This window comes from Bacillus sp. F9_6S_D1_P_5 (assembly GCF_054823925.1).
Window position 1 is genome coordinate 115,343 of the sequence record NZ_JBTREW010000010.1, and the last position, 57,671, is coordinate 173,013.

Below are 57,671 nucleotides of genomic sequence, written 5' to 3' on the forward strand. Positions count from 1 at the left end.
CTTTATTCTGCACCGTTTCGTATTCGCGGAAGGCAAGACCGATCATGCTTGCAAATACAGGATAAATGGCAGCGTATCCAACTGCGACAGGTATCGCCGCAAAGAATGAAGTAATCTTTGGGAATATACTAACGAGAATAATAAAGCTTGATCCTAACATAAATGGGAGTCGTTTATAAATGTTAGTCGTTGCAATAAAGCCTGCTGATCCAGAAATAGCGACAGGTCCAATCGCTGAAAAAAGACCTCCTAGTAATTGATTTATTCCTGTTATAATGCCGGCTTGTTTGAAACGATCTGGTGCAGTATTCTCTTCATATTTAGAAACAACCTTTTGCACAACACGAATGCTTGCTAACATATTTGTTAGAAGTAGTAGTGTAACGAAAACAACCGTAATGGCCATGTTCCATTCAATACGAGGCATTCCGAAAACAAATAGAGACGGAAAACGGATTATATCTGTCACAGGTGTTACTGGATTAGATAATCCGAAGCATGCGAATAATATCCAGCCGCAGACGATACTGAAAAGAACTGAATATTGTCCAATAATAGGTAGCTTCATGATGAAAAAGGATAGTAAAATAACAATCAGTGATAGAATAAATACGTCAGCTTGTACTTCTGTATGTTGTCCGTCAAGACCGAACATTCCTTTTAAGAAGGACCCACTAAGTTGCGCGACAAGAAGAAATAAATACGTTCCAATGACTGTCGGTGTAAAATAGCGAACTAGTTTATCGATAAGTCCAAAAACACTAAGAATAATACAAATGATTCCGCTTAATAGGAAGGCATATTGAAGGACTTTAAGCGTTTCATTGCTTGATCCAAATAATACGACGCCTAAACTTGCATAAAGGGAGAAAATCCCCCACCAAAGTCCTGCAGGACCTTCTTGAATAGGAAGTTTATGCCCAAATATAGCTTGCAGTAGGCCAGCAAACCCAAGAACAAATAATGTTCTTTGTACGAATGCAATAGCTTCAGCACCATCGAGGCCGTAACTAGTTGCGACGCTAATTGGTACGATAAGGCTCCCAGCTAAAATAAATAGTGCCCATTGTAAGGCGGAAAGAAATGTTTTCATTATATCAACCTCTTTCATAGATTCCGTATCTAGTATATATGTATTTCATTTCCGCTGGCAAAGATTGTAGAGAAAGAAAAGAGTTGAAACACGATATGAATGCACGTAAGCAATTATGGATAGCAGTTATATGTATGACCTTTGTTGTAATTCTAGGAACGTTAGGATTTATGACGATTGAAGAGATTAGTTTATTTCAAGCATTTTGGATGACGATGATTACTGTATTAACTGTTGGATACGGAGATGCTGTTCCTGTAACGCAAGCAGGGAAAGTATTTGCACTCCTTATTATACCTGTTGGTGTCGGTATCGTTACGTATGCAATTGGTGTAGTGGCAGCTATGATTATTGAAGGAAATTTATTTCACGCAGTGCGGAGGAAGAAGATGGATAAACAAATAGCGCAGTTACAAAATCATATTATCGTATGTGGTTGTGGTAGAGTCGGGCTTCAAGTTGTACATGAATTGCAAGAAAAGAAAATTCCATTTGTTGTCGTGGATAAAGATGAAAGTATATTAGAGAAGGAAAAACTTTTGTATGTACACGGAGATGCAACGGAAGACCGAGTGTTACATCATGCTGGAATCTCAAGGGCAGCTGGTTTAGTTGCTATCGTAGCAAATGATGCTGAAAATGTATTTATTACATTAACAGCAAGGGGATTAAACGATGCAATTAAAATTGTGGCAAGAGCAGAAAAACCAGAAACCGAAGACAAATTAAAGAGGGCTGGCGCAAATAAGGTGATTAATCCATCTAGCATGGCAGGAGTTCATATTGCAAAAGGTATTGCGAATCCGCTAACAGTTCATTATATTGATACAGTACTGTATGGGATGGAGCAGTCATTTGTAATTGAAGAGATTGCAGTCGGCGAGGGCTCTGTTTTAGCTAGTAAATCGTTACTCGAGAGTGATGTGAGAAATCAATTTGATGTAACAATTTTAGCGATTTTGAGAAATGGGAATGTTATACATAATCCAACGGGGCAGGAAAAACTACAAGAACATGATATGATAATAGTATTTGGTTCAGTAGAGAAGCTGGGACAATTTGAGAAAGAACTACAAAGTAAGAGGTGACAAGGAATGCAAATATCAAGTGATAAAGTTTTAAATAAAATGGCGAATGAAATTGCAAAGGCAAAAAGCAGTGAAGGGCAAAAATCAAAAGAGCATTTATTAGTTGTGCGTGCTTTATGCGATTTACTATTAGATGAACAGGTTGAATCTTCTACGTATAGAGAGCCACAAATTCAATCACAAATCATCGGATCGCAACCAATAACGATGCAACCAATCACATCGGTTTCTGATGAGCCTGTATATATAAAAGAAAGTGATGCAAACGGTAATTCTTTATTTGATTTTTAGAAGATAAATCGTTTGGCTTATATGAAAAAATTGCTTATGATAAAGGTAAAAAAGGGGAATTAAGATGAAAATTTTCTTTTTACTAGGTTGTATTGCGGCAGGACTAGCTGTTGCTTTAGGAGCTTTTGGAGCACACGGTTTAGAAAATAAAGTTTCTGCAAAAATGTTAGAAGTTTGGAAAACAGGCGTTACATATCAAATGTTTCATGCAGGTGGACTATTCGTAGTTGCTTTATTGATGGATAAAATTCAATCATCACTTTTAACTACTGCTGGCTGGCTTATGGTAGCTGGAATTATTATGTTTTCAGGCAGTTTGTATGCATTAAGTACGACAGGTATTAAATTCTTTGGCCCAATTACACCTCTTGGTGGCGTAGCGTTTATTGTGGCATGGATCTTAGTCGGAACTGCAGTTGTAAAAGGATTATAAAAAACAAAAGCTGGCATATGCCAGCTTTTGTTATGGTCTTGGAGCATAAGTTGCTTGTTGACTAGGTAAATACGTAATTTCTTCTGGGAATTCCACATAATCTAAGTAAATCATTAATAGTAAATAACGTTTCCCTGATTGCGGCTCACTAATTACGATATGGTCACGGCCAGCTGCTTCGATAATCCCTGTATAAGATTGTGTACCGAGCGAACTGCCACGCTCATAAGTCATTACAACCGTAGCTTGCTTGCCCTTGTTCAAGCGAAGGATATTTTCAATATAGGATTGTTCTAGAGGCAACATGCCTTGAGAAATTGCATATTGAGCTTGCGCAGCTTGAGCTGCTTGTTGTTGCATCGCTTGCTGTTGTTGCTGTTGCTGTTGGGTCATTTGTTGCGGCTGTACGTAAGTTCCAGATGGTTGATAAAATCCAGTTCCGTAATACGGGTTTTGTTGCTGTGCCATTCAAAAATCCCTCCTCATTATCAATCCTTAAAATACGCTAGGACAATCCGCGCCAGATGGCTGAAAGAAGCAGTGCTTTTTAAAGCGACCAGAGTTTTGTTGATTATACCAAGTTGGAGGACAAGGGCCTTCCGGTCTAAAAAACCATAAGGAAAAGTTGGCTGGCCAAAAACGTTGTCCTTGAATTGTTCGCCTTGCTAATGCGATATCTTGCTCCCTTGCTCGTTGATAAAAATATCCTTTTTGCGTTGCCTCAAAACCACCAGGGTTTTGATACACCATTTGACGTAAATTACGTATTTTTTTAAAATCTAAACAATTTCCGCGGACACGATTTACCCCAACATTTCCGACCATTAACATCCCCTGTTGTCCTTCTCCTTCAGCTTCAGCACGCATCAATCTAGCTAATAACTTAACATCTTCTTCGTTATAAGCAATAACACCCATTATGTGTCACCTCTCTTTTTGGAATACCTTGTGGAAAGAGGTTTATCTCTAGATGAAGTGTGTAACAATTACTAGTTCATACGTATGAGGAAAAGGACTCAGATATGACAACCAAACGAAGTTTTACATGGAGAGAGGAAAATAAAAAAGCTGGCGTGAGCCAGCTTTTTTATTAAAATACTTTAGACCATAAGTTTGAGAAGAAATCTCCAATAGAGCGCATTGATAATACAAACCAATTTGCTTTTTCAACTTCTTCTGTCGTTTTTGCAGTAACTTTCATACTTTTACTACCGTCTAAGAAACCATATTTATCAGTTGATTTTAAAGTAATTGAGCCTACTTTGGCATCTTTCTTAATAGGAGCAACTAAATGTCCATCTTCAACGAGGGATTTATCTACTTCAGTCCCGATTTTATAAGGATCTTTACTACCTTTTTTCGCAATTACTGTTATTTCTTTTTCCGGTGTAACAGTGACTTGATCTTCTTTCCCTTTTACTACAGAGATTGTATTGTTTTTATCCACTTTTAGTTTTTGTTTCTCGAAATTATTAAATCCGTATTCAATTAATTCACGAGATTCAGTGAAACGCTCGTCCATTGATTTTGTTTTTATAATTACTGAAATAAGGCGCAAGTCACCACGTTTTGCTGTAATAGTGAATCCGTATCCAGCAGTATCAGAACTACCAGTTTTTAAGCCATCTGTTCCTTCATAAGAGAAAGCCGCACCTGGCAACATCCAGTTCCAGTTTTCCATACGAATTGGTTTCGGATGATTATCTGGGAAGTTTCTAAATCTTTGTTTTGTATCCTCTAGCATTTCTGGATACTTTGTAATCATTGCTTTTGAAAGCATACCCATATCGCGAGCCGACATGGAATTTTCTCCATTCGGATCAGTTCCTTCAGGATGTTTTCCTTTTAAGTCAGCGTTATTTAACCCAGTAGCATTTACAAATTTATATTTCTTTAACCCTAGTTTTTTTGCATGTTCATTTGCAAGATTTAAGAAGTTTTTCTCACTTCCTGCAAGAAGTTCTGCTAAGGCAATACTAGATCCGTTTGCAGAGAAGATAACGATAGAATGATATAGTTCTCTTACAGTATATTGACGTCCCTTTTCAAATGGCACGTTAGAGAATTCATTATTACGTGAAACTTCATAAGCGTAATCGGAAATGTTTACCTTTGTATCCCAAGTGATTTTTCCTTCTTTAATTGCTTCTAATACGGCATAAACAACAATTAATTTTGACATACTAGCGATAGCTAGTAATTCATCTGGATTTTGTTCATGCAGTATTTTTCCTGTATCTGCATCAAATAGAAGTGCAGCAGCTGCCTCAATGTTTATTTTTTCTTCCGCATGGGATGTTGTTACTCCTAAGGAAGAAATTGACAATAGAAGCAATAGTAAAATAGACAAGATTTTCTTCATATACATTATCACCTTCGCATCGTTATTAGCATGTAGCTCGTACCATTTTAGCATAAATTTGGATATAGAAAGGTTACAATTTTGTAAGGTATTTGAAAGGGATTTGTCGATTTTTGTTCGAATTTGCGGAGAAAAGAAGTTTTTTGAGGAGAAATATAGAGGGTAATAAAAAAAGGAACGAATTTCGTTCCTTTTTATGATCTATATGTGTAAAAATTTCTCTACCTTTTCGTCTGGTAAAATGTTTCCAACGAAAAATGTTCCGAATTCACCATAACGAGCACTTACTTCATCGAAGCGCATTTCATATATAAGTTTTTTAAATTGAAGAACATCGTCAGCGAATAATGTTACGCCCCACTCAAAATCGTCGAATCCAACAGACCCTGAAATAACTTGGCGTACTTTACCTGCATACTGGCGACCAATTTTACTATGACTGTACATCATTTTTTTACGCTCTTCCATAGGAAGCATGTACCAGTTGTCATCACCTTGGCGACGCTTGTCCATTGGATAGAAGCAAATGTGATTTGCTTTTGGTAGTTCTGGATATAAGCGAGCTAAGATTTGTGGATTTTGGTATGGATCTTCATCAGCTGGAAGGTAGTTGCTTAGTTCAACAACAGATACGTAAGAGTATGTAGGAACCATATATTCAGCTAATGTTGTTTTATTCAACTCTGTCTCAATTTCATTTAACTCTTCCATTGTTGGACGTAAAATCATAAGCATAATATCAGCTTTTTGGCCAACAACTGTATACATTGCATGACTGCCTTTTTTTGCAGTAGCTACTTCGTTCCATTTTTCAACGACATTTAAAAATTCAGACACAGCTTGTCCGCGTTCGTCGCTAGATAAAGTTTTCCATGCAGCCCAATCAATAGAACGTAAATCATGTAAACAATACCAGCCATCTAACGTTGTTGTTGCTTCACTCATTCTATTCACCTCAGTTAATGATAGTTTTACACGTTAACTATAGCATATATAGTTTTAAAATCATCTATATAAAGCCTTGGCGCATAAAATTGTCACATTTAAATTTACTTGAAAATAAGAAGAGATAAGGGTTAAAGGGGATTTATTTCTATGCTGAATTTTATGAAAATATAATCATTTTCATTTTATCTATTTTTTGGGAGCTATAAGTTTAAAATAGAGAGGAAAAGCAGTATTCTTAAAGATAGAGTTTTTTTTAACATATGTAGGAGGGTTTATTCGTGAGCAACTTATTTACAACAGTAAAAGAAAAAGTTCAAGGAAAAGGCATTTCTATCGTACTTCCTGAAGGAACTGATGAAAGAATTTTAGGCGCTGCAGAGCGTTTAGCAAAAGAAGAGTTAGTAAAGCCAATCTTAGTTGGTAATAAAGAAGAAATTAGCGCAAAAGCTGCTAGCATGAATTTAACATTAGCAGGCGTTGATATTTTCGACCCAGCTACATACGAAGAAATGGATGCAATGGTAGCATCTTTCGTTGAACGCCGTAAAGGTAAAGCAACTGAAGAAGACGCTCGCAAAATCCTTAAAGACGAAAATTACTTCGGTACAATGCTTGTATACATGGGCAAAGCACACGGTTTAGTAAGTGGTGCAGCTCACTCTACAGCTGATACAGTTCGTCCAGCACTTCAAATCATCAAAACAAAACCAGGCGTTACAAAAACTTCTGGCGTATTCATCATGGTGCGTGAAGAAGAGAAATATGTATTCGCTGATTGCGCAATTAACATTGCACCAAACAGCCAAGATTTAGCTGAAATTGGTATCGAGAGTGCGAAAACAGCTGAACTATTCGGTATTGATCCACGCGTTGCTATGTTAAGCTTCTCTACAAAAGGTTCTGCGAAATCTCCAGAAACAGAAAAAGTTGTAGAAGCAACTCGCATTGCAAAAGAAATGGCTCCTGAATTAACTTTAGATGGAGAATTCCAATTCGATGCTGCATTCGTACCATCTGTAGCTGAGAAAAAAGCTCCAGGTTCTACAATTAAAGGTGATGCTAACGTATTCGTATTCCCAAGCTTAGAAGCTGGTAATATCGGCTACAAAATCGCTCAACGCTTAGGTAACTTCGAAGCAGTAGGACCAATCTTACAAGGTTTAAACATGCCTGTAAATGACCTATCTCGTGGATGTAACGAAGAAGAAGTGTACAAGTTAGCTTTAATTACAGCAGCTCAAGCACTTTAATTCTATAATGAATTGAAATAAAGACCGTCGCTATTATAGCGACGGTCTTTATTTTTCTAAGCCAAGTGCTTTATTGTTACGATCAATAATGCGCTGTAAATTCGTCTCATATAAAGGTATTTCATCTATTGTTAATTGAGATGGTGTTAACTTTGGCGCGAATTGCTGCAATGTTTTTAAAAGGCGCATCATTAAATCTTGTACTGTAATGGTTTCGCCAAGTAATTCTGAAAGTGAAGCCATCGTGCTCGGTACAATTTCAGGATACGTAAAGCGTGTTTCTTCTCCTTGAATGGCTAGGTTGTAGAAATCGCGAACGAGTGCGGCACGTTCAGAGCCACTTCCTGTAGCGCATAGATAAATTTGGACAGCGACACCGCCGCGAATACGGCGCTGTGAAATACCAGCAAATTTTTGATCGCGAATACTTAAATCGTAGCTACCAGGACAGTAAGAACCAACGATTTCTTTTGCCTCGATTGTAACATCATAATCCTTTAACATTTCCTGAATTAAATGCCACATTGTATCGTATCCAAGATCAATATCGATGCCTTTTTCCGTCTCTTGGAATAAAAGTGATACGTTTAAAACACCTTCATCCAGTACGACTGCAAGTCCACCGGAATTACGGACGATAACATTGAAGTTGTTTTCCTTTAAAAAGGAAATGCCTTCTTCTAAGTGTGGTAGGCGTGAATCTTGAATGCCAAGAACAATTGTATTGTGATGAACCCAAGAACGCATTGTTGCAGCTGATTGACCATTTCCAATGCTTGTGCACAGTGTGTCATCCATTGCGAACGACTGCAATGCATGGAATGTTGGTCCCAAACTAGACTGATCTACAATACGCCACTCTGGCTGAGATAAAATGGAACGGGAATTGCTCATATAACTAACCCCTTATCTTTAAAATGACAATCTCTATTATAGCAAAAATATAGAAAGTAGTTTTAGGGAGAAATCTTACTAAATTGTAATGTTGTTGTAAGGAAAGTAAATTGGTTAAACTAGCTGCGATAGTTAAGCTAAGAGATGTAATTATGATTTTAGGAGGAATACAAATGAAAAAAGTGAAATTAGGACTCGTAGCGATTATGTCAGCAACAGTATTTAGTGGTTGTTCTATTATGGATATGATTGCACCACAGGCAACGGGTGTTGTTATGTACGGTGATGAAACTGGCGTTCAAAAAACAATGGATCAATATAAAGATAAAATTGAATCTCAAAATAAATTTGAAGCAAAACTAGGTACTGTTAATGAGAAAAAGGTTTTAATTATGAATAAAACAACAGCTGAAAAGATGGTAAAAGAAAACATGCTGAAAAAAGTCGTGAAAGAAGATGTGGAACCACTTAAAGCATTGCCGGCTATTTCTGATGAAGCTGGAATCGTATTTGCTAAAGAGGAACAAAAAGATGTAGTAATTTCTGGAAAGAAAATGAAGTATGAAGGTAATGTAGTAATTGGTGATGCACGCAAATATACAGATATGTATGCAGTTGTTAGTGATACGGAATATGCAAAAATAAGTGAACCGGTAAAAACAATTGGTTTAGCAGCCTTTAAAGAAAATCCAAAGGAAAAAATTTTCCCAGATATAAAGAGAGATTCGAAAGTAGAAGAAGCACATATGGTTGAAGTAAAATAAAAAAGGATGCATTACATGCATCCTTTTTATTCTGCAATTTTTTCTAAATTACCGTTTCGATCCATTCGGAAAGATGTTTGAGATCGTTCTTCGTCATCCATGACTGCCAACTTACGAGCGCGGTTCATAATGTTCATAAGTGTTTCGTAATCTTCTTGTACAGTATGAGATTGTTTTTCTAATTTTTCTAGTTTCTTTTCTAGTTCTTCATTTCGAAGGATTTGTGATTTAATTTCTTGTTTCAATCTCGTATTCTCGTTTTCAAGAGCTGTCACTTTTATATTGGAAGATCCGACTGTTTGTAAAAAATAAATAACATCTTGCATTGTCATAGAGCCTTTTGCAGCAGGAACGGTAGTTTCTTGATATGGAATAGTTTCTTTATATTGTACAATTGATTCCTCTTGTACGAATTCTTCATAATCAGTTATCGAATCTGAAGCTGGTGGTGTATAAAGTAAACGTTTTTTCGCTTGTTCACCGCTTGCAGCACGCATTTTATCTTTACGATGTTTTTTTGCTAGTTGAAGAGCTTGTTCATAGCTATAGCGAACAACAGCATTCCAACGGAAACCACAGGCAGCCGATGTACGATTTAACCTGTCTCCTACTTCTTCAAATGCATTTAATTGTGTACTTCCTTCTCGAACGTGACGAAGTACAGTTTCAGCAAGTAATAAATCATCCTCATCTGTCCAAGCATCTTGTCTTACTTTCATAGATTCAACTCCCTTTCTTTTTATGAACTTCCTATTTTTATAATGGGCAAAAAAATGAGCTTTTATACAAAGCTTTTAAAAATATGGTAGATTTCGATGAAAGGTATAAATTTTGCCAAGAATGACGGAAGCTTCTGTAGGAGAGCATATAAATATGTAGCATTATAGGAGGAAAGAGCGTCTCAAGGAAACTTGCAACGAGCTTCAAAGAGCGGTAAAATACCATTTAGTGTTTATTTTTAAATGTACTTGAGAAAAGTTTAAAATAGAGGAAGTGTTATATAATGGGAAACGAATTTCGTGTGTGTGATGATTGTCAGGCAACGAACGTTAAAACGTTGATTCCGAAGCTAAAAAAAGTAGATTCATGTGCAACGATTGAAGTTGCATGTCAGTCTTACTGTGGTCCTGGTCGTAAAAAATCATTCGCATTTGTAAATAATCGTCCAGTTGCGGCGCCAACAGAAGACGAATTAATTGTAAAAATTGAAGCAAAGTTAAAGAAGTAAGAAAAAGAAGAGTGAACAGATTACTCTTCTTTTTTTATGCCCAAAAGAGGAAGCGTTTATTCTGTGGAAGCTTAATTGATGATAATAATAGTTAATGACAGATAGGCATTATCTATTTATTAAAGTCTCAACCTATATGAATTTGTATTTCAAAATAATGGTTGACAGTCTTTTGAAGCGATAGGTAGAATAGAAGGTGTCTGATTCTGATAATCATTATCAGGAAAAGGGCGATTTATTTAATTTTTTTATTACTATTTGAGAATAAATTTCATTTCGTTAAATTAAATATATGTTGTTGGTTAGGATGGTTGAGGGATGGAAGCGAGCGCAAGGAGTATAGAACAGCAAGATGTGAATGTTAAAGAGATTAAGAGCAGGCCGCTCATTGCTTCTATTATTTTAGTAGCAGGTACAATTTTGTTAGCTTTAAGCATGGCATTGTCTATTTCGTTTGGTGCTGCAGATATTAGTTTAAAGACTGTATGGCAAGCTGTATTTCAGTTTGACGGTTCTATTACGCATCATAACGTAATTCAAGAACTTCGTATGCCTAGAGCAATAGGGGGCGTAGTTGCAGGTGCCTTTTTAGCGGTATCAGGGGCAATTATGCAAGGCATGACGCGAAATCCACTTGCTTCTCCATCGTTAATGGGGATTACAGATGGGGCTGTATTTGGAATTGCGATTATGTATGCATTCTTCCCTAATTCACCTTATTTAATGTTCGTTATCGCATCTTTTATTGGTGCTGCGTTTGGAGCGAGCATTGTATATGGAATTGGATCTTCTTCACCAGGTGGATTAACGCCTGTGAAATTAGCTTTAGCAGGTGCAGCAATTAGTGCTTTATTAGGGGCCATTTCATCTGGAATTGCGCTATATTTCAACCTTGCCCAAGAGGTGAGTATGTGGAATGCAGGCGGAGTTGCTGGCGTGAAATGGGAAAGTATTAATATGTTAGTACCAATTGGTCTAGTTTGTCTCTTTATTGCAATTATAATGTCGAGGTATATTACAATTTTAAGCTTCGGTGAAGAAATTGCGATAGGACTTGGTCAAAATACGACGCTAATTAAGTTTATCGGAACGGTGCTTGTTCTTGTGTTAACAGGTTCTGCAGTTTCTATGGCAGGATCGGTTGGATTTGTTGGTCTTGTAATCCCGCATATGACTCGTTTCCTTGTAGGCTCAGACTATAGATGGGTTATTCCATGTTCTGCGGTCTTAGGCGGGCTGTTAATTGAATGTGCAGATATGTTATCTCGCGTTATTAATCCGCCGTTTGAAACGCCAATTGGAGCAATTACAGCACTAATTGGGGTTCCATTCTTCCTCTACTTAGCACGTAACGAAGGGAGAGGGAAAATGTGAGGACAAGTGTCTTAACAAAAAAGAACGTTTCTATTTTAACAATTTTAGTAGGATTAATCGTTACTGTATTTTTAGTGAGTTTAAATACAGGGACATTTAAAATACCCCCAATGGACGTATTAAAGTCATTGGTTGGACTTGGGGCTGAAGATCAGTCTGTTATTTTATTTGAATTCCGTATGCCGCGTATGGTTATTGCTATATTAGTTGGATCTGCTTTAGCTATGTCAGGGGCGATTTTGCAAGGATTATCGCGAAATCCACTTGCTGATCCAGGTATTATCGGTATTAACGCTGGAGCGGGGTTAACAGTCGTTATCTTCGTCTACTTTTTCTTCGGAAAAGTTGGGACTGGTACATTTTTATCTGTATTTATCCTTCCTTTCTTCGCGTTAGTTGGAGCGATATTAGCAGCGGTTATAATTTATTTACTAGCATGGAAAGACGGCGTTTCATCAACGAGATTAATACTTGTCGGTATCGCTGTTGCAGCCGGGTTTGGTGCTGTTAGTTTAATTTTTTCTATGAAGATGACATCTAACGATTTCCGTTTTGCTACGATTTGGTTAGCAGGAAGTTTGTGGGGCACAGATTGGAAGTTCGTACTAAGTGTACTTCCGTGGATGGTTATTTTCTTGCCACTTGCAATTAGTAAGGCACACATATTAAATGTAATGAACCTAGGCGACTCCACAGCTGTTGGCCTTGGATTAAATGTAGAAAAAGAAAGACGTAAATTATTATTTATTGCAGTTTGTTTAGCTGGTGCATCTGTTGCTGTTGCCGGAGGAATTGGTTTTATCGGTTTAATGGCTCCGCATTTGGCGAGGCGCCTTGTTGGTGGTAAACATCAAATTATGCTGCCTACCGCTGCACTAATAGGAACGTTTTTGCTTTTATTCGCAGACGTAATTTCAAGAAGTGTGTTAACAACTTCAGAAATACCGGTCGGTCTTGTTATTTCTGTAATTGGTGCACCGTATTTTATATACTTACTTATGAGGACAAAATAAAGGGAGGCTTTTTGTATGGCAACTTTAGCAGTTGATGCGGTATCTGTTGGCTATAATGAAGGGTTAATTATTGATGGATTAACAGTTGAAATTCCGGAAGGGAAAATTACAACAATTATTGGACCAAATGGTTGTGGGAAATCCACATTATTAAAAACGGCTTCTCGTATTTTGAAGGCGAAAAAAGGTACTGTTTATCTTGACGGAAAAGCAATTGAAAAACAGCCAACGAAAGAAATCGCAAAGAAAATGGCGATTTTACCACAGACTGCAGAAGTGCCAACTGGCCTTACTGTGTTTGAACTCGTTTCATATGGACGCTTTCCTCATCAAAAAGGATTTGGAACATTGAAAGAAGAGGATTATCGCTACATACATTGGGCGCTTGAAGTGACAGGAATGACAGAATTCGCAAACCGTCCTGCAGAGGCGTTATCAGGTGGGCAACGTCAACGCGTATGGATTGCGATGGCTCTTGCACAAGGGACAGAATTACTCGTATTAGATGAACCGACAACGTACTTAGATATGGCTCATCAATTAGAAGTATTAAATTTATTGAAAAAGTTAAATGAAGAAGAAGGTAGAACGATTGTTATGGTTATCCATGACTTAAACCATGCTTCTCGTTTCTCAGATCATATGATTGCATTAAAAGCAGGTAAGTTAATGAAACAAGGAACGCCAGATGAAGTGATGACAAGTGAAACACTTCGCAGTGTATTTGAGATCGAAGCTCAAATTGTTCCATGTCCAGTAAACTGTAAGCCAATTTGTTTAACATATGATTTAGCGATGATTAGTAATCAATTGCGTAAAAAGGCATAAGTAGAATCCCCCTCGTAAAGAGGGGGGCTTCTAATGGACGTTGAGCTTCTTATTAGTAAATAGGAAGTTGAACACCCGTTAGAACGGGGCATAAACAACAATTAATAAATATATATTGATTAATTGTTAATCTTGTTTCTTATAGTTCACTGTAACGTATAAGAGAAATACAGCTAGAAGGAGTGGGAACATGAAGAATTTTAAAATGGCGTTATTAGCAATGGTACTAGTCGTTACTTCTGTACTATTTGCAGCTTGTTCTAACAAAGAAGAGAAGAAAGCAGATGCGAAGGATGCGAAGACTGAAGAGCGCACTGTACAACATGCAAAAGGGGAAATTAAAATCCCTGCAAATCCAAAGAAAATTGCTGACCTTAGTGGTTCAACAGAAGAATTATTAATCTTTGGTATGAAACCAATTATTACTGCTAATACATCTCAAGAAAAAATTGATGCACATATTGAAAAGAAATTAAAAGACGTAAAACCAGTTGGTTCTGCTTGGGGCGATAAAATTAACATCGAAGCAGTAGCTGCTGCAAAACCAGACTTAATTCTTGTAAACAATCGTCAAGAAAAGATCTATGATCAATTATCTAAAATTGCACCAACAGTTATGTTAAAAACTCCATTAGACCAATGGCGTCCAAAATTCGAAGAAGTAGGTCAAATCTTCGGTAAAGAGAAAGAAACGAAAGAATGGTTCAAACAGTATGATGAAAAAGCAAGCAAATTACATGACAAAATCGTTGCGAAAACTGGCGATGCTAAATTCATGAAAATGGCTGCATATCCAAATGCTTTCCGTGTATACGGTGACTACGGTTACGGTAGCGTAATCTTTAACGATTTAAAATTACCAGCAGTTAAAGGTACACCGACGGATAAACCATTAGTACAAGTACAAAAAGAAGCTTTAATCGATTACAATCCAGATTACTTATTCGTATTTACGACTGGTGACGGTTCTCAGCGTCTAAAAGAATTCCAAGAAGAATCAATTTGGAAAAATATGAACGCTGTTAAAAACAACCATGTATTTACAATTAAAAACGAAGACCTAAACAAAGGTTACTTCCCTCTAGGTAAAGAAATGATCTTAGATGAAGTTGCTGAATTCGTTTTAGGTAAATAATGTATAAAAAGAAATCACTTTTACTCTGGTAAAAGTGATTTTTTCTTTATATAAGGGCAATTAATATAGTCTTTCGTTTCTTTCTGTTTCCTATTTCGTTTATAATATATAGTAAGAATGCAGTAAAGAAAGGGGGATGTCGGAAGGTGGTATATTTAAACGACAAACTCAGCGAAACAAAAGTGTTTAAAGACCCGGTACATAAATATGTGCACGTGCGCGATCGCGTTATTTGGGATTTAATCGGAACGAAAGAATTTCAACGCTTGCGCCGTATTAAGCAGCTTGGAACGACATTTTTTACATTTCACGGTGCGGAGCATAGTCGCTTTACTCATTCGTTAGGTGTATATGAAATTATTCGTCGTATGATTGATGATGTGTTTGATGGCAGACCGAATTGGAATGCTGAAGATAGATTGTTATGTTTATGTGCGGCATTACTTCATGATGTCGGTCACGGCCCGTTTTCTCACTCGTTTGAAAAAGTATTTTCATTAGATCATGAGAAATTTACGCAAAAGATTATCGTTGGAGATACGGAAATTAATCGCATATTAAGTCGTGTGGATAAAGATTTTCCGCAAAAGGTAGCCGATGTAATCGGAAAAACATCTACTAATAAATTAGCGATTAGTATGATTTCCAGTCAAATTGATGCTGATCGTATGGACTATTTATTAAGGGATGCGTATTTCACTGGCGTAAAGTATGGAAACTTTGATATGGAACGTATACTGCGTGTCATGCGTCCGTACGGCAATCAAGTAGTTATTAAAAATAGTGGTATGCATGCTGTTGAGCATTATATTATGAGTCGTTATCAAATGTATTGGCAAGTATATTTCCACCCGGTAACGCGCAGTGCCGAAGTTATTTTAACGAAGATCTTACATCGTGCAAAATCATTGCACGAGAAGTATTATACGTTTAAAAACCACCCGGTTCATTTCTATTCTTTATTTGAAGAAGAAGTAACAGTAGAGGATTATTTAAAGTTAGACGAGAACGTTATGTATTATTACTTCCAAGTATGGCAAGACGAAGAAGATCCAATTTTAAGTGACTTATGCCGCCGTTTTATGAATCGAAACCTATTTAAATACGTAGAGTTTACAGATAAGCACGGTTTAGATAATTGGATGGAATTAAGTAGCTTATTCAAAAAGATTGGACTTGATCCAGAATACTATTTAGTAGTTGATTCAACATCAGACTTACCGTACGACTTTTACCGTGCTGGCGAAGAAGAAGAGCGTCTGCCAATCTTACTTCTTATGCCAAATGGAGAGCTTAGAGAGCTTTCACGTGAATCGGATATTGTTGAGGCGATTACTGGTAAGAAGAGAAGGGATCAAAAATTATTCTATCCGCATGATTTAATCTATGAAGATGGAAGAAAAGGAAAATATAAAGAGAGAATCATCGAGTTACTAGAAGGAAAAAAATAAGAAGCAGCTAAGGGCTGCTTCTTATGAAAGAACTTGAAATTATTTGTCGCTTAAGCGTTTTCCGCCAACTGCATAATGGTTTTTAGACATTTCTTCGATGAAAACAACGATGTTTTCTTCAGGAGCACCAGTTGTTTCGCTTACTGCTGCTGTTACTTTCTCAGCAAGAGCTTTCTTTTGTTCCTCTGTGCGTCCTTCTAGCATTTTCACTGTTACGTATGGCATATATAATCGCTCCTTTTATGTAAGTTACAATCTTATTATAGCGGATTATGGGGAAGAACAATCGAAAAAACAAATATTTTCTTTTTTTGATATATGGAAGGGAACGTTGCAACCATTATCATTGCACACAAGGATAGATTTGTTTGGGATAGGGTTGCATAGTTTCTTCATAAAATCGGAGTGGAAATCACTGTTGTTCATAATGAAAAATTATCTCCACAAAAAGAACTTGTTCAAGATTTGTTATCTATCATTCGTGTATGTAGTTGTAGGATATATGATTGAGAAAATACAAAAAATGTCGAGGGTAAAGAGATATGAGAAGAGCATATTTTATAGAGATACGACCGACAAATGAACAAATAACCAAGATTAATCAAACGATTGGAGTGTGCAGGTATGTTTACAATCTGTATCTCTCTAAAAGCAAAGAGATGTATGAATCAGATGGGAAGTTTTTGAGTGGATATGGTTTTTCAAAATGGTTAAACAATGTTTATACAAAAGAATGTAACCAATGGATTAAAGCGGTATCTAGTAAAGCGGTTAAACAGGCCATTATGAATGGAGACAAAGCTTTTAAAAGATTTTTTCAGGGTTTGTCAGGATTTCCACGTTATAAGAAAAAGAAGAATCAAGATGTGAAATGCTATTTTCCGAAAAACAACAAAACAGATTGGACAGTAGAGAGACATAGAGTAAAAGTCCCAACGATTGGTTGGATGAGGTTAAAAGAATATGGGTATATCCCCAAAGATGCTATTGTAAAAAGTGGAACGATAGGTAAAAGAGCAGGAAGATATTTTGTGTCTGTGCTTTGCGAATTGGAAGAAACAAAAGCAAAGCCAACACTCCATTCGACAGGTTTAGGGATTGATTTAGGGGTGAAGGATTTCGCTGTACGTAGCGATGGAAAAACTCACAACAATATCAATAAAACAGTGAAAGTAAAAAAGATAGAAAAACGGTTAAAACGTGAACAACGCTCTTTATCGCGTAAATTTGAAAATCGAAAAAAGAGAGGTGAACAATCTGTTACTAACAAGAGAGCGAATATAGATAAAAACATTCTTAGGGTGCAAAAACTACATGCTCGATTAGCAAATATTCGACTAGAGTATGTAAAGTCTATTGTAAATGACCTGGTGAAAACCAAGCCAGCGTTTATTACAGTGGAAGATTTGAATGTGAAAGGTATGCTGAAGAATAAACATCTATCTAAAACAATTGCTAAGCAGTCTTTTTATGATTTTAAAGTGTGGCTTTTGACAAAATGTGAGGAATATGGAGTTGAATTACGTCAAGTAGATACATTCTATCCCTCGTCAAAGTTGTGCTCATGTTGTGGTCAAAAGAAAGCAGATTTAAAACTATCTGACCGAGGATATGAATGTAAATGTGGCAATGTAATGGATAGAGATTTGAATGCAGCGATCAACCTTTTACAAGCAAAAGAATATACAATACTAACGTAAATAGTTTGTATATATGTACGGTGGGCTACATCGGAATTTACGCCTGTGGAGTGTTACAGCAAACTGTAGTAGCGAGTTAGTGGCGAGACAGGACACATAGAAGCAGGAATACTCTAAGAATGTACATTTGTTTATATTTTTAGTAGCAGATGAAGCATGGATCAGTTATTTAGATATCCGTTGCACCAAATTCCGTTGGTAGCAATGGCCATTATTATTGCATTATCAGTGCATGAATTTGCGCATGCATATGTTGCATATAAATTTGGAGACGATACAGCAAAGAAGCAAGGCCGTTTAACATTATCACCGATGGCACACTTAGATCCTATCGGGATGATTGCTGTATTAATTCTTGGTTTTGGTTGGGCAAGACCGGTACCAGTTAATCCGTATAATTTTAAAAGACCGCGTCTCGCAGGAATATTAGTTTCTATTGCGGGACCAATTAGTAACTTAATTTTAAGCGCAATCGGTTTAATTATTTGGTATAGCTTATTAAAATTTGGTGTATTATACTCGATTCCATCTGCAGTAGCAGATACGTTAGCTCAATTTTTCCAGATTTTTATTATGTTGAATATCGTTTTACTTGTCTTTAACTTATTACCAATCCCACCACTTGATGGATATCGCGTAGTGGAGGATTTAGCACCAACAAATATTCGTGCGAAAATGACACAGTATGAAAAATATGGAGCGATAGCGTTATTAATTCTTGTTATTACACCGCTTAGCAATTACACAATCCAGCCTATTTTTAATGTTGTTATTCCGTATGTATTAATATTTTTACAGAATATCATTGCGCCTATTTTCGGCCTTTAAACGAGGAGGAGCTTACATATGACAGAGAAAAAGAAAAAAATCGGTTTTAATATCGTGAAAAATGATTCAACAGATGGACATGGTGGTTTTGGCGTTGGGTCATTAAGTCTAGAAAACATTTCACCAGTATTTGTTGATGTACTAGAGAAAACAGCATTCGTTGATATCGGTGCGATGCATGCGCGTAGTACAGTAGAAAAAGGTATTAAGTTTTTAACAAATAAAGATGAGGTTCCAAACGGAAAACCATTTTGGCTTGTGTGGGTAACGATTGAAAGAACTGCGACGGGAGCTTATTATGCAGGTGTAACAGCTTGTGAAATGACAGTTGACCGTGAAATTCGCCGTGGATATAAATCACTTCCAGAGCACGTAAACAAAATGGATAAATCAATGAAGCGTCACATTATGGTTGACCATATGGATGAATCATCTAAAAAAGTACTTGGTACGTTCTTGAAAGAACATAATGAAGCAATTTGGAACGAATCTAGTGAAGAATTGCGCCGTGCATTATTAAGTGAATAAAAAATAGCTGACGGATGCCCGTCAGCTATTTTTTTACCAAGGAAGATATTTTTTCCACCAACTTGTTTTTTTCTTTTCCTCAGTTGTCTTTTCAAATTCTTCTTTATCATCAACATGATCCATACAATATTCAGTTGGTTCTGTACCTTTTGCGAAATACATTTTCACTGAAATTGGACAGTTCTTTGTAGCGATTTTTCCGTTTTCAGGGTTAATATCGACTGCAACGACGTCACTTGGTTGTTTAAACTCTTTTTTAGGTTGTCCATCTAAGCCTTTTTCCATCGTATCGGTCCATATTCTTTTTGCATATCCTTGTTCTGCTACATTTGAAATCGATTTAGGTTGATCGTATCCAACCCATACACCCGTTACGATTTGTGGGGTAAATCCAATCATCCAACTATCTGTTTCAGTAGAACCAGATTTTCCGGCATATGTTCTTGATAGTTTTGATAACATTGATTGACCAGTTACAGCAGCATAACTGCTTAGCTTTTTATTAAACATGCCTGTCATCATTTCTTCCATCACAAACGCTTTGCTCTTATCGAGAATTTGTTTACTCTCCAAATGAGCATCGTACAACATATTTCCTTCATGATCCATAATGCGGCGAATGAAAATCGGCTTTACTTCTTTTCCACCATTTGCGAACATGCTATAAGCGTTAACCATTTCAATTGGTTTTACAGGAGATGTACCGAGAGCAAGAGAAGGGACGTCCTTTAATGCACTCTTAATTCCGAATTGTTTCGCTGTTTTTGTAAGAATGTCGTCGCCTAAAAATAAATTGGTCTTCACGGCATATACATTATCAGAGACCGCAAGAGCTTGTGCCATTGTTACAAAATCATCCGCATAATAGTCTTTATAGTTTTTCGGTTTATACTTTGAAACACCGTCACCTAAAGTAAATACAGTGTATTCGCTTTTTAGGCGCGTAGCAGGCGTAAATCCTCGTTCTAATGCCGCATAATATAGGAATGGCTTAAATGTAGAACCAGGCTGTCGAGCGGCCTGTGTAGCCCTGTTAAATTGACTCGTATTATAATCCGTCCCGCCAACAAGGGCAGCTACTTCCCCTGTTTTTGGATTCATAGAGACGAGCGCCGTTTGTATGTTTGTTGTGTCAGGTATGTGATCTTTCACAGCTTGCTCTGCTACCGCTTGTAATTTCGGGTCTAGCGTTGTATAAATGCGCAGACCACCTTTTTGTAATGCTTGTTCATCTAATCCGATATCACGAAGAAGGGAAGCTTGTACAGCATCTTGGAAATAAGGCGCAACCTCTGCCACTTTCTTCGTATCTAATGAGGCAAAAGTTAGCGGCTCTTTCTTCGCTGAAGTTGCTTGTTTCTTCGTAATATAACCTTGCTCTACCATTTCATCTAATATGAGAGATTGTCTTCCTTTCGCACGATCCTCTTTTAAAAAGGGAGAATAGACACTAGGTCCTTTTGGGATACCTGCGAGCATGCTAGCTTCTGCTAACGTTAATTCTTTTGCAGTTTTATCGAAATATAAACGGGACGCAGCTTCGATTCCGTAAGCACCATGTCCGTAATAAATTGTATTTAAATATCCTTCTAAAATATGATTTTTATTATAATTTACCTCAAGGCGAATTGTGTACATCGCTTCTAATAGTTTACGTTTCCACGTTTTATCATGATCTAAGTATAGGTTACGAGCATACTGTTGTGTAATCGTACTAGCGCCTTGGACTTTTGCCATCGCTTTTAAATCGGCAACAATCGCACCAGCGATACGCTTCATATCAAAGCCGTGATGTTTGTAGAATCGTTGATCTTCGATAGATAGTGTCGCCTCTTTTACGTAAGGAGAAATTTCATTGAGAGATACATTGTAACGTTTTTGCATTTCATTACTTTGTCCGATAACAGTGTCATCATTAGCGTAAAAGACACTTGTTTGCGGGACAGCAACAGGAGGAGGTCCCATAATTTTTGCAACTATAATAATAACAAAAAAGGAAAAAACGAAAAAAAGAACAGAAGAAAACATTACGGTGAAGAAAAGACGTTTATATTTTTTAAGTTTCGGATTCATAGTTTGATTCATCTTTTTCAGCCCCTCATCATACAAACATTATTGTATTAGTATTGAGGGTTTTCGGTTATTTTAAACAATGAAATTTTGAAAACAAAAAGCTCCTTCAATTAAGAAAGGAGCTCAAAGGCACGTGCTGGCCAATCGGTAATAATGACATCTACGCCATAATCAATCATAGTTTGTAAATCTTTGTATTCGTTAATGGTATAAGGGCGGAAAACGTATCCTTGATTTTGTGCAAATTGAACGAATTCTTTTGTTAATAATTGAAAGTTTGGGTGTAAACCAGTTGCTTCTCTATTTTTTGCTTCAGCAATAGGGTCAGCAAGTGGTACATCATATAAAATTGCTCTCGGGATTTCAGGAGCTATTTCTGCTAATAATGAAACAGATTCGTGGTTAAATGACGAAAATACTATTTGATTAGACAGATGGTATTCTCGAACGAGAGCAACAGCCTTTTCTTCAATATTTGGATAGTGAATAACATCCGTTTTTAACTCGATGTTGAGCTGTAACTTTGTTGTAGATAACCAAATGAATACTTCGCGTAACGTCGGAATTTTTGCTTCATGGAAAGAAAGGTCTTTATAGCTACCAGCATCTAAAGCTTGTAATTCCGCTACTGTTTTTTCAGAAACAAGACCGATGCCATTTGTTGTACGATCTACCGTTTCATCGTGAATCACGACAAGTTCACCATCTTTTGATAGGTGGACATCAAGTTCAATTCCATGGGCGCCAATACGTTCCGCTTCTTGGAAGGCAATCATCGTATTTTCTGGATGTGTTCCTTTTACCCCGCGGTGGGCGAAAATAAGTGGTTTATTCATACGGAAATCTCCTTATCGTTTCTTTTCTTTCATTATGAAACTGCTTCTGAAAAAATACAATTGAACAGGATAAACATTTACAAAAGTCTAACAGTTGCATAAAAGTTAACGTTAACGTAAAATGTAATAATCGAGTGAAGGGAGGAATAAACATGTATAAAATTGATGAAGTCACAAAGCAAGTTGGTTTAACAAAACGTACACTTCGTTATTATGAGGAAATTGGTTTAATTCATCCCCCTGAACGTAGTGAGGGGAACATTCGCCTGTATACAGACGAGGATATCGCCAGAATTAAAAAAATTGTGGAAGCGAAAGAAGTGTTAGGGATTACGCTTCAAGAAATGCAACATTTCTTATCGTTAAAAGAAAGAATGGAGCAAAGAAGAAATAGTGAGAATCCTCGTGACCGCGAAGTTATTCAAGAAATTAAAGAGATGCTTGAACAACAAGTGCAAACGCTAGACGAGAAAATGGAGCAGATGCAGCGTGTAAAGGCAGAACTTGAAGATAGCTTACATCGTGCAGTGACATTTTTAGAGAGCACAAAAGGAGAATGATTAAAATGGAGAGCAAGCAAAAATTAGGGAGATTGATTACAGTAGTGGCTACCTTCCTTGCCTTTTCAGGTATAGGGGTAGTCGACCCAATCTTACCAAGCATCGCTGAGCAAATTGGTGCATCGCATTGGCAAGTAGAGATGTTATTTACAGCATATATTTTAACGATGGCAATTATGATGTTACCAGCTGGAATATTCGCATCGAGATTTGGTGATAAACGAATGATGACAATCGGACTTGCAATCGTGACTGTATTTGCGTTTATATGCGGTATATCGCAAACGATTGCTCAATTATCTCTTTTCCGCGCTGGGTGGGGATTAGGAAATGCAATGTTCTTCGCAACGGCGATGACATTATTGATTGCATTAAGTAAAGAAGTTCATGAAGCAGTAGGATTGTATGAAGCAGCTATCGGTTTAGGGATGGCAGGAGGACCGTTATTAGGCGGAGTATTAGGTGGACATTCTTGGCGTTACCCATTTTTTGCGACGAGTATTTTAATTTTCTTAGCATTTATTTTAGTTTTCTTTTTTGTAAAAGAACCAGAGCGAAAAGTGAAGCGTAAGGCGGCAGGCGTAGGAGAATTACTTAACTTAGTTAAATATAAACCTTTTATGCAAGGTGCGATTTCAGGAATGTTATACTACTACGGATTTTTCGTTGTGTTAGCATATTCACCACTTATTATGCATTTATCTGCTATTCAATTAGGATTTGTATTTTGTGGATGGGGCTTAGCGTTAGCTTACGGTTCTGCAATTTTAGCCCATAAGTTAGAAGGGAAATATGAGCCGAAAACATTGTTGAAAGGTAGCTTACTCATATTTGCGCTGTTCTTAATCGCACTATTCTTTGTGAAAGTTATGTGGTTACAAATTGTATTAATTGTTCTATCAGGATTAGCATCTGGATTAAATAATGCATTATTTACAAGTTATGTAATGGATATTTCACCTTATGAAAGATCTGTTACATCAGGTGTTTACAACTTCGTTCGTTGGTTAGGCGGCGCGATTGCTCCCATCTTATCAGGAATTATCGGCCACACTGTTTCACCGCAAAGTCCGTTTTTAGTCGGTGGAATTGTTGTGTTAGTCGGTTGTGTAATGATTTTAATTCCAATTCGAAAACCGGTAGAAGTAGAGAGAAAAGCCCTTTCTTAAGAAAGGGTTTTCTTTCCTATTACAGGGCAATCCCTTTTCTTATATATGTTAGAACCCTCTGACTAAAATATATTTTCGGTATTTTTGTACTTTTAACTATACTTTTTGGATGTTTTGTTTTATTTTTGTTAGGGGACATTAATGATGTCCCTATTATAAATTTGCATTGAAAGGCGTGATTGTACGATGGAACTATGGTTCACTGAAAAACAAACAAAACATTTTGGGATTACGGCGCGTATTAACCGCACATTACATACGGAGCAAACAGAATTCCAAAAACTTGATATGGTTGAAACGGAAGAGTTCGGAAACATGCTTGTTTTAGATGGCATGGTTATGACAACAGAAAAAGATGAGTTCGTTTATCATGAAATGGTAGCGCACGTACCTTTATTTACACATCCAAACCCTGAAAACGTATTAGTTGTAGGTGGTGGCGATGGTGGTGTTATTCGTGAAGTGTTAAAACACCCAAGCGTAAAGAAAGCAACTCTTGTTGAAATCGATGGAAAAGTAATTGAGTACTCTAAACAATACTTACCATCAATTGCAGGCGCATTAGATAATGAGCGTGTAGAAGTAAAAGTAGGAGACGGTTTCCTACACATCGCAGAAAGCGAAAATGAATATGACGTAATTATGGTAGATTCTACTGAACCAGTAGGACCAGCAGTAAACTTATTTACAAAAGGCTTCTACGCTGGAATCTCTAAAGCGTTAAAAGAAGATGGTATTTTCGTTGCACAAACGGACAACCCTTGGTTTACACCTGAACTAATTACAACTGTGTTTAAAGACGTAAAAGAGATCTTCCCGATTACTCGTTTATACACAGCGAACATTCCAACTTACCCAAGTGGTCTTTGGACGTTCACAATTGGATCTAAAAAACATGATCCATTACAAGTAAGTGAAGAGCGTTTCCACGAAATCGAAACGAAATACTACACAAAAGAATTACACAATGCAGCATTCGCATTGCCGAAATTTGTTGGCGATCTAATTAAATAAGAGAATCGTATCGAACAAATAAAGTGTAAGTAGCTCATTTAAGGTGTTTGTCCAGAAGACTTGAACATGCTAGCTACTTACACTCCTATAAAGAAAATCGTCTTCTTGTTATGAAACAGAAGACCCGGTAAATCGAGAAAGAGGAGCAGCTCGCTCCAAATTTGAGAAATAATGAAAGGTTGGGATACCTTAAGTTCCACATAAGGAGGAAAAGAATATGCGTTTTGATGAAGCTTATTCAGGTAAAGTATTTATTAAAAGTCATCCAAGTTTTGAAGAGTCAAAGGTAGTTATTTACGGGATGCCTATGGATTGGACAGTAAGTTACCGTCCAGGTTCTCGCTTTGGCCCTGCACGTATTCGTGAAGTATCAATCGGTCTTGAAGAATATAGTCCATATTTAGATCGTGAACTAGAAGAGGTAAAATATTTTGATGCGGGTGATATTCCATTACCATTCGGAAACGCACAACGCAGCTTAGACATGATTGAAGAGTATGTATCAAAACTTTTAGATGCCGATAAGTTTCCACTAGGTCTCGGCGGTGAGCACTTAGTGTCTTGGCCAATTTTTAAGGCAATGGCAAAAAAATATCCGGATTTAGCAATCATCCATATGGATGCTCATACTGATTTACGTGAGTCGTATGAAGGGGAGCCTTTATCCCACTCTACACCTATTCGTAAAGTGTGCGATTTAATTGGTCCGGAAAACGTATATTCTTTCGGTATTCGTTCTGGAATGAAGGAAGAATTCGAATGGGCAAAAGAAGTAGGTATGAACTTATATAAATTTGACGTATTAGAACCGTTAAAAGAAGTATTACCGAAACTTGCAGGACGCCCAGTTTATGTCACAATTGACATTGACGTATTAGACCCAGCTCACGCTCCTGGAACAGGAACATTAGAAGCTGGAGGTATCACATCTAAAGAATTATTAGATTCCATCGTAGCAATTGCAAATTCAAATATAAATGTAGTTGGAGCAGACTTAGTAGAAGTAGCTCCTGTCTACGACCATAGTGATCAAACGCCAGTCGCAGCAAGCAAATTCGTGCGGGAAATGCTGCTCGGTTGGGTAAAATAAAAGCGGAAGCGGCTCGCTCAGAATGTGAGGGAGATGGAGCTTCAGACGTAGAGGCGTTTTTTGCCTCGAAGGAAGAAGCGAAGCCACCGATCATTCTAGCTGCTGCAGCTAGATAAAGTAAAAGTGAAGCCGACTGTTTAGACCCGGTGTCTAAGGTTCTAGGAGGCGTAACTGGATAAAATAAGAGCCTTCTATATGAATAGGGGGCTCTTATTTTGTCGATATATTTAAAAAATCGCCGATATAATTTTATTTACTGCCACGCAACATAAAAAAGAGCTATTCTCAAACGATGAGAATAGCTCTTTTTCTTATGCAACCTTCTCTTCCGAAGTAATGCCGCGAATTTCATCAGCAGAACGAATTGGATATTTACGGAACACGATTGATCCGATGTATCCAACAATCGTGGTAACGATTCCACATAATACAGCAGCAATTGTTACTTTTACAACGTCATTAAATCCGAATAAGACAAGAAGTCCTGGGATTGGTGATGCCGTTCCTGGTGCATTATTAACGAGCTGGAACAGAGATGTAATAATACCAGCAAGCGCACCGCCAACGAAGTTTGTTGCATAAATTGGAATTGGATTTGCTGAGACAACATCGGCTTGTGTTAAAGGCTCGATTGCTACAGCGATTGTGTCTTTCTTTGAACAAATTTTTAGTCGTTTAAAGAAAATAAAGTTCATTGGGGCTGAGGCTGCTACGGCAAGACTACCAATTGCCATTGGTAAACCTGTTAACCCAAGCATTGCAGTTAGTGCCATAGAACTCAGTGGAGAGGTAGAAATAACTGTTATTAATCCACCAAGCATAATACCCATAATGATAGGACTCTCTGTAGTTGCAACTGAAATCATAGAACCGATTTTACCGAGTGTTGCGTTCACGAGTGGATCCATAAGCATTGCCATTCCGCGTGAGATTGGTGCAGCAATAAATAAAATTGCTAAAAATTCTACACCAGCTGGTAATTTCTTTTCGAGAAATTTCACGACGAAAGCACAAACGTATCCAGCGAAAAATCCTGGTAAAATACCGAATCCACTAGTAGCGATACCGATTAGAACAGCATACACGGGTGAAACACCGATTGCTAGTGCGACTAAAATCGCGGCTGCGACACCGCTCATACTACCAGAAGCTTCTCCTACTGATTGTAAAAAGTCATTATGAAACATTTCTCCACCGATATAACGGTGAAATGCTTCAATAAGAAAACTTGCGATTGCTGCATTAGCTAAAGCACCCATCGCTTTCATACCGTAAGGAGCACGGTAACTAAAAAGTGTAAATAGACAAAGTACAACAAGTAATAGTGCTAAACCTTGCAAGATAGCCATTTGAAAACTGTCTCCTTTGATTTTTGTAATAAAAATTTGTATCATTCAATAATAATATAAAAGTTCATGAAACGGAAAAATTTTTTATTGGGAAATTGCCATAAGGTGAAGATGCCTTACAATAATGTAAGGAAAGTGTAAGGTGTTTAGATAGAGTATAGTATGTCATTTTTCGTATAATACAAGTACAGATATATGACTAGGGAAAAAGAAGTGCAAACAGGAGGCTCATATATGAAATTGGTAATTAAAGTTTTAGTTGTATTCGCCATCATTTTAGGTGGAACAGCGTATTATTTGAACACAAAAACAGAAGGTGTACATGCTTTTGTAGACAACTTCTTTTCAAATAAAGAAATACAAGATTATTATGCGGTTATAGATAAAGGTGAGAAAAAAGACGGAGAGTATTTGTATACATTTAAAGGGTATACAGAAGACGGAAAGTTACAAGTTGTGAAAAGAATGATGAACCGTGAATTGCATACGGGGGCATTTATAAAAATTTATGCAAAAGGTATGCAAGGAAAAGGATGGGCTGAAATCTCAAAAGAATCAATTCCGCAAAAAGCGTTGGAAAAAATAGAGAAACGATAAAAGGAGCGATTAATTCACTCCTTTTTTAGTGCGTTAAAATAGTGATAGTGGTTTTTTCTTTGTTAGAAATAATTTTTACACGGCCACCAATTGGGAAAGTGAAAATCGGGGTTGTATGACCGAAACTTGCGTTTGCAATGATAGGTATATGTGCCAGTTCAGGTTTTGAAGTAATCATTTCTTGAATGTCTTCTGTCGTACATTCTGCACCTTTTTGCATCTTTCCTATAACGATGCCTTTTACATGTTCAAAATCTTGTTGCTGCATAAGAGAATGTAAATAGCGATCAAAAGTTTTAAGAGTAGATGTTCCAGTTAAACTATCTTCTTCAAGAAATAAAATTTTATCCTTTAAGTTTGGCATATATGGTGTACCTTGCAGTAAGTTCAATGTGCTCATATTACCACCGATAATATCTCCCGTAGCTTCGCCTTCGTGAATGGAAACGTATCCTTCATTTTTAATAAATTTTCGATTTTCTTGATCTATGTACCAAGAATCATCGCTCCATGTTTCAGATGGAGGGACTTCAATAGACTTATTAGAAGTTAAGCATTTTAAAAAGTAATCGGTTGTATACTCGAGCCCTTTCTCCATTCCAAATGAAGAGAAATGGGGCCCCGAATATGTAACAAGTCCTGTCTTAGTGTAAATTGCATTATTTAAAGCAGTAATATCCGAATAGCCACAGAAAAATTTCGGATTTTCACGAATTAAATCGTAATCGAGATGTTTTAATAAACCGTTAGAATTGTATCCACCAAGTGTCGTCAAAATAGCTTTTACATTTGGGTCTTTAAATGCTTCGTGGAGATCTTGAACGCGTGAAGAAATAGAAGAGGAAGCGAATCGATCTATCTCATCAGCATATGTTGAGAATGTAACTGGAAAGCCCATATCGGTTAATCTTTTTATAGCAAGCTCTTGGCACGTATTTGAGACAATACTTAAACTGCAAGATGGTGAAATAACTCTAATTTCATCACCTGGTTTTAATTTTTTTGGTAGCATTTAATTCACCTCTTTAAATGAAAGAATATTTAGATTTTAAAAATATTTTATCATATGAAATAAAGTGAAAGTGAATTATTTTTTGAAATGGAGTTTTCCTGATTTTTCAGCAGACAGACAGAGGTTTTTTTTGATATGATAGGAAAAGTGATTTATTATAAGTAGTATTTAATATCTATAACAATTGAAAGGTGTGCAAGACGTGGAGAAACAACTTGCAGGCTTGCCGGTACACGTTCATTTCGTAACAGAAATCCGTGAAGGGGCGAGAAAGGAAACCGTTGCTTTTGAAGCAAATGGTCAATACTATGTAAAAGGTCAAGGTACATACGTAACATTCCAAGAGCCGAACGAACAAGGCGAAGTGAAAACAATTATTAAAATTCAAGATGAACAAGTTCTCATTATGCGTTCAGGTGCTGTTTCAATGCGTCAAACGCATGTGAAAGGTGAATGGACAACCGGTACGTACACGAGTGAACTTGGTACGTTTGCATTGCAAACGAAAACTGATAACGTTCTTTTTAAATGGTCGGATGAAAAGAAAAAAGGACAACTTTTCTTAACGTACGCATTGCTTCTAAGTGAACAAGAAGCTGGCAGATATACAATTACACTTAATTTGAAGGAGGCAAAATAATGAATTCTTTAGAACAAGTAAAAGGATTGATTAAAGAAGAAATTCAAGCTGCTGTATTAAAGGCAGAATTAGCGACAGAAGAACAGATTCCAAACGTTGTATTAGAATCTCCAAAAGATAAAACAAATGGTGACTTCTCTACAAATATGGCAATGCAACTTGCACGCGTTGCGAAAAAAGCACCTCGTATGATTGCAGAAGAATTAGTTGCAAACTTCGATAAAGCAAAAGCTTCTATTGAAAAAATTGAAATCGCAGGTCCTGGTTTCATTAACTTCTACATGGATAATAGCTACTTAACAGACTTAATCCCAACAATCGTTAACGCTGGTGAAGCTTACGGTGAAACGAATACTGGTAAAGGTGAAAAAGTACAAATTGAGTTCGTATCTGCGAACCCAACAGGTGACCTTCACTTAGGACATGCACGTGGTGCAGCAGTAGGTGACACTTTATGTAATCTATTAGCAAAAGCAGGATACGATGTATCTCGTGAGTACTACATTAATGACGCTGGTAACCAAATTCATAACTTAGCTCTTTCAGTTGAAGCTCGTTACATGCAAGCTTTAGGTCTAGAGAAAGAAATGCCAGAAGACGGATACCATGGTGCGGACATCATTGGAATCGGTAAACGTTTAGCTGAAGAGTTTGGCGATCGTTATGCGAAAGCTGATGAAAAAGAAAGCTATGAATTCTACCGTGAGTACGGTTTAAAATATGAGTTAGCAAAACTTCAAAAAGACTTAGAAAGCTTCCGTGTTAAATTTGATGTATGGTTCTCAGAAACATCATTATACAAAAACGGAAAAATCGATCAAGCTCTTGCAGTATTAAAAGAGCGTGAAGAGATCTTTGAAGAAGATGGAGCGACTTGGTTCCGTTCAATGACTTACGGTGACGATAAAAACCGTGTATTAATTAAAAACGATGGTTCTTACACGTACTTAACGCCGGATATCGCGTATCACCGTGATAAATTAGAGCGTGGTTTCGATAAGTTAATCAACATTTGGGGTGCTGACCACCACGGTTACATTCCTCGTATGAAAGCTGCTATCCAAGCGCTAGGTTACGATAAAGAAACACTTGAAGTAGAAATTATCCAAATGGTACAACTGTATCAAAATGGTGAAAAAATGAAGATGAGTAAGCGTACAGGTAAAGCAGTTACACTTCGTGAGCTTATGGAAGAAGTAGGCGTGGACGCAATGCGTTACTTCTTCGCAATGCGTAGCGGTGATTCTCATTTAGATTTCGATATGGACTTAGCTGTATCAAAATCTAATGAAAACCCAGTATACTATGCACAATATGCACATGCTCGTGTATGCAGTATCCTTCGTCAAGGTGAAGAGTTAGGATTAGCTACAGGCGGAGACGTGAACTACAAACTTGTTACTTCTGAGAAAGAAGTAGAGTTACTGAAAAAACTTGGTGAATTCCCAGCAGTAGTTGCGGATGCAGCACAAAAACGTCTACCACACCGCATTACAAACTATGCATTTGAATTAGCAGCAGCATTACACAGCTTCTACAATGCAGAAAAAGTATTAAACCAAGATAACGTAGAATTAAGTAAAGCTCGTTACGAATTAATGAAAGCAGTACGCACTACACTTCAAAACGCACTAGCAATCGTAGGAGTATCTGCACCAGAAAAAATGTAATAGGCAAAAAAAGATGCTTATTTTTGTTTAGAAGTGATATACAAGTTGACATAAAAACATCTAATTAGTCTATAGACTAATTAGATGTTAAAGAAAGAAGACCAACGAAAGGTCGTATGGCTTCATAATAGGAAGTTTAAACAGAAAAAGAGATGGCAAAGCCATCTCTTTTTCTATGCCAATTTTTTAATATAAATACATGTGACAAATATATGTTTATGGTGATGAAGTGAAAATAGTAAAATACCAATTAACTATTGATTTTTAGGAACGATTCTAGAATAATAGACTGTCGGGGGGAAAATTATCAAAAATCCATATATGTATTATTAGTCGGTGGATATTACTAGGAAATGGTGTGATTGTTGTAAAAATCATTGTTATAGCTATACCAAGTAATAAAATAACAATGTATCTAATCAAGTATCTAATCAATTAGTAATGAATCCTGAAAACTTCCAACTTAGTCAAGAAACTAGGGGTGGTATGTTTAAAATAGTACATATAGTACAATTAAAGTTTTCATGATTTGATAAAAAATAATGAAAGGATATAAAACTCTCGGTTTTGATATTATCATCATATATAAGCTCATTTTACTTCTTCGACATAGCCATGGAACCCATTAGGCAAAGTATTTTTTCTTGACACCCATTTATATACTCCAAAAATGAAAAGGCTGAATTTCGTATTTATATACGATTTACATGAATTCAGTTGACAATCATACTTTTTTAGTTACCCCCAAATTTGGTCCACTGTATTCAAATTTGGAGAATATGACTTTCATCTTGCATAGGCATGCAATACTTCATCCAGAGTGTTTTTAATTATATAATGCAGGCGGTGGAACGCTTCTTGTTCTACTTGTTTCAGTGTGTAGATCGGTTATTTAATGAAACACAAACCGTTTTAACATATAGCCAATTTCACTACAACCCATAGTAATAGAAAACATATCTTCAATGATATCTTTTAGAATATGAGTATCCTAGCACATTTCATGGCCGTAAACTTCTTTGGCTTGTGTGCCAGGTTAGATTATATGCGTTACTTCTTAATATTCTTTAGGGGATAAGTAAGGAAGTTAGGTGAAGTAACTCTTCTATACTTGTTGGCGATGAAATTTTTGTATTTATAGAGCAAGCGTTTGCGTTGGGTGTGAAGAAATTTCAGAAACTCTAAAGCATAATAAGAAGAATGACTGTCATGAGTTTTATCATGAGTGCTTTTCGAATTGTCTTCTTCTGACTTTGAAGTTATCCTATGGTCGGTGTACGTGTATTTATAATTTGAATTTCTTTATCAAAATTTGTCCTGTACCTGTTTTTGTTAAATGGCATAGGCCAGAAATAAAATTTCGGAGAAACTAGATGAATCTATATAAGAGTCGAACTTCAATTTTCTAAATAATAGAAGGGTTGAAAAAAGAGGAAAAGATGATAATAGCTATCAAACATATTTTAGTAAAATAGCTTAATGACATTGAATAATAGAATCCTTGTCATAGTATGTTTTTTCTAAAATGTATTTAGATTTAATTTTATAGGAGGGGTAGAATAAAATATGCATTTAAAAAGAATTACTTCAATTTTTTCGATTATAATGATTTTCATGTTTACTATAGGCCAGAGTCTTTTACCTATAGTAGCAAATGCACAAGAATTAAACACAGCAGGACTTGTGGATAGTTTTAAGATTGATAAAACGGATCTTTTTATCGGACAACAGACTAAAGTCACTGTCAACTTCAGTGAAAAAGATGGTCTTAAGCTGAAGGCTGGAGACACACTAACATTAACACTGCCTCCAGAATTAAAAGGATTAAATACAGAGTTTCTATTAGATGACTATGGTACTTGTAAAGTTACTGCAGGTACTGTGGTATGTACATTTAACGACAAAGTGAGTACACATCAAAATATTAAAGGGTATTTAAACTTTTTCGTGGAAGCTGCCAATGTAGGAACGGATGAAAAGAAAGAGATTGAAACCAATTTCGGTACAAATGTAGATAAGCAATCTGTAACAATTACCGGTCCAACAAGCGGTGGTGGTACAGATCCTGGAAAGGGTCCGTTTTTTTATAAAACTGGTGATATGAGAGGTAAGCCAGGTGAGGTACGTTGGTTCTTAAATATAAACTTAAATAAAGAAGAGTTAAGTCGCAATATTGTTGTGACTGATAATTTACAGGAAGGTCAAACACTTAATAAGGATAGTTTCTATATAAGTATAGATGATCATCTAGGTCGTCGATCTTTAACGCTACAAGAGCTTGAAAAGCAAGGTTACGGAACGATTACCTTTACTGGAGACAGATCATTTAAAGTTGTGCTTAATAAGGATAAAGCACGTCTTGCCTCCTTTACGATTGGTTATACATCTACTATAACGGAAGCTGGGAAGAAGCAAGAGTTTTTTAAGAATGATTATACGATTGATTACCAAGTTCTAAACAAGGAACCAGTTACTGAATCGGGTACCCACCCAGTCGAAAATATGACAGCTGGTGGTGGTGCTGAAGGTAACGTGATTCCAAGAGGAACGCTAAAAATTGTGAAGCATATTGAAGGGGATGAAGAAAAAGTAATCCCAAATGTTTCGTTTAAGCTGTATAAAGAGTCTGATGAACAAGTTGGAGATGTATATAAAACAGATGAAAAAGGGATAATTGAAATCCCTAATTTACAACCAGGTAAATATTATGTGAAAGAAGTTTCGGCTCCAGACTATGTTGATTTTGATCCTCAAGCAAAAATAATTTTTGAAGTTAAATCAGATGCTGTAAATGGAGTTAAGTTGCCAATTCCAAATAAAGTGAGAACTACATCTATTGCAGGGACGAAGACGTGGAAAGGCGATAACGAGAAAGATCGTCCAAGTTCAATCAAAGTAGACTTACTACAAAATGAGAAAGTAGTAGATACGAAAGAAGTAACAGCGGCAGATGGTTGGAAGTACAAATTTGACAACCTAGCAGCATATGATGCAAGTGGAGTAGCATACAAGTATGAAGTAAAAGAAGAACCGATAGATGGATACACAACAGAAGTAAATGGTTATGACATTACAAATACAAAAGTGGTACAAACAACCAAAGTAGAAGGAACGAAAACATGGAGAGACGATAACGAGAAAGATCGTCCGACGATGATTAAAGTAGACCTACTACAAGACGGTACAGTGATTGCGACGCAAGAAGTAAGCGAAGCAACAGGTTGGAAATATGAATTTAAAGATCTGGCGATAAACAACGCAGACGGAAAAGCATATAAGTATGAAGTGAAAGAACAACCAGTAGCAGGATATGAATCCAAAGTAAATGGTTATGACATCACGAATACAAAAGTCGGTAAGACATCAGTTGCAGGAACGAAGACGTGGAAAGGTGGAACAGAGGAAGAGCATAAAGCCATCAAAGTAGACTTACTACAAAACGGTACAGTGATTGCGACACAAGAAGTAAGCAAAGCAACAGGTTGGAAGTATGAATTTAAAGATTTAGTAGCGTTTGATGAAAATGGAAAAGCATACAAGTATGAAGTGAAGGAACAACCGGTGGATGGATACGAATCCAAAGTAAATGGTTATGACATCACAAATACAAAAGTAGGCGAAACAAAAGTAGAAGGAACAAAGACGTGGAAAGACGATAACGCAAAAGATCGTCCGGAAATAATCAAAGTAGACCTTTTACAAAATGGTAAAGTAGTAGACACAAAAGAAGTAACAGAAGCAACAGGCTGGAAGTATGAGTTTAAAGATTTAGCAGCCTACGATGCAAACGGAGTAGCGTACAAGTATGAAGTGAAAGAACAAGCAGTAGCCGGATATGAATCCAAAGTAAGTGGTACCGACATCACAAATACAAAAGTAGGCAAAACAAAAGTAGAAGGAACGAAGACATGGAACGACGGAAATGCAACAGACCGCCCGACAATGATCAAAGTAGACTTACTACAAAACGGGAATGTGATTCAAACACACGACGTACTAGCAGTAATGGGTTGGAAATATATATTCTCAGATTTAGAAGCATATGATGCGGAAGGAAAGATTTACGAGTATACAGTGAAAGAACAGCCAGTACCAGGATATGAATCTAAAGTAAGTGGTACCGATATCACAAATACAAAAGTAGGTCAAACAAAGGTAGAAGGAACGAAGACATGGAAAGACGATAACGCAACAGATCGTCCGGAAATGATTAAAGTAGACCTACTACAAAATGGCACAGTGATTGCAACGCAAGAAGTAAGCAAAGCAACAGACTGGAAATATGAATTCAAAGATTTAGCAGCGTATGATGCAAACGGAGTAGCGTACAAGTATGAAGTGAAGGAACAACCGGTAGCCGGATATGAATCCAAAGTAAGTGGTACTGACATCACGAATACAAAAGTAGGCGAAACAAAAGTAGAGGGAACGAAAACGTGGAACGATAACAATGCAACAGATCGTCCAAGCACAATCAAAGTAGACTTACTACAAAACGGAAAAGTAGTAGACACAAAAGAAGTAACAGCAGAAACAAACTGGAAGTACACGTTTGAAAAGCTCCAAGCATACGATGCAGACGGAGTAGCGTACAAGTATGAAGTGAAAGAACAACCGGTAGCAGGATATGAATCCAAAGTAAAAGGTTATGACATCACAAATACAAAAGTAGGCGAAACGAAAGTAGAAGGAACGAAGACATGGAAAGACGATAACGCAAAAGATCGTCCGGAAATGATTAAAGTAGACTTACTACAAAACGGAAAAGTAGTAGATACAAAAGAAGTAACAGCGGCAACAAACTGGAAATATGCATTTGCAGATGTAGAAGCATACGATGCAAATGGAGTAGCGTACAAGTATGAAGTGAAGGAACAACCGGTAATGGGATACCAATCTGAAGTACACGGTTATGACATCACAAATACAAAAGTAGGCGAAACAAAAGTAGAAGGAACGAAAACATGGAAAGACGATAACGCAAAAGATCGTCCGGAAATGATCAAAGTAGACCTACTACAAAATGGCACAGTGATTGCAACGCAAGAAGTAAGCAAAGCAACAGACTGGAAATATGAATTCAAAGATTTAGCAGCGTATGATGCAAATGGAGTAGCGTACAAGTATGAAGTGAAAGAACAACCAGTAGCAGGATATGAATCCAAAGTAAAAGGTACTGACATCACAAATACAAAAGTAGGCGAAACGAAAGTAGAAGGAACAAAAACGTGGAACGATAACAATGCAACAGATCGCCCAAGTTCGATTAAAGTAGACTTACTACAAAACGGAAAAGTAGTAGATACAAAAGAAGTAAGCAAAGCAACAGACTGGAAATATGAATTCAAAGATTTAGCAGCGTATGATGCAAATGGAGTAGCGTACAAGTATGAAGTGAAAGAACAAGCAGTAGCCGGATATGAATCCAAAGTAAAAGGTACTGACATCACAAATACAAAAGTAGGCGAAACAAAAGTAGAAGGAACGAAAACATGGAAAGACGATAACGCGAAAGATCGTCCGGAAATGATCAAAGTAGACCTTTTACAAAATGGCACAGTGATTGCGACGCAAGAAGTAAGCAAGGCAACAGGCTGGAAATACGAATTCAAAGATTTAGCAGCGTATGATGCAAACGGAGTAGCGTACAAGTATGAAGTGAAGGAACAACCGGTAACGGAATACCAATCTGAAGTACACGGTTATGACATCACAAATACAAAAGTAGGCGAAACAAAAGTAGAAGGAACGAAGACATGGAAAGACGATAACGCAACAGATCGCCCAAGTTCGATTAAAGTAGACTTACTACAAAATGGTAAAGTAGTAGATACAAAAGAAGCAACAGCAGAAACAAACTGGAAGTACACGTTTGAAAAGCTCCAAGCATACGATGCAGACGGAGTAGCGTACAAGTATGAAGTGAAAGAACAACCGGTAGCAGGATATGAATCCAAAGTAAAAGGTTATGACATCACAAATACAAAAGTAGGCGAAACGAAAGTAGAAGGAACGAAGACATGGAAAGACGATAACGCAAAAGATCGTCCGGAAATGATTAAAGTAGACTTACTACAAAACGGAAAAGTAGTAGATACAAAAGAAGTAACAGCGGCAACGGAATGGAAGTACACATTTGAAAAACTCCAAGCATATGATACAGACGGAGTAGCGTACAAGTATGAAGTGAAAGAACAACCAGTAGCAGGATATGAATCCAAAGTAAAAGGTACTGACATCACAAATACAAAAGTAGGCGAAACAAAAGTAGAAGGAACGAAGACATGGAACGACGGTAACGCGAAAGATCGTCCGGAAATGATCAAGGTAGACCTTTTACAAAATGGCACAGTGATTGCGACGCAAGAAGTAAGCAAAGCAACAGGCTGGAAATACGAATTCAAAGATTTAGCAGCGTATGATGCAAATGGAGTAGCGTACAAGTATGAAGTGAAAGAACAACCAGTAGCAGGATATGAATCCAAAGTAAAAGGTACTGACATCACAAATACAAAAGTAGGCGAAACAAAAGTAGAAGGAACGAAGACATGGAACGACGGTAACGCAACAGATCGTCCAAGCTCGATTAAAGTAGACTTACTACAAAATGGTAAAGTAGTAGATACAAAAGAAGCAACAGCAGAAACAAACTGGAAGTACACGTTTGAAAAGCTCCAAGCATACGATGCAGACGGAGTAGCGTACAAGTATGAAGTGAAAGAACAACCGGTAGCAGGATATGAATCCAAAGTAAAAGGTTATGACATCACAAATACAAAAGTAGGCGAAACGAAAGTAGAAGGAACAAAAACTTGGAACGATAACAATGCAACAGATCGCCCAAGTTCGATTAAAGTAGACTTACTACAAAACGGAAAAGTAGTAGACACAAAAGAAGTAACAGCGGCAGCGGAATGGAAGTACACATTTGAAAAACTCCAAGCATATGATGCAGACGGAGTAGCGTACAAGTATGAAGTGAAGGAACAACCAGTAGCAGGATATGAATCCAAAGTAAAAGGTTATGACATCACAAACACAAAAATCAAGGACGAACAACATACAGATCCAAAAGATCCAAGTACAGATCCGAAAGATCCTAGCACAGATCCGAAAGATCCAAGCACAGATCCGAAAGATCCAAGCACAGATCCGAAAGATCCAAGCACAGATCCGAAAGATCCAAGCACAGATCCAAAAGATCCAAGCACAGATCCAAAAGATCCAAGTACAGATCCGAAAGATCCAAACACAAATACAGATAACAATAGCGATTCAAAAGTTCCACCTACTACAGAAAATGATAAGCCAACCTTACTTCCTAACACAGGAGGAACATCAGTAGAAATGAGTTCAATTCTTGGAGGTATGGTATTGTTCCTTTTAGGCGGAATCCTACTCGCTCGTCAGCGAATTAAATAATAAAAAAGCTTTAGATTATTAATTACACTGTAATCTAAGTAGCTGACAAATTAAAAAATTACTATTGATATTGCTCCCTTTAGGTAAGTATTCAAAAACACTTCACGATAAAGTGAAGAATGCAGCCTGAAGGGTTTTTTTTATAGAAAAAAGAGAACAATTTTAAGGTGGAATCAATCAGCGGCTCTAAAGCGATAACAAAACCGTTTTTAAGAAGCCTATTATAATTGGACCATAAACTTAGAGCAGGGTATCTCATGTAATTTAAGGTCAATGCCATGTTTCATTAAGTTTTGGATGAATGCATAGCCATTTTTATGGCTAATTTAGAAATAGCATTTTGTAAAGTTTTGTTCTTGAATAGCTGCTGCAATGTTTATTTTAGGAATGAAGGCATTAGTTCCTGCAGTTTAAGTTAACAAAACTGCAAGAGCAACCTTTTTGTAATTGAAAAACATTATCATTAGATACAATCAATATTATCACAATTTTTATTCTACGTAATGCTATAAATTTGATGTAATTTATTTATATATTACGATTTTAATTATACACCATAATACCATGTAATAAATATGCTTTTATGCATATTTATTTTTTCTCAATAAACAGCCACCGATTAATCGGTGGCTTGAAATAGTATTAAGCGGCTTTTTGTCCTGTTTTTACGGTGGAATGAAGGCTGTTATAGACACCAGTACCAATGACCTCTAATGCCATTTTCATACGTTCTAGCGAAATATTTTCTAATACGTTATCTTGAGGTGTGTGGTATACCTTTTCGATATGATAGATTAATGGATTCCAACTATCGACACCCATCCAAATAAATAGAGCCGCAGGAATCCCAACTTCAGCAAATGGCACATGATCACTAGATCCAAATTTTCCTTGAAGAACGAGTTCATTATTTAATTGTTTACCTGCTTGTAAGGCTGCGTCTGTTACAAGGTTTGGAGAACCGTTAGGCGTCATAGCATATAAATTCTTCGCTTTATCGTAATTTGTTGCAACCATGTCTGCGTTAAAGACACCTAAAATTCGATCGCGTTCTTTTTGGGATAGACTATTAACGTAATGATCGGAACCAAGTAAGCCAGTCTCTTCAGAACCAAAAGCAATAAAACGAATTTCTTTATCAGTTTCTACATTTTGAAAAGCACGAGCTAACTCTAATACTAATCCTGTACCAGAAGCATTGTCATTTGCTCCAGGTGCTCCAACTACGCTATCATAGTGTGAACTTACAACGACAGCTTTTTCATTACCTGTACTATTTTTAGGTTTCTTTTTAGCGATGACGTTTAATGATGTTAAATTAGATTCATGTCTTGCTTTTAGGGAAAGAATTGTTGTCCCTTTTTTAGCAATTTCCTCTTTAAATGCATTTCCTTGCGCATAAGCAAGACCAAAGACAGGGATAGATTGCTTTTTTGTTAGGCGAGGGTTGAAGGTTTGTCCATAATTTCCGCGTCCGCCAATTAAACTGTATAAAAGAACTCCTTTTGCTCCTTTACTAACAGCATTTTCAACTTGTTTATTATAGTCTGCAACTGTTGTTCCTCTTTCAAATAGAACAATTTTCCCGTTTACTTCATTTGGGATATCCTCTAATTTTGTTCCACCTTGAACAAAGATAAGAGGGGCTGTAACAGCTTCTGTAGAAATTAGTGCGTTAGGAGCAGCACCAGCTTGCCAATTACGCTTTGTGGATAATGGTGATTCCATAAATCCAACGTATTGATCGGGCACTTGAAATGGTTGATATTCTACCTCATATCCCATTGATTTAAGCTGCATACCAACGTAGCGAGAAGCCCATTCTTCTGATTTTGTTCCACCAGGGCGAGGACCAATTGTTTCGGATAAGAAACGGATGTGTTCAATGGTGCGGCTTGCATCAACTTTTTTTGTGATAGGTGAAGTTTGTGTGATTTCTGACGTGGAATCAGCTTTGACTTGTCCGATTGGAGCTAAGCTAACAGCGAGTGATACAGCAAGCAAAGAGCTTACTATTTTTTGTTTCAAAGATTTTTTCATTTTTTCCTCTCCTATTCTTCTATTCTCTCTGACTGACAAAAGAAGACGGATAACGACTTCATTTTACCTTTACCCTTATTCGTTTTCAATATTCTGACATTGAGAAATAAAAAACGATGTATGCATATTTGCATATTTTTGATGGAGACATGTATGCTATCATTTTAAATGAAGGTTCGCTTTCTGCTTGGAAAGCTCCTACATTGCATGAATCTAGTGTACCCAAACTTTAGATTATGTAGAGAAAAGAATCCACTGTAGGGTTTCTTTTCTCATGTTTGAATCATGTGATGATAAATATGTTTCCGCATTTCATACTTATTATCAGTGATATATGTAAGGCATCCATATGAAAATACGAGGCTGTTCAAAGGTTTTCCGTACTTTTGGACAGCCTCACCCCGTTAAAAGGACGATACTTTATGTATCGTCCTTTTTCAAGCTGTGGAGAAAATCTTCTCTACAGCCTAAAAAAGAACCGCTTCCTACTAAGAAGCGGTTCTTTTTTATATTTCTGTTAAGATTATTGGTTCGCCGCGTGTTACAACAACTGTATGTTCACATTGTGCAACAAGGCTTTTATCAGGTGTAACGAATGTCCAACCATCATCGCCACGTTCGATAATGTGATCAGCTTTCATCGAAATGAATGGCTCTACAGCGATAACTAGGCCATCTTTTAGAAGAGCATTATCCATTGGGTCAAAGTAGCTTAAAATATGGTTTGGTGCTTCATGTAAACTAAGACCGATACCGTGACCAGTTAAGTTTTGAATCACATTGTATCCATTTTTATGTGCGAAGTTCGAAACAGCACGACCAATTTGGTTTTGTTTTGAACCAGCTTTCACCTTTTTCATTGCTGCCCAAAATGCATCAACAGCCGCTTGGCAAAGCTTTTCTTTTGCTTCATCTTCTCCAAGTACAAATGAAATACCTGTATCTGCATAATAACCACCAAGTGCAGCAGATACGTCGACATTTACTAAGTCGCCTTCTTTTAATACGCGATCTCCTGGAATACCGTGAGCAACTTCTTCGTTTACACTAATGCAAGTTACACCAGGGAAATCATATTCTTTTTCAGGTGCAGAAATAGCACCGTGCTCATCTAATACTTTTTTACCGATTAAATCAAGCTCTTTCGTTGTCATACCTGGCTTCGCTTCTTTTTTCATTTCTTCACGTGCAAGCGCAACGATGCGGCCGATTTTTCGTAAGCCTTCTAAATCTTGTTCATTACGAATAATCATGAAAACCACTGTCCTTCCTCGAATATATATCTTACCCGATTGTATCATGTTTATTTTCGTCCTGCTACTCGCTTGCGGTATGGGGGCTTATTCCTCTCACAAAGAATACATGACAATTGTCATATTGATGTCATGACGCATCATACTGTTTCCTAAGTTTTCCAACACGTACAATGTAAATATAAGAAACAGCGGGGGTGGAGAGATGGAAAAGATTATTGAAGTAAATGGTGTTTCTAAAACATTTAAACATAAAAAGGCAGTAAATAACGTTTCATTTCATGTAAATAAAGGAGAAATCGTAGCACTACTTGGACCGAATGGTGCAGGGAAAACGACGACGATGTCAATGATGCTTGGGTTAAAGGATCCGACGGAAGGGACTGTTTCTATATTTGGAAAGAATCCAAAGCGTAGAGATGTTCGTAATAGCCTCGGTGCGATGCTACAAGAAGTAAGTGTCATTGATAGCATTACAGTAGAAGAGGCAATTGAGTTATTCCGTAGTTATTATACGAATCCGGTAGCGAAAGAAACGTTGCTACAGTTATCAAATTTAGAATCAGAGCGAAAGCAAAGATGTGAAAAATTATCAGGTGGTCAAAAGAGAAGGTTAAATTTTGCGCTCGCACTTGCAGGGAATCCAGATTTGCTATTTTTAGATGAGCCGACAGTGGGTATGGATATTACGTCCCGGAGAACGTTTTGGGAAACAATTCGAAAGTTAGCAAGTGAAGGGAAAACAATTATTTTAACGACGCACTATTTAGAAGAAGCGGATGCATTGGCGAATCGTATTTTATTGTTCGCAAATGGAAAGATTATCGCAGATGGTACGCCAGATGAGATGAAGGCGACGATTTCGCAAAAAACAATCAAGTTTTATTCAAAGGAAAATATTCCTACAAAATTACTAAAAGAGTTACCAAACGTAACAGATGTACAGTCAAACGAAGGGCACTTCACTTTAACAACTGAAGATACAGATGCAACTTTAAAAGCAATTTATCAAAAGAATTTACCTGTAACAGATATTTCAGTTGAACGTGGAAGTCTCGATGAAGCGTTTGAACAGTTTGTTGCAAATCAGAAGGAGGGAATCGCATGAGGGCTTTATGGATGCAATGCAAAATAGAAATTTTACGTACGTTTCGTAATAAATTATTTATCTTTTTCTCATTATTAATGCCAGTTATGTTTTACTACATTTTCACAAATGTTATTCAAGTGCCACAGAACGGGGATGCGTGGAAAGTGCATTATTTAATCTCAATGGCGACGTTTAGTATTGTAGGAACGGCACTTTTTAGTTTCGGTGTAAGGATTTCTCAGGAAAAGGGGCAAGGGTGGACACATTTGTTAAAAATTACACCACTTCCAGAGGGAGCGTATATAACAGCAAAGATCATCGCTCAAACAGTAGTGAATGCTTTTTCAATCTTAGTTATCTTTATCGCAGGAATATTAATTAATAACGTTGAGTTAACAGTAGGGCAATGGATCGGTGCTGGGTTATGGTTGTTGTTAGGTGTGACACCATTTTTAGCATTAGGTACAGTAATAGGTTCTATTAAGAAGGCGGATGCAGCAGCGGGTTTAGCAAATATTTTAAATATGAGTTTAGCTGTAATTGGCGGGTTATGGATGCCAATCGAAGTATTCCCGAAAATATTAAGAACGATTGGTGAATGGACACCAACGTATCATTTCGGAAGCGGTGCATGGGATATTGTAGCTGGAAAATCGGTTGGTTGGGAAAATATCGCGGTATTAGGAGGTTATTTCCTTATATTTGTTGTAGTATCAATATATATAAGAAAAAGACAGGAAGCGGTATAAATGATAGAGAAGAAGAGGATTGAAATTTTTCCGAAACATATGGGTTTCTTCCCGTATATGTGGCTGGTGTATCTAGTATTTCCGGTTTATGCAATTGTACAACAGGAAGGTTCGAGATTAATGTTTGGTGCTGGTATGTTAATGCTCTTTGTCTTGGCATATCGGCAACTTTATTTTGTTACAAAGATGTTTGCAATGTGGGCTTGTATACAATTAATTATTGCTTTGGTATTTAGTTTTTTTTATAGTCCATACCTTATTTTTTTATGCTTTTTCACATCAAACGCCATAGCGTTCGCACCCACGAAAAAAATATTTCGGATATTATTGGGCTTATTAGTTGTAACGCTTATAACATTTGTATATGGTGCAGGTTTTTCATTTATAAGCTTTATAAATACTGTCCCAATGTTTATTTTGATGCTTGCTGCGCCTTTCGGTATGCGTAACTTTAATCAAAAAAAGATATTAAGAAGTCAATTAAACGAAGCGAATGAGCAAATTAAAGACTTAGTAAAACGTGAAGAAAGGCAACGAATTGCAAGAGATCTTCATGATACGTTGGGACATACACTATCTCTTATTACGTTAAAAAGTCAGCTCGTGGAGAAGTTAATTGTAAAAAATCCGGAGCGCGCAAGTGCGGAAGCAAAGGAAATTACGCAAACATCTCGTACGGCATTAAAGCAGCTAAGGGAATTAATTTCTGATATGCGCATGATTACAGTAGAAGAAGAAATTGAGCAAATAAAAGCGATCTTACAAGCTGCCAATATCGAATTAGAAGTGAAGCAGGAAGCAAGTTCGAGTTCGTTATCACCTATTGAACAAAATATTTTAGGAATGTGTTTACGTGAGGCTGTGACGAATGTTGTAAAGCATAGTAAGGCGACAAAGTGTACAGTCTCTGTATTAGAATCACAAGGTGAGCTGATTTTGAAAGTAGAAGATAACGGAATCGGTTTAGCAGATCAAAACCACGATGGAAATGGCATTCGTGGTATGAAGGAGCGCATCGCTCTTATTGATGGGTTTGTTGAACTAGGTACGATCAATCCAGGGACACTATTAATAGTAAAAGTACCAGTTGTTATTCGAACAGGAAAAGATGAGGTGAGGGCATGATTCGAATTATTATTGCAGAAGATCAGCGGATGCTTCGTGGTGCATTAGGGGCCTTACTTGATCTGGAAGATGATATTGAAGTAATTGGGCAAGCTGCGAACGGGGAAGAGGCACTAAAACTAATTGAATCGCTACAACCTGATGTAAGTATTATGGATATTGAAATGCCAATTCAAAGCGGATTAGATGTTGCGGAAACGTTAAAGAAAGAAAAATCAGCATGTAAGGTAATGATTTTAACAACATTTGCGCGCCCTGGATATTTTGAGAGAGCAATGAAAGCTGGTGTGCACGGATATTTATTGAAAGATAGTCCAAGTGAAGATTTAGCAGCATCGATTCGTAATGTGATGAAAGGAAAGCGAGAAATCTCTCAAGATTTAATGTTCGGCTTGTGGCAGGAGCAAAATCCGTTATCAGATCGGGAAAAAGAAGTGTTGTTACTTGCGAAAGAAGGAAAGACGGCAAATGAAATTGCGAAGGCACTTTATCTTTCACCTGGTACAGTACGTAATTATATTTCTGAAGTATTAACGAAACTTGATGCGAAAAATAGAATTGAAGCAATTACAATTGCGGAAGAAAAGGGATGGATATGAAAAGAAGTTTACCTATGAATGGTAAACTTCTTTTTTCTTATAAAGTGAAACTTTAATCAGTGGGGGGTTTTGTTCATCCCCCACTGATTATTAGTTGAACCAATCGGGCTTTTATGGGCAGTTGATCCCCCACCTAACTTCCTTGCTTCCTCTGAATTTTGGGATGGGGGTCTTACTGCCCGTTAATGCGGGATAAATAACAGAATTTCGTCTCAGTTGAATTGCTTGGAAGGTGAAAAGTAGTACGTAATACAGATTTTGCTTCATTTTTCGACAAAAAATTTGTTATAGTTAGATTAGGTTGTTGGTCTGAATTTTGGACAATTTTTCCACTAACAGTTGTAATTACTCCATTTTTATCTACTTTTACAATGAAATCTTGATTATATACTTTATAGTTTTTGTAAGTTTGTGCAAGGTGAACTTCGGTTTGATTTTCTTTTGTTTCTTTATTTGTAGGTTGGGAATCTACATTCATTTCAGTTGTCACTCACTCTTGTTGAGCTTTCGCCTCGTTTATATCATCCTTTAAATATTTTTTTACCATATTTTTTTGTATCATTTTGAGGTTGTAGTAATTTTAAAATCATTAAACTAGGCTGAGCAATTTCAACTTTTACTTCATTTTTGTCTAATTCTTGGGTGTGAACAGCTTCTGCTGATAAAGGATAAAGAAACCGAATGTAACGAAAAGCACGAGCAAGTTTTCTATAATTTATCTATAAAACTTCTAATCTATTATTGTATGTGAGATGAATTGTATGAAAAATTTGCCGAATTTTATATATATTATGCATTATTTCATATCAAAAATTGTCGAATTCACATTATTGTAGTGGTATGACAACTTAACAAATTAGATTGTTATAATGGGATGGTGAGTAAGTATGCACGCAGAAAAATTAGGAAGTGAAATTAAGAAAATTAGGGTAATGAGGGGATTAACACAAAAACAGTTATCCGAGAACATATGTCATCAATCGGAAGTGAGCCGAATTGAATCGGGCGCGGTATACCCAAGTATGGACATATTGCAAGGTATCGCAGCGAAATTACAAGTTCCTATTATTCACTTTTATGAGGTACTTATTTATTCTGATATTGAAAGAAAAAAGTTATTTAAAGATAGAATTCAAATGTTGAGTAAGAAGAAACAATATGCTGAAATTTATAGCATTGTTTCAAATGAATTAAAAAAAGAAAAGTTTCATCCAGAATTTAATCAGTTTCTTCTTTGGTACTATTACTTATCTGCATATGTTTTACAGAAAATTAATTTTGAATATTGCATTTTAGAGTTGAAAAAAATTGTACATCAATCATACGGAGGAATAGATGTATTTCAAAATTTATATATCGAAAATTCTATTGCAAGCATTTGTGCAGAAAATAATCAATTAGATAGGGCAATAACTTCATTTCGAGCTATTTTAGAACAGTTAGAATCGTTACATAATAATGAGGCATTCACAGTTAAAGTTCGATACAATTATGCAAAAGCTTTATATTTGAGTGATCAGTTTGAAGAGGCATTGTATCAAGTAAATGAAGCGATTGAAGCTTCTCGGTATATGGGAAGTATGGAATTAATCGGTCAATTGTATTATCAAAAGGGCGAGTGCCTTGAGAAATTAGAGTATTCATCAGATGATATTAAAGAAGTGTATAAAAAAGCGTCTTTCTTCTTTGATTTATTAGATTTACATTCTTACAAAGAGACGTTATTAAAAAAAAAGAAGTATTTAAATTAAAATGATTTGGAATATGTATAGTGGTATATTTCGTAAGTTACATCCACAAAAAGTAATGAAATATCCAAAAAATGGGTATGCATAATTGCATAAGTTGTGGATAAATTTTCATGATATATTAAAAGAAAACGATGTGGGTGATGGAATATGAAAAAATTACTTATTGGTAGTCTATTAACGTTAGCAATGGCATGGGGTATTTCATTAACAGATACAGCTTTAGAGAAAAGCCAAGTAATTTCTCATAATGATCAAGAGGTACAATTAGCTTCAGATTTACCATTTGAACATTAAAAAAACAACCGTCTTACTTAGACGGTTGTTTTTTTGTGGAGTAACCTCCAAACGTCTTTACTAGAAACAGGCTTGCTAATAAAGAAACCTTGAATGTGGTCACAGTTTTGTTCATATAAAAACTTCCATTGTTCTTCTGTTTCTACACCTTCTGCAATAACTTCTAAATTTAATTCTTTCGATAGCTTAATAATGGAAGCGATAATAGCTTCTTCTAAAGGGCTATTTGTAATTCCACAAATAAACTCTCGAGCGATTTTTAATGTGTTAATTGGGTATTTTGTTAAATAAGCTAAAGAACTATAACCAGTTCCAAAGTCATCGATTGAAATTTGAATACCGAGATTTTGAAGCTGTTCTAGTTTGGAAATGACAGATTGGTTTTGATTAATTGCGATACTTTCTGTAATTTCGATATCTAGTGCTTCCGGTTTTAGTTCGGTTTCTTCTAATACTTTTGAAATAGTAGGGATTAAATTTACATGGTTAAATTGAACAACAGATAAATTTACACCAACTTTCAAGTGAGAAAAACCTTGATTATGCCATCTTTTTGCTTCTAAGCAAGCGGTACGTAAAATCCAATTTCCAAGTTCAATAATAAATCCGGTTTCCTCCGCTAGAGGAATGAATTGGGCAGGAGATACGATGCCGAGTTTTGGATGCTTCCAACGAATTAATGCTTCAAAACCGATAATTTGTTTTGTTTTTGTGCTTACTTGTGGCTGATATTCAAGGAAAAATTCATTTTGTTGTAATGCCTTAGAAAGTTCACCTTCTAAAAATTCAATCTCATTTTGTGCGATACTCATTTCTTTTGAGAAGAAAACGAATCTATTTTTTCCGTTCGCTTTCGCACGATACATAGCCATATCCGCATTTTTCATTAATTCTGTTACATCTGTTCCATAATCAGGGTACATTGCAATTCCGATACTCGGTGTAATAGATAGTTCTTCATCTTTAATAAAGAATGGTTTGTTTAAAATAGTTAAAATCTGCTCAGCTATAAAAGCCGCACTTTTTTCTGAGTACATATCTGGTAATAGAATTGTAAACTCATCCCCACCTTGGCGAGCAACGACATCCTTCGAACGTAAGCAACCGCGTAATCTTTTTGCTACTTCAATTAATAATAAATCTCCGACGTCATGACCAAGCCTATCGTTAATTTTTTTGAATCGATCTAGATCAAGGAACATGACGGCAACATCATTTGCACTAGTTTGAGCTGTATTTAAAATAGTTTTTAAATCTTTTTCAAATTTTCGACGATTCGGTAATCCTGTGAGTGCATCATGAAAGGCTAAATGTTCTACTTGTTTTTGTTTTTCATATAAAGTTGTAATATCACGTGCTATGCCGAACATCCCGACAACTTCTTTATTTATGAAGGTAGGAATGAGTGTAATGTGAAGGTAATAGTAGTAGCCTTCTTTTTCTTTTGTACGAACTTCTAAAGTTTGTGGTCTACCTTCTTTCGTTATTTGTAACGCTCTCTTTAGTAGATCGTGGTCTTTTGAGTCAATAAAGTGTAAAAGGGAATAGCTTTCTACTTCACAATAGTAGGCGGTAAATAAACTTTCACATGCCTTATTAGAATGTTGGAAAATACCATTCATATTTAAAGAGAAAACGGCATCGGGATGATCTTCAAATAAAGATTTATAGCGTTGTTCACTTTTGGATAATGCAAATGCACCTTCTTCAACTTCATCTTCTAGTTGTGTAGTCAGCTGTTCATATGTATCGATTAATACTTTATTATCTTTCCACATGTAAAGTTGTCGTAAGAATAATAAAATAAGTGATAATACGAGACCGATTAACATGAACTTATCATCCCAAGGTTGAATAAGAATAAAGGAAAAGGTAATGATTATACTGAAATAAGGTAATATAAAGCGCACATAGTCGAATCGATAATACTTTGTTTTCGTTTCATGCTGTATTGGTTTATCCAAAATGTATAGTATGGATGACAAACCAATTAATAAAATTGAAGCAGTATGTACTAAGTAAGAGACTTCAGAAGAGGTTTCCATCCCTGAATTTAGTTGGAACAGGTGTATATATCCGTACAAAAGTATGATAGTAAAGCCGATAATTAATGAAATTCTGCTAGCAGAATATTGTTCTCGTCTATATAGGCTAATAACAGCGTAAATTACTAATGCTTGTGCAATAAAGTATCCGATTAAAACCCATTGATCTGTTGTTAGCATACGAAAGCTTGAAAGGTCTAAAATAAAAGTTAAGGTAAAATAAATATTCATAATCACAATAAAGATGCTATCGAATGAAAATTGAGCAAGGCCTCTAATAGAGTAATGTTTTATGAATTTGATAGCAAAACCAGAAAAGAGCAAAATATATTGTATGATGAAAAAAGGTAGTGCCTTATATGAGAATATGACTTGATTATATATAGAAAGTGAATGAAGAAATAAAGTTATCTCCATAGCCAATCCACATAGGCAAGTGCATAATAATAACACCCAAAATAGTTTATCACCGCGCTTCATTTTCTTAATTGCTTTATATGAGCAATAACAAGAAAAGATTGCAGCAAAACAAAATAAGAAAAGGATTCCAATTTCTTTTATATTCCACTCATTTGGAGTAAAGGATATCCAAAGAGAAAATATACAAATATAAATTATGACAAATTGTACATACTTTTTTTGATTAATCATATTATGACTCCGTTTCAATAAAGTTGAATCTCAGGGGGAAAATGCTAATTTAAATAATAGCATATAAAATAGGAACATTTTTACTATAAGAATTACTTTTTAAAAAAAATGGCGCAACGTTACAATTTACCATTGTAACGTTGCGCCATTTATTCTTTTTATCCCTCTTATAGAGGATAATTCATGTATGAGTTGCTGCATTGCTAAATCTTTCTGTTTACTTTCAATCATAATATCGAAATCATGATTGATTTTTTTTGCAATGTGTAAGAAAGGTTTAATAAACTCTAAATTAATATATTCAGCGTGAGCCCTAAACTCTTTTTCTGATTTAGGGGAGGAAATGTGAACTTTAGGAAGGATATTTGTATGTGACCAAGTTTCAAAAATTGCAGGAAGTAAATCTTCTAGCGGTTCCTCGCAAAGGTTAGCCATGTGATGATGATAATCAAATACGAAAGGTATCTTTTCTTTTTGGCAAATAGATAAAGTTTCAGCAGTTGTATATGTTTTATCGTCGTTTTCAAGCGTCATTTGCTTTTTTATATGTGCAGGAAGCTTTTTTATGTTTTCATGAAAACGTCCAACCGCTTTTTCTTTATTTCCATAGGCACCACCTACATGGATGTTAATATAAGAAGAATCTGCAATTCCTATTGCATCTAATACTTTATAATGATAGATCATATCTGTAATCGCATTCGTTGTAATATGTGGCTTATCGCTTGTAAATAGCGTAAATTGATTTGGATGAAAACTTACTCGCAAATTGTGTTCTTTAATTAATGCCCCAATTTTACGCCAAAGCGGTGTGAACAACCCGATGTAATCAAACTCGACTTCGGGATGTGTTGCAAGTGGGACGATGGAAGAAGATAAGCGATATAATGGAATTTCATGCGCTATATTGTAATGAAGAATACGTATTGTATGCTCAAGATTCTGCCGCGTAACATCGTATAATTTATCTTCTCGTTCTTGTTTACTAAGCTTTTGAAAGCTTGTAAATGTCATCGTTTTAGCCGGAGAACAGTCCCAGAGTGCCATTGCATGTGAGACATATCCGAAACGCATAATCATAATGAATACATCTCCTTTACTTATTATCCTTCCTATAGAAAGAAAGCAAGTATCGTTCCTACCCATTCTTTTCCTCTATCAATAAGAGAATGCGGGCTAACATCTTTAAAGGAAAGTAATGACGCATTTTCTAGATCTTCATGGAATTTGTTTTTTACTGTTTGTATAAAATGTTCATCATATAAAAGACAGTTGATTTCATGGTTAATATATAAACTTCTCATATCAAAGTTTGCAGTTCCGATATCACAAATATAATCATCAGCTATAATAACTTTAGCGTGAAAAAAACCTTGTTGAAACGCATAAATATTACACCCGGCTTGTATTAACTTTCGGCAATATGGGAATTTCGCTTCGCGCACAAGGGCGTGATCCGCTTTTTCCGGAACGAGAATCGTGATTTGAACCCCACGTTTTCGTGCTTTTAATAATGCGTTCATAATTTTTTTCCCAGGAATGAAATATGGTGTACCGATAAAGAGTTCTTTTTTCGCGCTTTCGATTAAATATAAAAATGTATTTTGCAAATAGGCACCATCAGTAGGGATAAAACGGTGTAGAATGATTCCTGGTTGTTGCTTAGGAAAATAAAGAGATGAATCTAATAAATTTTGGTCCGTATCGTCGAGCCAATCATGTAAAAATTGCTTTTGTAAATCTTGTATTCCTTCCCCTGTAAGGCGTAAATGATAATCGCGCCATAATCCTAATTTTTGATTATGCCCTAAATACTCTTCTCCGATATTAAATCCACCAATATAACCAATTTTCCCGTCAATAACTGTAATTTTTCTATGGTTTCTTTGATTTGCAGAAAAGAAAAGAAAAGGAAACTTGACCTTGTGACAAAATGAAAAAGAGACACCATGTTTTTGCAAGGAATGAATTGCCTCGTTTGATAGATGATGGCTTCCTAATCGATCGAGTAAAAGTCTTACTTCAATTCCTTCCTTTGCCTTATCGATAAGTAACTTTAAAAATTCACGACTGATTTTATCGTTTTTTACAATGAAGAACAAAACGTGCACATGGTGTTTCGCCTGTTTTATATCAGTAAATAGGGCATCATACAAATCTTTTCCATATGTATAAAGGTGAAAATTACTTTGACGTAAAGGGAAAGAACGAGAACGTACACGCTTTAAATGAACAATTCTCCCATAAGAGAGATCGATTACAATCCAGAGGGCGCTGCCTATTAATAAGAGAGATAAGAAGAACATGAATAAATTCCCTCCTTCACGGTCTTTTCACCATCAGTTTTTTTATCAATCAAACTTTCACCTTATCCCGTTATTTGCGGGCTAATAATGAGTAGGGAATAAATCGTTCTCTACTCATTAAAGTTTCACTTTATAGTTTCACCGAAATAAACAGCTTTATTAAAAAATATAGTGTCGTATAACAAAAAACTGTTGACTGAATGCTCACTCATTATATAATGAAGATAGGGGAAAAATTCAGAAAATTATATGTTTTTGAAGATTCTAAAAAAGAAAGAGGGCTTACAAAGAGAGGGGTAGCATAAAAATGAATAGCTTACTGATCATGAATTGGCTGGCTGCCATTGCTGTTATTGCTTATGCGGGATATTTGTTTGTGTATCTTATACGAACGAGGATGGCCTACATACAGTTAGGAAAAAAGATTGAATTTGACCGTCGTTTTAAAGAGCGTTGGGATCTCCTTAAGGTCAATGTTTTCGGTCAGAAAAAGCTGCTGAAAGATAAAAAGAGCGGCATTATTCACGTTATGTTCTTTTACGGATTTATTCTTGTCCAATTTGGAGCAATTGACTTCGTTTGGAAAGGACTCGCACCAGGATCACATCTTCCACTTGGACCACTATACCCTGCATTTACATTCTTCCAGGAAATTGTCACACTTGTTATTTTAATTGCAGTCTTTTGGGCTTTTCATAGACGCTATGTTGAAAAGCTAGTTCGTTTAAAACGTAATTTCAAATCAGGTCTTGTTCTTATCTTTATTGGTGGCTTAATGATTTCTGTGCTACTCGGTAATGGAATGGGAATTATATGGCATGGCGAGGAGCTTTCATGGAGTGAGCCAATCGCTTCTGCAATCGCTTACGTTTTCTCAGGGATAAATGAAACCGCAGCCATTTCGGTGTTCTATTTCTCTTGGTGGGTGCATTTACTAATTTTGTTAACATTTTTAGTATATGTTCCACAATCAAAACACGCGCATTTAATTGCAGGACCAGCCAACGTATTCTTTGGCCGTCTTTCAAATCCAGGGAAACTTGAAAAGATTGACTTTGAAGATGAAACACAAGAAACATTTGGCGTTGGTAAAATCGAAGACTTTAGACAAAATCAGCTTATCGATTTATACGCTTGCGTAGAGTGTGGTCGTTGTACAAATATGTGTCCCGCAACAGGAACAGGGAAAATGTTATCGCCGATGGATTTAATTTTAAAACTTCGCGATCATTTAACTGATAAAGGAGCAGCAGTAACATCAAAAGCGCCTTGGGTTCCAGTAGTTGCTTTTAATAATACACAAGGAAATCAGTTAGCGATGATGGCATCTGGGAAAGGGCAACAGGAATCAGCAGCTACAGCACTCGCTTACGATCCGAGTTTAATTGGAGATGTCATTACAGAAGAAGAGATTTGGGCTTGTACAACGTGTCGTAACTGTGAAGATCAGTGTCCGGTTATGAATGAGCATGTTGACAAAATTATTGATTTACGCCGCTATCTCGTTTTAACAGAAGGAAAGATGGACGCGGAAGCGCAGCGTGCGATGACAAACATCGAGCGTCAAGGGAATCCGTGGGGTCTGAACCGTAAAGAGCGTGAAACATGGCGCCAAGGTGATGATGAAGTAACAGTTCCAACTGTGAAAGAAAAATCGAAAGCTGGCGAGGAGTTCGAATATTTATTCTGGGTCGGTTCAATGGGATCATATGATAATCGTAGTCAGAAGATTGCGATCTCGTTTGCGAAGTTGATGAATGAAGCAGGCATTTCATTTGCGATACTTGGTAATAAAGAGAAGAACTCTGGAGATACACCGCGCCGACTTGGAAATGAGTTTGTGTTCCAAGAGATGGCGACAAAGAATATCGAAGAATTTGAAAAAGCAGGAGTGAAGAAAATCGTTACGATTGACCCTCATGCTTATAACACATTTAAAAATGAGTATCCAGACTTTGGCTTGCAAGCAGAAGTCTATCATCATACAGAATTGTTAGCTCAATGGGTGAAAGAAGGACGCTTAAAACCTGTTCACGCTATTGAGGAAACAGTTACGTACCATGATTCCTGTTATTTAGGAAGATACAACGAAGTATACGAAGCGCCACGCGACATTTTGAAAGCGATTCCTGGTGTGAACCTTGTAGAAATGGCACGTAATCGCGAAACGGGAATGTGCTGTGGCGCAGGTGGTGGCTTAATGTGGATGGAAGAGACAGCAGGTTCGCGTATTAACGTTGCACGTACAGAACAAGCACTAGCTGTGCAACCATCCATTATCGGTACAGGTTGTCCATATTGCTTAACGATGATTAGCGATGGGACGAAAGCGAAAGAAGTAGAAGAGAACGTTCAAACGCTTGATGTAACAGAGATTTTAGAACGCTCTGTTATCGGACAGAAGAACGAAGCGATGTAATCTGCAAGCATGAATACAATTTTAGAGAGAGGTGCAATCATTGCACCTCTTCTCAACGTAACAATGCCGAGCGAGCGCTCGGTGCACAAAAAAGAAATGGGGGAAAGAAAAATGAATAAAACAGTTATTTTAAGTGCTGCAAGAACACCGGTTGGGAAATTTGGAGGATCTTTAAAAGACGTAAAAGCAACAGAACTTGGAGGAATTGCAATTAAAGCGGCTCTTGAAAGAGCAAATGTTTCTGCTAGTGATGTCGAGGAAGTTATATTTGGAACGGTTATTCAAGGTGGACAGGGACAAATTCCATCGCGCCAAGCTGCGAGAGCTGCTGGAATCCCTTGGGAAGTGCAGACGGAAACAGTGAATAAAGTTTGTGCATCAGGCCTTCGTGCGGTTACGTTAGCGGATCAAATTATTCGTACTGGCGATCAATCATTGATTGTAGCTGGCGGTATGGAGTCGATGAGTAACAGTCCTTACATTTTACGCGGAGCAAGATGGGGATACAGAATGGGCAACAACGAAGTTATTGATTTAAATGTTGCTGACGGTTTAACATGCGCATTTTCAGGCATACACATGGGTGTTTATGGCGGAGAAGTTGCGAAGGAAGACGGAATCTCTCGTGAAGCGCAAGATGAATGGGCATATCGTAGTCATCAACGTGCAGTTTCAGCACATAAAGAAGGACGTTTTGAAGAGGAAATCGTGCCAGTAACGATTCCGCAAAGAAAAGGTGATCCGATTGTCGTTGCAAAAGATGAGGCGCCACGCGCGGATACAACGGTTGAAAAGTTAGCAAAATTAAAACCTGTATTTGATAAAACAGCGGCAGTGACAGCTGGTAATGCGCCAGGCCTAAACGACGGTGGTGCTGCACTTGTATTAATGAGCGAAGACAGAGCGAAGCAAGAAGGAAGAAAGCCATTAGCGACAATTTTGGCGCATACAGCAATTGCAGTGGAATCTAAAGACTTCCCGAGAACGCCAGGTTATGCAATTAATGCATTGTTAGAAAAAACAGGAAAGACAATTGAAGACATTGATTTATTTGAGATTAATGAAGCATTTGCAGCGGTAGCAATTGCAAGTACAGAGATTGCGGGAATTGACCCAGAAAAATTGAATGTAAATGGTGGAGCAGTAGCGATGGGACACCCGATTGGAGCAAGTGGAGCGCGCATTATCGTTACATTAATCCATGCGCTTAAGCAACGCGGCGGCGGAATTGGAATTGCTTCGATTTGTAGCGGTGGTGGTCAAGGCGATGCAGTGATGATTGAGGTTCATTAATTTACGGCGAGAAAATGATTTATTACAGACTTATATTAAGGGGGAAGAAGAAATGAGTGTACAAAAAATTGTTGTAATTGGTGCGGGACAAATGGGTTCAGGAATTGCACAAGTATGTGCAATGGCAGGATATGATGTGAAGGTACAAGATTTAAAACAAGAGCAATTAGATAGAGGGTTGGCTATCATTACGAAAAACTTAGCACGCCAAGTAGAAAAAGGACGCATGAAGGAAGAAGAGAAGGAAGCTACGCTAAATCGTCTTACAGTAACGCTTGATTTAGAGTGTGTGAAGGAAGCGGACCTTATTATTGAAGCAGCTGTTGAGAAAATGGATATTAAAAAGAAAATCTTTGCGAATCTAGATGAAATCGCTCCAGAACACGCAATTTTAGCGACGAATACGTCATCGCTACCAATTACAGAAATTGCAGCGGTAACGAAACGTCCGGAGAAAGTAATTGGTATGCACTTTATGAATCCAGTTCCGGTTATGAAGCTTGTTGAAATTATTCGTGGATTGGCTACAGATGATGCGGTCTATGAAACGATTGAAGATATTACGAAGAAAATTGGGAAAGTACCAGTTGAAGTAAATGATTTCCCAGGGTTTGTATCGAACCGTATTTTATTACCGATGATTAACGAAGCAATCTATACGTTATATGAAGGTGTAGCGACGAAAGAAGCGATTGATGAAGTAATGAAACTTGGGATGAATCATCCGATGGGCCCTTTAACGCTCGCTGATTTTATCGGTTTAGATACATGTTTATACATTATGGAAGTGTTACATGAAGGTTTAGGTGATAGTAAATATCGCCCATGTCCATTACTACGTAAGTATGTAAATGCAGGATGGTTAGGACGTAAAACAGGTCGTGGTTTCTACGTTTACGAATAAATCCCTCTTTGTTACAAAATAGTGGTCTTACCAAATTGTTAAAAGGATATATAGCAAATGGAGGCGGAGTATATGAACTTTCGTTTTAATGAAGAGCAGCAAATGATGAGGAAAATGGTTCGAGATTTTGCGCAGAAGGAAATAGCACCCTTTGTTCCGAGTATGGAACAAGGGGTGTTCCCAAAAGAGATTTTGCAGAAGATGGGTGAACTTGGATTAATGGGAATTCCAGCGCCTGCAACATACGGCGGTGCAGAAATGGATTTTATTTCTTACATTTTAGCGATTGAAGAAATTTCAAAGGTAAGCGCGACAGTTGGTGTAATTTTAGCTGTACATACGTCAGTTGGGATGAACCCAATTTTATATTTCGGAACAGAAGAACAGAAAGAGAAATATGTTTCTAAACTTGCGACTGGTGAATATTTAGGAGCATTTGCATTAACAGAACCAAATGCAGGATCAGATGCAGGGAGTTTGAAATCAAGAGCTGTAAAGAAAGGCGATCACTA

The 57,671-nt window shown here is 36.8% G+C and carries 51 protein-coding genes and 2 pseudogenes (2 of these 53 running past the window's edge); 34 read left to right on the top strand and 19 right to left on the bottom strand.

Translation table 11 applies throughout. The features are described from left to right. A protein-coding gene (locus ACUXEY_RS14345; RefSeq protein WP_166704431.1) for a purine/pyrimidine permease crosses the window boundary here: on the bottom strand, positions 1 to 1,093 show its 5' portion. It extends 191 nt beyond the left edge of the window; the window shows 1,093 of its 1,284 coding nt (coding positions 1-1,093); the start codon lies at positions 1,091 to 1,093; the stop codon falls past the left edge of the window. A 95-nt stretch (positions 1,094 to 1,188) separates the two neighbouring features. Here ACUXEY_RS14345 and ACUXEY_RS14350 point away from each other — a divergent pair, with 95 nt between their 5' ends. The 3 genes from ACUXEY_RS14350 to ACUXEY_RS14360 all read left to right on the top strand — a co-directional run bounded on the left by ACUXEY_RS14350 (position 1,189) and on the right by ACUXEY_RS14360 (position 2,905). Then, a complete protein-coding gene (locus ACUXEY_RS14350) occupies positions 1,189 to 2,181 on the top strand; it encodes a potassium channel family protein (RefSeq protein ID WP_461300988.1) in 993 nt (330 codons plus the stop codon). A 6-nt stretch (positions 2,182 to 2,187) separates the two neighbouring features. Then, on the top strand, positions 2,188 to 2,472 hold the full coding sequence (locus tag ACUXEY_RS14355; RefSeq protein ID WP_376906468.1) for a YwdI family protein: 285 nt from the start codon (positions 2,188 to 2,190) through the stop codon (positions 2,470 to 2,472). A 64-nt stretch (positions 2,473 to 2,536) separates the two neighbouring features. Beyond that, positions 2,537 to 2,905: a DUF423 domain-containing protein gene (locus ACUXEY_RS14360; protein ID WP_144614839.1), complete on the top strand. Its 369-nt coding sequence runs from the start codon at positions 2,537 to 2,539 to the stop codon at positions 2,903 to 2,905. Between the two features lie 30 nt (positions 2,906 to 2,935). Here the strand turns inward: ACUXEY_RS14360 and gerQ are convergent, their stop codons facing one another. The 4 genes from gerQ to hemQ all read right to left on the bottom strand — a co-directional run bounded on the left by gerQ (position 2,936) and on the right by hemQ (position 6,212). After that, on the bottom strand, positions 2,936 to 3,373 hold the full coding sequence (gene gerQ, locus ACUXEY_RS14365; RefSeq protein ID WP_048527999.1) for a spore coat protein GerQ: 438 nt from the start codon (positions 3,371 to 3,373) through the stop codon (positions 2,936 to 2,938). Between the two features lie 27 nt (positions 3,374 to 3,400). After that, positions 3,401 to 3,823, bottom strand: coding sequence for a cell wall hydrolase CwlJ (gene cwlJ, locus ACUXEY_RS14370; protein ID WP_166704433.1), 423 nt, complete (start codon positions 3,821 to 3,823; stop codon positions 3,401 to 3,403). Positions 3,824 to 3,995: 172 nt separating this feature from the next. Further along, on the bottom strand, positions 3,996 to 5,273 hold the full coding sequence (locus tag ACUXEY_RS14375) for a serine hydrolase (RefSeq protein WP_461300966.1): 1,278 nt from the start codon (positions 5,271 to 5,273) through the stop codon (positions 3,996 to 3,998). A gap of 195 nt (positions 5,274 to 5,468) precedes the next feature. Beyond that, positions 5,469 to 6,212, bottom strand: coding sequence for a hydrogen peroxide-dependent heme synthase (gene hemQ / locus ACUXEY_RS14380; protein ID WP_461300967.1), 744 nt, complete (start codon positions 6,210 to 6,212; stop codon positions 5,469 to 5,471). Positions 6,213 to 6,493: 281 nt separating this feature from the next. Between hemQ and pta the strand changes: the two genes are divergently transcribed. Next, positions 6,494 to 7,465: a phosphate acetyltransferase gene (gene pta / locus ACUXEY_RS14385; RefSeq protein WP_074593902.1), complete on the top strand. Its 972-nt coding sequence runs from the start codon at positions 6,494 to 6,496 to the stop codon at positions 7,463 to 7,465. Positions 7,466 to 7,513: 48 nt separating this feature from the next. Here pta and ACUXEY_RS14390 read toward each other — a convergent pair whose 3' ends face one another. Next, positions 7,514 to 8,359, bottom strand: a complete 846-nt coding sequence (locus tag ACUXEY_RS14390; RefSeq protein WP_000071956.1) for a lipoate--protein ligase family protein — start codon at positions 8,357 to 8,359, stop codon at positions 7,514 to 7,516. A gap of 173 nt (positions 8,360 to 8,532) precedes the next feature. Between ACUXEY_RS14390 and ACUXEY_RS14395 the strand changes: the two genes are divergently transcribed. After that, entirely contained in the window at positions 8,533 to 9,123 is a 591-nt protein-coding gene (locus ACUXEY_RS14395) for a lipoprotein BA_5634 family protein (protein WP_461300968.1), read from the top strand. Positions 9,124 to 9,149: 26 nt separating this feature from the next. On the opposite strand, the gene ACUXEY_RS14400 is transcribed toward ACUXEY_RS14395, so the two are convergent. Then, entirely contained in the window at positions 9,150 to 9,842 is a 693-nt protein-coding gene (locus ACUXEY_RS14400; RefSeq protein WP_166704436.1) for an RsfA family transcriptional regulator, read from the bottom strand. A 284-nt stretch (positions 9,843 to 10,126) separates the two neighbouring features. Between ACUXEY_RS14400 and ACUXEY_RS14405 the strand changes: the two genes are divergently transcribed. The 6 genes from ACUXEY_RS14405 (at position 10,127) to ACUXEY_RS14430 (ending at position 16,152) form a co-directional block, all read left to right on the top strand. Then, a complete protein-coding gene (locus ACUXEY_RS14405; RefSeq protein ID WP_000526074.1) occupies positions 10,127 to 10,351 on the top strand; it encodes a YuzB family protein in 225 nt (74 codons plus the stop codon). Positions 10,352 to 10,669: 318 nt separating this feature from the next. Further along, a complete protein-coding gene (locus tag ACUXEY_RS14410; protein ID WP_048528004.1) occupies positions 10,670 to 11,725 on the top strand; it encodes a FecCD family ABC transporter permease in 1,056 nt (351 codons plus the stop codon). Next, positions 11,722 to 12,738, top strand: coding sequence for a FecCD family ABC transporter permease (locus ACUXEY_RS14415; RefSeq protein WP_076541340.1), 1,017 nt, complete (start codon positions 11,722 to 11,724; stop codon positions 12,736 to 12,738). The genes ACUXEY_RS14410 and ACUXEY_RS14415 overlap by 4 nt, the downstream gene beginning before the upstream one ends. Before the next feature lie 15 nt (positions 12,739 to 12,753). After that, positions 12,754 to 13,566 (top strand): ABC transporter ATP-binding protein, encoded by an 813-nt coding sequence (locus tag ACUXEY_RS14420; protein ID WP_000212064.1) that lies wholly within the window; start codon positions 12,754 to 12,756, stop codon positions 13,564 to 13,566. 190 nt (positions 13,567 to 13,756) lie between these two features. Further along, positions 13,757 to 14,701: an ABC transporter substrate-binding protein gene (locus ACUXEY_RS14425; RefSeq protein WP_000787739.1), complete on the top strand. Its 945-nt coding sequence runs from the start codon at positions 13,757 to 13,759 to the stop codon at positions 14,699 to 14,701. 146 nt (positions 14,702 to 14,847) lie between these two features. After that, positions 14,848 to 16,152, top strand: a complete 1,305-nt coding sequence (locus ACUXEY_RS14430; RefSeq protein ID WP_144614855.1) for an HD domain-containing protein — start codon at positions 14,848 to 14,850, stop codon at positions 16,150 to 16,152. 39 nt (positions 16,153 to 16,191) lie between these two features. Here ACUXEY_RS14430 and ACUXEY_RS14435 read toward each other — a convergent pair whose 3' ends face one another. Further along, the gene (locus ACUXEY_RS14435; RefSeq protein ID WP_001147171.1) at positions 16,192 to 16,377 is read right to left on the bottom strand and encodes a 2-hydroxymuconate tautomerase; all 186 of its coding nucleotides are present in this window, start codon (positions 16,375 to 16,377) and stop codon (positions 16,192 to 16,194) included. Positions 16,378 to 16,470: 93 nt separating this feature from the next. Between ACUXEY_RS14435 and ACUXEY_RS14440 the strand changes: the two are divergent. The 4 genes and pseudogenes from ACUXEY_RS14440 to ACUXEY_RS14455 all read left to right on the top strand — a co-directional run. Next, a pseudogene (locus tag ACUXEY_RS14440) lies at positions 16,471 to 16,688 on the top strand (IS607 family transposase); the annotation flags it as partial. A 6-nt stretch (positions 16,689 to 16,694) separates the two neighbouring features. Continuing rightward, on the top strand, positions 16,695 to 17,852 hold the full coding sequence (locus tag ACUXEY_RS14445; RefSeq protein ID WP_144614857.1) for an RNA-guided endonuclease InsQ/TnpB family protein: 1,158 nt from the start codon (positions 16,695 to 16,697) through the stop codon (positions 17,850 to 17,852). A gap of 156 nt (positions 17,853 to 18,008) precedes the next feature. Continuing rightward, a complete protein-coding gene (locus tag ACUXEY_RS14450) occupies positions 18,009 to 18,680 on the top strand; it encodes a site-2 protease family protein (protein ID WP_144614859.1) in 672 nt (223 codons plus the stop codon). An 18-nt stretch (positions 18,681 to 18,698) separates the two neighbouring features. Next, positions 18,699 to 19,208 carry a YwhD family protein gene (locus ACUXEY_RS14455; RefSeq protein ID WP_144614861.1) on the top strand — a complete coding sequence of 170 codons (510 nt, stop codon included), beginning with the start codon at positions 18,699 to 18,701 and terminating at the stop codon, positions 19,206 to 19,208. Positions 19,209 to 19,241: 33 nt separating this feature from the next. Here the strand turns inward: ACUXEY_RS14455 and ACUXEY_RS14460 are convergent, their stop codons facing one another. Both ACUXEY_RS14460 and ACUXEY_RS14465 read right to left on the bottom strand, forming a co-directional pair. Next, entirely contained in the window at positions 19,242 to 21,293 is a 2,052-nt protein-coding gene (locus tag ACUXEY_RS14460) for a transglycosylase domain-containing protein (protein ID WP_461300969.1), read from the bottom strand. Between the two features lie 98 nt (positions 21,294 to 21,391). Then, a complete protein-coding gene (locus ACUXEY_RS14465) occupies positions 21,392 to 22,117 on the bottom strand; it encodes a glycerophosphodiester phosphodiesterase (protein WP_461300970.1) in 726 nt (241 codons plus the stop codon). A 152-nt stretch (positions 22,118 to 22,269) separates the two neighbouring features. Here ACUXEY_RS14465 and ACUXEY_RS14470 point away from each other — a divergent pair, with 152 nt between their 5' ends. The 5 genes from ACUXEY_RS14470 to ACUXEY_RS14490 all read left to right on the top strand — a co-directional run bounded on the left by ACUXEY_RS14470 (position 22,270) and on the right by ACUXEY_RS14490 (position 26,066). Beyond that, positions 22,270 to 22,677, top strand: a complete 408-nt coding sequence (locus ACUXEY_RS14470) for a MerR family transcriptional regulator (protein WP_098880610.1) — start codon at positions 22,270 to 22,272, stop codon at positions 22,675 to 22,677. A 5-nt stretch (positions 22,678 to 22,682) separates the two neighbouring features. After that, a complete protein-coding gene (locus ACUXEY_RS14475; protein WP_461300971.1) occupies positions 22,683 to 23,846 on the top strand; it encodes an MFS transporter in 1,164 nt (387 codons plus the stop codon). Positions 23,847 to 24,032: 186 nt separating this feature from the next. After that, a complete protein-coding gene (gene speE / locus ACUXEY_RS14480) occupies positions 24,033 to 24,860 on the top strand; it encodes a polyamine aminopropyltransferase (protein WP_461300972.1) in 828 nt (275 codons plus the stop codon). Between the two features lie 217 nt (positions 24,861 to 25,077). After that, positions 25,078 to 25,950 carry an agmatinase gene (speB, locus tag ACUXEY_RS14485; protein ID WP_001209831.1) on the top strand — a complete coding sequence of 291 codons (873 nt, stop codon included), beginning with the start codon at positions 25,078 to 25,080 and terminating at the stop codon, positions 25,948 to 25,950. Continuing rightward, a complete protein-coding gene (locus ACUXEY_RS14490) occupies positions 25,938 to 26,066 on the top strand; it encodes a hypothetical protein (protein WP_000516241.1) in 129 nt (42 codons plus the stop codon). The genes speB and ACUXEY_RS14490 overlap by 13 nt, the downstream gene beginning before the upstream one ends. A gap of 195 nt (positions 26,067 to 26,261) precedes the next feature. Here the strand turns inward: ACUXEY_RS14490 and ACUXEY_RS14495 are convergent, their stop codons facing one another. Further along, positions 26,262 to 27,299, bottom strand: a complete 1,038-nt coding sequence (locus ACUXEY_RS14495; RefSeq protein ID WP_000996323.1) for a PTS sugar transporter subunit IIC — start codon at positions 27,297 to 27,299, stop codon at positions 26,262 to 26,264. 234 nt (positions 27,300 to 27,533) lie between these two features. Between ACUXEY_RS14495 and ACUXEY_RS14500 the strand changes: the two genes are divergently transcribed. Then, a complete protein-coding gene (locus ACUXEY_RS14500) occupies positions 27,534 to 27,896 on the top strand; it encodes a YxeA family protein (protein ID WP_429601634.1) in 363 nt (120 codons plus the stop codon). Positions 27,897 to 27,921: 25 nt separating this feature from the next. On the opposite strand, the gene ACUXEY_RS14505 is transcribed toward ACUXEY_RS14500, so the two are convergent. Then, positions 27,922 to 28,908: a S66 family peptidase gene (locus tag ACUXEY_RS14505; RefSeq protein WP_461300973.1), complete on the bottom strand. Its 987-nt coding sequence runs from the start codon at positions 28,906 to 28,908 to the stop codon at positions 27,922 to 27,924. A gap of 202 nt (positions 28,909 to 29,110) precedes the next feature. Between ACUXEY_RS14505 and ACUXEY_RS14510 the strand changes: the two genes are divergently transcribed. The 3 genes from ACUXEY_RS14510 to ACUXEY_RS14520 all read left to right on the top strand — a co-directional run bounded on the left by ACUXEY_RS14510 (position 29,111) and on the right by ACUXEY_RS14520 (position 38,640). Then, on the top strand, positions 29,111 to 29,548 hold the full coding sequence (locus tag ACUXEY_RS14510) for a YwiB family protein (RefSeq protein WP_000414868.1): 438 nt from the start codon (positions 29,111 to 29,113) through the stop codon (positions 29,546 to 29,548). Then, positions 29,548 to 31,218 (top strand): arginine--tRNA ligase, encoded by a 1,671-nt coding sequence (gene argS / locus ACUXEY_RS14515; protein WP_144614875.1) that lies wholly within the window; start codon positions 29,548 to 29,550, stop codon positions 31,216 to 31,218. Before ACUXEY_RS14510 ends, argS begins: the two co-directional genes overlap by 1 nt. A gap of 1,566 nt (positions 31,219 to 32,784) precedes the next feature. After that, a complete protein-coding gene (locus tag ACUXEY_RS14520) occupies positions 32,785 to 38,640 on the top strand; it encodes a Cna B-type domain-containing protein (protein WP_461300974.1) in 5,856 nt (1,951 codons plus the stop codon). 175 nt (positions 38,641 to 38,815) lie between these two features. Here the strand turns inward: ACUXEY_RS14520 and ACUXEY_RS14525 are convergent. From ACUXEY_RS14525 to map, 3 genes and pseudogenes are all read right to left on the bottom strand, one after another. Next, positions 38,816 to 38,963: pseudogene (locus ACUXEY_RS14525) on the bottom strand (type I methionyl aminopeptidase); the annotation flags it as partial. Positions 38,964 to 39,282: 319 nt separating this feature from the next. After that, complete coding sequence (locus ACUXEY_RS14530; protein WP_166702837.1) at positions 39,283 to 40,680, bottom strand: M28 family metallopeptidase; 1,398 nt, start codon at positions 40,678 to 40,680, stop codon at positions 39,283 to 39,285. 506 nt (positions 40,681 to 41,186) lie between these two features. Next, positions 41,187 to 41,981 carry a type I methionyl aminopeptidase gene (gene map, locus ACUXEY_RS14535; protein WP_429602424.1) on the bottom strand — a complete coding sequence of 265 codons (795 nt, stop codon included), beginning with the start codon at positions 41,979 to 41,981 and terminating at the stop codon, positions 41,187 to 41,189. Between the two features lie 157 nt (positions 41,982 to 42,138). Here map and ACUXEY_RS14540 point away from each other — a divergent pair, with 157 nt between their 5' ends. Genes ACUXEY_RS14540 through ACUXEY_RS14555 form a run of 4 tightly spaced genes read left to right on the top strand, consistent with a single transcriptional unit; the run spans position 42,139 to position 45,496 of the window. Then, on the top strand, positions 42,139 to 43,041 hold the full coding sequence (locus ACUXEY_RS14540) for an ABC transporter ATP-binding protein (RefSeq protein WP_166702835.1): 903 nt from the start codon (positions 42,139 to 42,141) through the stop codon (positions 43,039 to 43,041). Further along, the gene (locus ACUXEY_RS14545) at positions 43,038 to 43,772 is read left to right on the top strand and encodes an ABC transporter permease (RefSeq protein ID WP_461300975.1); all 735 of its coding nucleotides are present in this window, start codon (positions 43,038 to 43,040) and stop codon (positions 43,770 to 43,772) included. The genes ACUXEY_RS14540 and ACUXEY_RS14545 overlap by 4 nt, the downstream gene beginning before the upstream one ends. Continuing rightward, positions 43,773 to 44,897, top strand: coding sequence for a sensor histidine kinase (locus ACUXEY_RS14550; RefSeq protein ID WP_461300976.1), 1,125 nt, complete (start codon positions 43,773 to 43,775; stop codon positions 44,895 to 44,897). Further along, positions 44,894 to 45,496 (top strand): response regulator transcription factor, encoded by a 603-nt coding sequence (locus ACUXEY_RS14555; RefSeq protein ID WP_000619264.1) that lies wholly within the window; start codon positions 44,894 to 44,896, stop codon positions 45,494 to 45,496. The genes ACUXEY_RS14550 and ACUXEY_RS14555 overlap by 4 nt, the downstream gene beginning before the upstream one ends. Positions 45,497 to 45,668: 172 nt before the next feature. Here the strand turns inward: ACUXEY_RS14555 and ACUXEY_RS14560 are convergent, their stop codons facing one another. Continuing rightward, positions 45,669 to 45,986, bottom strand: a complete 318-nt coding sequence (locus ACUXEY_RS14560) for a bacillolysin (RefSeq protein WP_166702833.1) — start codon at positions 45,984 to 45,986, stop codon at positions 45,669 to 45,671. Between the two features lie 397 nt (positions 45,987 to 46,383). On the opposite strand from ACUXEY_RS14560, the gene ACUXEY_RS14565 reads away from it, so the two are divergent. Together ACUXEY_RS14565 and papR are read left to right on the top strand one after the other, a co-directional pair. Further along, complete coding sequence (locus ACUXEY_RS14565; RefSeq protein ID WP_166702832.1) at positions 46,384 to 47,247, top strand: helix-turn-helix domain-containing protein; 864 nt, start codon at positions 46,384 to 46,386, stop codon at positions 47,245 to 47,247. Between the two features lie 147 nt (positions 47,248 to 47,394). Further along, positions 47,395 to 47,541 (top strand): quorum-sensing peptide PapR, encoded by a 147-nt coding sequence (papR, locus tag ACUXEY_RS14570; RefSeq protein ID WP_000734740.1) that lies wholly within the window; start codon positions 47,395 to 47,397, stop codon positions 47,539 to 47,541. 17 nt (positions 47,542 to 47,558) lie between these two features. On the opposite strand, the gene ACUXEY_RS14575 is transcribed toward papR, so the two are convergent. The 3 genes from ACUXEY_RS14575 to cls all read right to left on the bottom strand — a co-directional run bounded on the left by ACUXEY_RS14575 (position 47,559) and on the right by cls (position 52,543). Further along, the gene (locus ACUXEY_RS14575; protein ID WP_461300977.1) at positions 47,559 to 50,237 is read right to left on the bottom strand and encodes a DUF4084 domain-containing protein; all 2,679 of its coding nucleotides are present in this window, start codon (positions 50,235 to 50,237) and stop codon (positions 47,559 to 47,561) included. 126 nt (positions 50,238 to 50,363) lie between these two features. After that, positions 50,364 to 51,317 carry a UV DNA damage repair endonuclease UvsE gene (gene uvsE / locus ACUXEY_RS14580; RefSeq protein ID WP_461300978.1) on the bottom strand — a complete coding sequence of 318 codons (954 nt, stop codon included), beginning with the start codon at positions 51,315 to 51,317 and terminating at the stop codon, positions 50,364 to 50,366. Positions 51,318 to 51,349: 32 nt separating this feature from the next. Then, positions 51,350 to 52,543, bottom strand: a complete 1,194-nt coding sequence (gene cls, locus ACUXEY_RS14585; RefSeq protein WP_461300979.1) for a cardiolipin synthase — start codon at positions 52,541 to 52,543, stop codon at positions 51,350 to 51,352. A gap of 307 nt (positions 52,544 to 52,850) precedes the next feature. Between cls and ACUXEY_RS14590 the strand changes: the two genes are divergently transcribed. From ACUXEY_RS14590 to ACUXEY_RS14605, 4 genes are all read left to right on the top strand, one after another. After that, complete coding sequence (locus ACUXEY_RS14590; RefSeq protein ID WP_461300980.1) at positions 52,851 to 54,962, top strand: (Fe-S)-binding protein; 2,112 nt, start codon at positions 52,851 to 52,853, stop codon at positions 54,960 to 54,962. 9 nt (positions 54,963 to 54,971) lie between these two features. Continuing rightward, positions 54,972 to 56,255, top strand: a complete 1,284-nt coding sequence (locus tag ACUXEY_RS14595) for an acetyl-CoA C-acetyltransferase (protein WP_461300981.1) — start codon at positions 54,972 to 54,974, stop codon at positions 56,253 to 56,255. A gap of 52 nt (positions 56,256 to 56,307) precedes the next feature. Then, on the top strand, positions 56,308 to 57,159 hold the full coding sequence (locus ACUXEY_RS14600; RefSeq protein WP_461300982.1) for a 3-hydroxybutyryl-CoA dehydrogenase: 852 nt from the start codon (positions 56,308 to 56,310) through the stop codon (positions 57,157 to 57,159). A 72-nt stretch (positions 57,160 to 57,231) separates the two neighbouring features. Further along, on the top strand, positions 57,232 to 57,671 hold the beginning of the coding sequence (locus ACUXEY_RS14605; protein ID WP_461300983.1) for an acyl-CoA dehydrogenase. 691 nt of this gene lie beyond the right edge of the window; the window shows 440 of its 1,131 coding nt (coding positions 1-440); it begins with the start codon at positions 57,232 to 57,234; its stop codon lies off the right edge, out of view.

Coding starts and splice junctions, on each gene's coding strand:
- ACUXEY_RS14410 (WP_048528004.1), top strand. CDS start 10,670: ATGGAAGCGAGCGCAAGGAGTATAGAACAGCAAGATGTGAATGTTAAA.
- ACUXEY_RS14530 (WP_166702837.1), bottom strand. CDS start 40,680: ATGAAAAAATCTTTGAAACAAAAAATAGTAAGCTCTTTGCTTGCTGTA.
- ACUXEY_RS14425 (WP_000787739.1), top strand. CDS start 13,757: ATGAAGAATTTTAAAATGGCGTTATTAGCAATGGTACTAGTCGTTACT.
- ACUXEY_RS14465 (WP_461300970.1), bottom strand. CDS start 22,117: ATGAATAAACCACTTATTTTCGCCCACCGCGGGGTAAAAGGAACACAT.
- ACUXEY_RS14505 (WP_461300973.1), bottom strand. CDS start 28,908: ATGCTACCAAAAAAATTAAAACCAGGTGATGAAATTAGAGTTATTTCA.
- ACUXEY_RS14470 (WP_098880610.1), top strand. CDS start 22,270: ATGTATAAAATTGATGAAGTCACAAAGCAAGTTGGTTTAACAAAACGT.
- speE (WP_461300972.1), top strand. CDS start 24,033: ATGGAACTATGGTTCACTGAAAAACAAACAAAACATTTTGGGATTACG.
- uvsE (WP_461300978.1), bottom strand. CDS start 51,317: ATGATTATGCGTTTCGGATATGTCTCACATGCAATGGCACTCTGGGAC.
- ACUXEY_RS14600 (WP_461300982.1), top strand. CDS start 56,308: ATGAGTGTACAAAAAATTGTTGTAATTGGTGCGGGACAAATGGGTTCA.
- papR (WP_000734740.1), top strand. CDS start 47,395: ATGAAAAAATTACTTATTGGTAGTCTATTAACGTTAGCAATGGCATGG.
- ACUXEY_RS14395 (WP_461300968.1), top strand. CDS start 8,533: ATGAAAAAAGTGAAATTAGGACTCGTAGCGATTATGTCAGCAACAGTA.
- ACUXEY_RS14355 (WP_376906468.1), top strand. CDS start 2,188: ATGCAAATATCAAGTGATAAAGTTTTAAATAAAATGGCGAATGAAATT.
- ACUXEY_RS14550 (WP_461300976.1), top strand. CDS start 43,773: ATGATAGAGAAGAAGAGGATTGAAATTTTTCCGAAACATATGGGTTTC.
- ACUXEY_RS14500 (WP_429601634.1), top strand. CDS start 27,534: ATGAAATTGGTAATTAAAGTTTTAGTTGTATTCGCCATCATTTTAGGT.
- ACUXEY_RS14495 (WP_000996323.1), bottom strand. CDS start 27,299: ATGGCTATCTTGCAAGGTTTAGCACTATTACTTGTTGTACTTTGTCTA.
- map (WP_429602424.1), bottom strand. CDS start 41,981: ATGATACAATCGGGTAAGATATATATTCGAGGAAGGACAGTGGTTTTC.
- ACUXEY_RS14540 (WP_166702835.1), top strand. CDS start 42,139: ATGGAAAAGATTATTGAAGTAAATGGTGTTTCTAAAACATTTAAACAT.
- argS (WP_144614875.1), top strand. CDS start 29,548: ATGAATTCTTTAGAACAAGTAAAAGGATTGATTAAAGAAGAAATTCAA.
- cls (WP_461300979.1), bottom strand. CDS start 52,543: ATGTTCTTCTTATCTCTCTTATTAATAGGCAGCGCCCTCTGGATTGTA.
- ACUXEY_RS14360 (WP_144614839.1), top strand. CDS start 2,537: ATGAAAATTTTCTTTTTACTAGGTTGTATTGCGGCAGGACTAGCTGTT.
- hemQ (WP_461300967.1), bottom strand. CDS start 6,212: ATGAGTGAAGCAACAACAACGTTAGATGGCTGGTATTGTTTACATGAT.
- ACUXEY_RS14375 (WP_461300966.1), bottom strand. CDS start 5,273: ATGTATATGAAGAAAATCTTGTCTATTTTACTATTGCTTCTATTGTCA.
- ACUXEY_RS14445 (WP_144614857.1), top strand. CDS start 16,695: ATGAGAAGAGCATATTTTATAGAGATACGACCGACAAATGAACAAATA.
- ACUXEY_RS14405 (WP_000526074.1), top strand. CDS start 10,127: ATGGGAAACGAATTTCGTGTGTGTGATGATTGTCAGGCAACGAACGTT.
- ACUXEY_RS14520 (WP_461300974.1), top strand. CDS start 32,785: ATGCATTTAAAAAGAATTACTTCAATTTTTTCGATTATAATGATTTTC.
- ACUXEY_RS14595 (WP_461300981.1), top strand. CDS start 54,972: ATGAATACAATTTTAGAGAGAGGTGCAATCATTGCACCTCTTCTCAAC.
- ACUXEY_RS14435 (WP_001147171.1), bottom strand. CDS start 16,377: ATGCCATACGTAACAGTGAAAATGCTAGAAGGACGCACAGAGGAACAA.
- ACUXEY_RS14565 (WP_166702832.1), top strand. CDS start 46,384: ATGCACGCAGAAAAATTAGGAAGTGAAATTAAGAAAATTAGGGTAATG.
- ACUXEY_RS14350 (WP_461300988.1), top strand. CDS start 1,189: ATGAATGCACGTAAGCAATTATGGATAGCAGTTATATGTATGACCTTT.
- ACUXEY_RS14590 (WP_461300980.1), top strand. CDS start 52,851: ATGAATAGCTTACTGATCATGAATTGGCTGGCTGCCATTGCTGTTATT.
- ACUXEY_RS14555 (WP_000619264.1), top strand. CDS start 44,894: ATGATTCGAATTATTATTGCAGAAGATCAGCGGATGCTTCGTGGTGCA.
- ACUXEY_RS14460 (WP_461300969.1), bottom strand. CDS start 21,293: ATGAATCAAACTATGAATCCGAAACTTAAAAAATATAAACGTCTTTTC.
- gerQ (WP_048527999.1), bottom strand. CDS start 3,373: ATGGCACAGCAACAAAACCCGTATTACGGAACTGGATTTTATCAACCA.
- ACUXEY_RS14545 (WP_461300975.1), top strand. CDS start 43,038: ATGAGGGCTTTATGGATGCAATGCAAAATAGAAATTTTACGTACGTTT.
- ACUXEY_RS14390 (WP_000071956.1), bottom strand. CDS start 8,359: ATGAGCAATTCCCGTTCCATTTTATCTCAGCCAGAGTGGCGTATTGTA.
- ACUXEY_RS14420 (WP_000212064.1), top strand. CDS start 12,754: ATGGCAACTTTAGCAGTTGATGCGGTATCTGTTGGCTATAATGAAGGG.
- ACUXEY_RS14455 (WP_144614861.1), top strand. CDS start 18,699: ATGACAGAGAAAAAGAAAAAAATCGGTTTTAATATCGTGAAAAATGAT.
- ACUXEY_RS14400 (WP_166704436.1), bottom strand. CDS start 9,842: ATGAAAGTAAGACAAGATGCTTGGACAGATGAGGATGATTTATTACTT.
- speB (WP_001209831.1), top strand. CDS start 25,078: ATGCGTTTTGATGAAGCTTATTCAGGTAAAGTATTTATTAAAAGTCAT.
- ACUXEY_RS14475 (WP_461300971.1), top strand. CDS start 22,683: ATGGAGAGCAAGCAAAAATTAGGGAGATTGATTACAGTAGTGGCTACC.
- cwlJ (WP_166704433.1), bottom strand. CDS start 3,823: ATGGGTGTTATTGCTTATAACGAAGAAGATGTTAAGTTATTAGCTAGA.
- ACUXEY_RS14575 (WP_461300977.1), bottom strand. CDS start 50,237: ATGATTAATCAAAAAAAGTATGTACAATTTGTCATAATTTATATTTGT.
- ACUXEY_RS14450 (WP_144614859.1), top strand. CDS start 18,009: ATGGATCAGTTATTTAGATATCCGTTGCACCAAATTCCGTTGGTAGCA.